This is a genomic window from Acidovorax sp. A1169, assembly GCF_030704685.1.
Taxonomy (GTDB): Bacteria; Pseudomonadota; Gammaproteobacteria; order Burkholderiales; family Burkholderiaceae_C; genus Acidovorax.
Genome location: NZ_JAUZDX010000001.1, coordinates 282,573 through 339,175, shown reverse-complemented (window position 1 = coordinate 339,175; position 56,603 = coordinate 282,573). Strand labels below are relative to the sequence as shown.

Sequence of the window (56,603 nt, the reverse complement as noted above, 5' to 3'; positions counted from 1 at the left end):
TCTTGACCTCGACCTCGTCCAGCAGCTTCTCCAGCTCGCCCGGCTCGATGAATTCGGCAATGTTGTCGTTGGCGTGAAAGCGTTTTCGCGCAGCGGCAAGGCGCTCTCGGATCTTGACGGAGACAGGCGTGCCTTCTTCGTCCGGCGGGGTGGTCGTCATATCGGCGGCGGCGGTTGGACTGGACATGTCCCGCATCGTAACAGTGAACGGCACAGGCCGTCAGGCAAAGGTCTTACGCACTTACCGCCCGTCCCTTATCGCGATATAGCTATTATTTATATAGCAAACAAGCCAGCCATCATGGTCAGTACCGGCGGCCCGTGATCCACAGGGCCAGGCGCATCAGCGCATGGGCCACCTGGTCGAGCACGCGCTGGCGCAGCGGGCGGCCCGCATAGCGCGCCGGCTCCATGCGCCGGCCGGCCTGCTCCATGGCCTGCACCAGGCGCTCGCGCAGGTCGGCGGCAAAGGCCGCGTCCTCCACCACCACGTTGGCCTCGCGCGCCAGCAGCAGGCTCAGCGGGTCGAGGTTGGACGAGCCCACAGTGGCCCAGGGCCGCTCGCCCAGCGCATCGACCACGGCCACCTTGGCGTGCAGGAAGCTGGGCGCGTACTCGTGGATCTCCACCCCCGCTTCGAGCAGCGCGCCATACACCGGCCGCGCCGCGTGGTACTGCATGAAGTACTCGTAGCGCCCTTGCAGCAGCAGGCGCACGCGTACTCCGCGGCGCGCCGCCAACAGGAGCGCGCGGCGCAGCTTGCCCCCGGGCAGGAAGTAGGCGTTGGCGATGATCACCTCGTGCCGCGCCGCCCCGATGGCGCGGCGGTAGGCCCGCTCGATGCGACTGCGGTTGCGCACGTTGTCGCGCAGCAGCAGCGCGGCGCGCATGCGCGCGCCGTCTTCGGCCACCTGGGCCGCGTGCTGGGCGGCGCTGGCCGCGCGCAGCGCCTGCAGGGCCTCGGGCAGGCGGCGCTCGCGCATGTCGCGCACGGCCTGCATGCGCCACCACAGCTGGTCCATGGTGTCGCTGGCCACGCCCACCAGGCTGCCCGTGGCCTGCACGGCAAAGTCGAAGCGCGGCGCTGCCAGTGCCCCGTGGTTGGGGTCGTGCAGGTCGTCGAGCACGTTGATGCCGCCGCAGAACAGCATGCAGCCATCCACCACGCACAGCTTGCGGTGCAGGCGGCGCCAGCGGTGCGGCAGCAGCAGGCCCAGCGGCCCGAGCGGCGAGTAGACGTGAAACTGCACACCTGCGGCCGAAAAGCGCTCGGTCCACTCCAGCGGAAAGGCGCCCGTGCCCACGCCATCCACCACCAGCTGGGTGCGCACGCCGCGCCGGGCCGCCCGCTCCAGGGCCTGCGCCACACTGGCGCCGGTGCCGGTGAAGTCGAAGATGTAGGTCTCGAACTGGATGTCCGACAGTGCAGCGTCCATGGCCTTGACCAGCGCGGGAAACAACTCCTGCGCGCCCTGCAGCAGGCGCACCCGGTGGTCGGCGGCAAGGGCCGGGTTCAGGGCCACGGCTAGAGACGGAACTCGGCGATCAGCGGCAGGTGATCGGACATGCGCCACCAGATGCGGCCGCGCGGCACATGCAGCGACAGGGGTGTGAGGCCGCGCACGTAGACATGGTCGAGCTGCACCAGGGGCAGGCGCGCGGGGTAGGTGAAGGCCCGGGGGTCCTCGAATTCATGCAAGCCGAAGCCGGCCAGCATGCGCTTGACCTGCAGGCCCCAGTCGTTGAAATCGCCCGCGACCACCAGCGGTGTGCCGCCGGGCACCTCGCGCTCGATGAAGCGCTGCAGCCGCTCGATCTGCCGGATGCGGCTGCCCGGAATCAACCCCAGATGAACGACGATCACGTGGATCTTGCGGCCATGGGCGTCCACCTCGACGTGCAGCAGCCCGCGCTGCTCGAAGCGGTGGTCGGAAATGTCCTCGTGCTGGTGGCCGATCACGGGCCAGCGCGAGAGCAGCGCGTTGCCATGCTCTCCGTGGCGCGTGAAGGCGTTGGTGCGGTACACCGCCTCGTAGCCCTCCGGGGCCAGGTACTCGGCCTGGGGCAGCTCGGGCCAGCGCTGGAAGTATTTGGCCTCTCCACGGTGCAGCTTCCTCACCTCCTGCAGGCAGACGATGTCGGCATCCAGTTGCTCGACCGCATGCCCCAGGTTGTGGATCTCCAGCCGGCGGGCCGGGCCGATGCCCTGCACCCCTTTGTGGATGTTGTAGGTTGCCACCCGCAGGATGTCTGTGTTGTCCATGGCACCGATTGTGTCGCAAGCAACCGACACATGGCAGGCCGGGGGCTTACCCGCATCGCAGACTCCGCTGACCGGGCATACACTGTGCTTGCAGTGAGCAGTTACTTTTAATTACACCACCCCCGAGCTGCAGATGGCCACAGGCAAAGACCCGGATACGCCAGACATCCAGGCGCTGATCATCGACAGCAATGCCACCTCGCGCAGCATTCTGGTGGGACAGCTGCGCGAGTATGGTGTCACCAAGATAGTGCAATGCAGCCGCGTGCGTGACGCACGCGCCAGGCTCGAACACACGGTGTTCGACTATGTGCTGTGCGACCAGTTCTTCAGCGAATCTGGCGACTCCGGGCAGACCTTGCTGGACGACTTGCGCCGTGCACAGCTGCTGCCGTTCTCCACCGTGTTTTTCATGGTCACGGCAGAGGCCTCGTATGCGGCGGTGGCCGAGGCCGCCGAGTCGGCGCTGGATGGCTACCTGCTCAAGCCCTTCACCCCGAGCGCACTGTTCGAGCGGCTGAGCCTGGCGCGGCTGCGCAAGATCCACTTGAAGCCGATTTTCGACGCCATCGAGCAGGAAGACTTCGAGCTCGCGTCCAGCCTCTGCGTAGAACGTTTCGAGGCGCGCAAGCCCTACTGGCTGTATGCCGCGCGCATTGGCACCGAGCTGCTGCTGCGCCTGGGCCGCCACGACGAATCCCGCACGCTGTTCGAAGCCGTCATCGCCGCGCGCGCCCTGCCCTGGGCCAAGCTCGGTGTGGCGCGCGCGCAGATCGAGTCGGGCCAGGCCACCCGCGCCATCACCACCTTGCAGGGCCTGATCGGCGAGGATGCCTCGTTTGCCGACGCCTACGACGTGCTGGGCCGCGCCCAGGTGGAACTGGGCAACTTCACCGAGGCCATCGAGACCTACCGCACGGCCAGCGCGCTCACGCCCGACTCGGTGGTGCGCCTGTAGAAGCTGGGCATGATGTCGTACTACATGGGCGACCGCAAGACGGCCGCCAGCGTGCTCTCGCGTGCGGCCATCCTGGGTATCGACTCCAAGCTGTTCGACTTCCAGGCCCTGGTGCTGCTGGCCTTTTCCTACTTTTCCGACAAGGACCGCAAGGGCATCGAACGCTGCGTGGCGGACTTCGGCCGCATCCTGGAGCGCCACCAGGACAGCCCGCGCATCCAGCGCTTTGCCAGCATCGCCCAGACCCTGCTGCTGATCCAGCAGCGGCAGTTCTCGGCCGCGGTGGCGGCGGTGCGCGACATGGCGCGCGAGATCGACGAGGCCAGCTTCGATTTCGAGGCCGCCTGCAACCTGGCCAGCCTGCTGGCCGTGCTGGCCGCGACCTCCATCGACCTGTCGGACGGCGAAAAGTGGGTGCGCTCCCTCGGGATGCGCTATGCCAACACGCGCGGCCTCACGGAGTTGATGGCCAATGCCTGCAACGTCTACCCCGCGTACAGCGACATGGTGCGCGAATGCCTGCCCCAGATCAACCAGTCGGCCGAGAAAGCCATGGCCCAGAGCTTGGCGGGCGACGCCGAAGGGGCCGTGCGCAAGCTGCTGCAGCTGGCCGAAAGCTCCCTGAACTCCAAGCTGGCGGACATGGCCCAGCAGGTGCTGCTGCGCCACCGGGAGCGCATTGCCGATGCAGAGGCCCTGCAGGACAGTGTGCAGGCGGTGCGAACCCGCTGCGGCAACGCCCCTACCCGTGCGGTGCTGGGGCAGGACGGCGAGCGGCGCCCTGGTGGCGTGGTGATACGCACGCGCACGCCGCCACCGCCCGAAGCGGCAGCGTCTGCCGCGCTGGCCGCCATCGCCAGCCGGGTCGAGCTGTCGGCGGACCAGATCCTGGACATGCCCGACGAGCCCTCGATCGACGAGATCCTGGGCGTGCCGACGCCCGAGCCCCACGATCCGGCGGAAAAGCTCCGGCTGCGGCCGATGTAGTGGGGGCTGTCAGCCGTAGACCGAGGGGCTTGCCGCAGGCGGCTGCGCGGGATGCAGCGCCCGCCCATAGCGCGCCGCCAGGTCCCGCGTGGCGGCCACCAGCACGCTGGTGTCCACCCCTACGGCCACGAAGACGGCGCCCAGCTCCAGGTAGCGGCGCGCCAGCTTTTCATCGGCCATCAGGATCCCCGGGGCCTTGCCGGCGGCCAGCACGCGGCGTATCCCGCTTTCGATGGCCGCCTGTACCTGCGGGTGCCCGGGGTTGCCGACATGGCCCATGCTGGCCGACAGGTCGGCCGGGCCGAAGAACACGCCATCCACGCCCGGCGTGTGCGCAATGGCGTCCAGGTTCTCGATGGCCAGCGTGCTCTCGGCCTGCACCAGCAGGCAGGCCTGGGCATTGGCCTCTTTGAGATAGCCGGAGTAGCGCATCCACTGCGAGGCGCGCGCCAGGCCCGCGCCCATGCCGCGGATGCCGCCCTGCCCGTCGTCCTGCGGATAGCGCATGGAACGCACCAGCTGCGCGGCCTGCTCGGCGGTGTCGACCATGGGCACCAGCAGGGTCTGCGCGCCGATGTCCAGGTACTGCTTGATCAGCGCCGTGTCGCCCACCGGCACCCGGGCCACCGGGTGCGGGCCGGTACCCAGCATGGCGCGCGCGCTGGCGATGCCCTGCAACTGCTCCAGCATGCGCGGAACGTCGTTGGGCGCGTGCTCGCCGTCGAGCAGCAGCCAGTCGAAGCCGGCCCCTGCGACAAGCTCGGCCGCATAGCCGCTGGCCAGGCCGAACCACAGGCCGATCTGCGGCGTGCGCGCGGCCAGGGCCTGCTTGAAGGTGTTCAGCGGTGTCTGCAAGGCAATCCCCTCAAACGAAGCGGAAGGCGATATTGCCCAGCGGCCCATAGTCCGCATGGAAGGTGTCGCCCGCGGCAGCCGCCACGGGCCGCGTGAACGAGCCCCCCAGTACCACCTCGCCGGCCTCCAGCCCCTCGCGATAGGGCGCAAGCTTGTTAGCCAACCAGGCCACGCCCGTGGCCGGGTGGTTGAGCACCGCAGCGGCCAGGCCCGATTCCTCGATCACCCCGTTCTTGTAGAGCAGCGCGCCGCACCAGCGCAGGTCCACCGCGTCGGGCCGCACGGGGCGTCCGCCGGTGACGATGCCGGCATTGGCCGCGTTGTCCGAGATGGTGTCGAACACCTTGCGCATCGCGCCTGTGTGGCGGTCGTGCTGCTCGATGCGCGCGTCGATGATCTCGATGGCGGGCACCACGTATTCGGTGGCGGCCAGCACGTCGAAGATGTTCACCGGCGGTCGCCCAGGCTCGCCGCGCAGCGGCTTGTGGAGCACGAAGGCCAGCTCCACTTCCACGCGCGGCAGGATGAAGCGCTGCATGGGGATGTCGCCGCCCTCGGCGAAGAACATGTCGTCCAGCAGGGTGCCGAAGTCCGGCTCGGTGATCTGGCTGGCGACCTGCATGGCGCGCGAGGTCAGGCCGATCTTGTGGCCGCGCACCGTGCGGCCCTCGGCGATCTTCATCGCCACCCAGGCGCGCGAGATGGCATAGCCGTCCTGCACCGTCATGCCGGGGTGGCGTTTGGAGAAATGCTCCACCTGCAAGCGGGTCTTCTCCGCCTGGTGCAGTTCAAGAGCGAGCTGCTGGATCAATGCATCGTCAAGCATGGGTGAGCCCTCAGGATTCCGCGGTGAAGCCGATGGCCTTGACGATAGGGCCCCAGCGTTCCCCGTCGGCCTTGAGCAGCGCCGCCAGCTCAGCGGGAGTGGAAGAACGCGCCTCCAGCCCCATGGCAGCCAGCCCGGCGACCACGTCCTTGTCTGCCAGCGCGGTGCGCAGGGCGGCATTGGCCTTGGCCACCACATCGGCCGGCGCCTTGCCGGGCAGGAAGAAGCCGAACCATTCGTTGTAGGCCATGTCCTTGAAGCCCTGCTCGGTCAGCGTGCTGACATTGGGCATGAACTTGTTGCGCGTGGCACCCGAAGTGGCCAGCACGCGGATCTTGCCGCCTGAGAGGTGCGGCAAGAATTCACCCACCGGGGCCGAGACGGCGGCGATCTGCCCGCCCAGCAGGTCCAGGATGGCCGGCTGCGAGCCGCGAAAGCCCACGTGGCGCATGTCCACCTTGCCGGCGCGGCTGATCAGCTCGCCCACGAAGTGCGGCACCGAGCCCGGCGCGGGCGAGCCGAAGTTGGCGCCCGTGGGGTTGGCCTTGCACCACTCGAGGAACTCGGGCACCGTCTTCACCGAGGCGGGCACCTGCGGGCCCACGGCAAAGCCCATGTCGAACACCACGCCCAGCGAGACGGGGGTCACGTCGGCCACCGGGTCGTAGGGCAGCTTCTTGTAGGTGTGGGGGTAGATGCCCAGCATGGACATGGGCGTGGCCAGCAGCGTGGCGCCATCCGCCGGGGCGGCCTTGAGCGTGGTGATGGCGATCTGCCCGCCCGCGCCGGTCTTGTTCTCGACCACGGCCGACTTGGCATAGCCACCCGTGATCTGGGTGGCCACGCGGCGCGCCAGGGTGTCCACCGTGCCCCCGGCGGCGAAGCCGGCGAGGATCTTCACGGTGTCGAGCGCCTGGGCCTGGGCCAGGAAGGGCATGCTGCAGGCTGCGCCGGCCAGGGCCCATTGCAGGGCGTCGCGGCGCGACAGGGATGTGGAAAGGGTCATGGTTTGTCTCCTGTGTCTTGTAGTGGGTTACTGCTTCTTCGCCGCCTGCCGGTAGTTGGCCTTCAGATGCTCGGGCACGCGCTCATCGAAGCCGCAGGCCACGCGCCGCACCTCGGGGCTGTCGGTGGGCTGATGGCCCACGCCCAGTGCCGAGGCGCGCGGCGCTTCGATGGCAACCACCGTGCCCGCCAGGCGGCCCAGGCCGGTGATCTCGCACTCCACCAGGTCGCCCGGGTCCACCGAGCGCGAATGGCATGGCGTGCCCATGAGGATCACGTCGCCGGGCACCAGAGTGATGTGGCGCGCGATGTCGGCCACCACGTAGTGCGGGCCCCAGATGGTTTCGTCGCCGATGTGCGCCTCCTGCACCACCAGGCCGTTGCGGTAGGTGCGCAGCGTCTGTTCGAACAGGTTCACGCCGCGCACGATGCCGGGGCCGATGGGCAGCAGCGTGTCCGCCCCTTTCACGCGCAGCATGCTGCCCTGGTCGGTGTCGCGGTAGTTCTGCAGGCCCATGTCGAGCGCCGGGCAAAAGCCTTCGATGTAGTCCCAGGCCTCGTCGGGCAACACGTTGCGGCAGGTCTTGCCGATGACCACGGCGTATTCGCCCTCGTAGTTGAGGTACAGGCTGTCGGCGGGCTTGTGGATCTCGCAGCCATGGCCGTTGACGGAGGTCGGTGGCTTGGTGAAGTAGGTGGGCGTCTCGGTCGGCTTGGGCTGGTTGCGGGTCTCGAAGCTGCGCGAGCTGTACGAGATGTGCACAGCGATGACCTTGCTGGGCGCGACCGGCGGCAGGTGCTGCAGGCTGGCCGGGTCGATCACGCGGCCATCGTCCAGGCGCAATTGGCCCTGCTGCGCGCCCTCTTCCACCATGGTGCCCCAGCAGGCGCTGCCGCCCACCAGCACGCGGCGGCGCTCCACGCGCGGGCCGCGCATCACGGCGGGCAGTTCGGTGAACGGGAATTCGAAGTTCATGCCGCCACCTCCGCTGCTTGCGTTTCGCCATCGAACCACATGTGCACGTTGCCCGTGCCGCGTGCGTTCTCGTAGGCCGACAGGGCCACGCCGCGGGCGCGGCAGTCGGCCCCACCCATGGCGCCCAGCATCTGCAGGTAGTGGGCGCCGAAGGCCTCCCAGGGCATCTTGCGGTACTCGTCCTGCCATCGATCAAGCACCATGTCGTGCCGGCCCTGCTCCATCAGCGCGATGGCACCCTTGTCGCTCACGATGTTCTCGGGGCGCGAGACATTGCTCTCGTGGAAGATACGCGGGTGGTTCGGCTTCCAGTCGATGGGATTGAACTTGTGGCTCAGCGCACCCGATGCCAGCAGCAGCACGCGCAGGTCGCTGCGGCGCACGGCTTCGGCAATCGCCTCGCCCGATTTCAGGAAATGGCGCCAGTCGCAGTTCTGGCACGAACTCACGGTGACCACCGGCGTGTCGCTGCGCTCCAGGCGCAGGTGCTTGACCAGGTTGATGGTGGCGTACTGCTTGCCAAGGTCGGGATGGTTGATGACACGGTTGTAGCCCTTGTGCTCGCGCGACACGGCCTCGATCTCGAGCGCCAGGTCGGGGTGGCCCCGGTAGTCGTAGGGCACGCCGTGCAGGTACCAGGGCATCTCGTCGGAGATGAACATGCCCTGGTAGCGCGGCGCGCCGTCCACCAGGTGGTAGCCGGTGGTGAACCAGTGCGAGTCGAAGAGGATGACCACGTCGGGCCGGGCCGCAGCGATGCGTTCGCGCAGGCGTGCGTAGCCGGGGATCAGGTCCGAGTCGGCCCCCGCGCCCTGCAGCACGCGAAACTCTTCGCACTGCATCAGGCCGGGGTGGTGCGAGACGATGGCGGCGCCAACGATGCTTCCCATGGGGTATGTCTCCTGTGTGTAGGTAATGCTCAACGGTGGCTGAAGCTGGCGCGGAAAGGCTTTTTCGGAATGACGACATCCTTGACGTCGCAGAAGAACTCGAAGCTCCAGTCCCCGCCTTCGCGGCCCACGCCGCTGCGCTTGATGCCGCCGAACGGTGCGGCCAGGTCGCGGATGCCGAAGCTGTTGACCCAGATGAAGCCGGTGCGCACCTGCTGCGCCACGGCACTGGCGTGCTGCGTTTCGCCGTAGCAGACGCCGCCCAGCCCGTAGTCGGTGCCGTTGGCCAGGGAAATGGCCTCCTCGTCACTGTCGAAGGCCTGCAGGGTGAGCACCGGGCCGAAGACCTCGTTCTGCACGATCTCGCTGTCCTGGCGCAGATCGGTGAGCAGGGTGGGCTGGTAATACTGCGCGCCGAAAGGGTGCTGCGCACCGCCCCAGAGCAGCGTGGCGCCATCGGCCACGGCACGCTGCACGAAGCCGTGCACACGCTCGACCTGGCGCGGGTGGATGATGGGGCCGACCTCGGTGGCCGCCTCGCGCGGGTCGCCCACGGTGAGCTTCTCGACATAGCCGCGCAGGGCGGCCACGAAGGCGTCGTGCACCTTGCGATGCACCAGAAAGCGTGTGCCCGCCAGGCACACCTGGCCGGCGTTGCGGTACATCAGCGCGCCGGTCGCGGCGGCGTTGTCGATGTCGGCATCTTCCAGCACGATGAAGGCCGACTTGCCTCCGAGCTCCAGGCTGCAGGGCACGAGGTTGGCGCCGGCCGACTGCGCGATCGCCTTGGCCGTGGGCACCGAGCCGGTGAACGAGACACGCGCCAGGCGCGGGTCGCTGACCAGGCGCGCGCCGGTGCTGGCGCCCGCGCCCTGCACGATGTTGAACACCCCGGGAGGCAGGCCGGCCGCATGGGCGCAGTCGGCCAGCAGGCTGCTGGTGAGCGGCGCCCATTCGGGCGGCTTGACGATCACGCAGTTGCCGGCAGCCAGCGCCGGGCCGAGCTTCCAGGTGGCCAGCATCAACGGCGCGTTCCACGGCGTGATGATGGCCACCACGCCGGCCGGGTCGTGGCGCACGAGGTGGGTGGCCTGCTCGGTCTCTATGGGCCGGTCCTGCAGGGTCAGCGCATGCTCGGCGAACCAGGTGATGTTGAGCATGGCGCGCGGCACCACGCCGTGCTTCATGCGCGAGAGCAGCACGCCCGCGTCGTTGGATTCGAGCGTGCAGAAGGCCTCGGCGCGCTGGCCGATCTCGGCCGCGAAGCGGTCGAGGTAGAGCTTGCGGTCGGCGGCCGTGAGCGCACTCCACGCCGGGAAGGCGCGCGCTGCGGCAGTGACGGCGGCATCCACATGCGCAGGCGAACCCTCGCTGATGCGGCCCAGCAGCGCCTGGTCGATGGGCGAGTGCAGGTCAAAGCGCAGGTCCGACGCCACGCGCTGGCCGTCGATGTAGTGGTGGGGCGATACGGCGATGCCGGCGACGTTCAGCGTGTCGGTGCTCACAGGGCGTTTCTCCAGGGGGATGACAAGGCCATCAGGGGCGATGGGCCACAGGGGTTTCGGGCAGCAGCTTGGCCGGGTTCATCAGGCCGGCGGGGTCCAACGCAGCCTTGATGCGCTGCATCAGGCGCAGCTCCAGCGGCGCCTTGTAGCGCGCCGATTCATCACGCCGCAGCACGCCCAGGCCGTGCTCGGCGCTGATGGAGCCACCCAGGGCGTGGACGGCGTCGTGCACGAGCTGGTTCAGCGGGCCTTCGAGCGCCAGGAAGGCGGCCTTGGCGGCGGCATCCAGCGGGCCGGCTGCGGCGGGCGATGCGTTGTAATGCAGATTGCCATCGCCCAGGTGGCCGAAGGTGACCTGGCGCACCTGTGGAAAGGCAGCGCCCACCAGGGCATCGGTGCCGGCGATGAACTCGGGCACGCGCGCGATGGGCAGCGCGATGTCGTGCTTGATGGTCGGGCCCTCGGCGCCCTGCGCCTCCGAGATGTTCTCGCGCAGCGCCCACAGGGCCTCGAACTGCGCAAGCGTGGTGGACAGGGCCGCGTCCAGCACGAAACCCTGCTCCATCGCTACCTCCAGCAGATCTTCCATGGCCTGCGCCGCGTGGGCCTGGGCACCCGCCTCGGCTCCGGTGACAGAAATCTCCAGCAGCACGTACCAGGGCGATGCCTCGGCCAGCGGGCGCCGGCTGCCCGGCACATGGTGCAGCACCAGCGCCATGCAGGTATCCGACAGCAGTTCGAACGCGGTGAGCGATGCGCCCAGGCGCTGCTGGGCCAGCGCCAGCAGTTGCATGGCGTCGCCCGGCGAGGGCACGGCCGCCAGCGCCACCACCTGGGCCGCAGGCAGCGGGAAGAGCTTGAGCACGGCGGCGGTGATAACGCCCAGCGTGCCCTCGGAGCCGATGTACAGGTCGCGCAGGTCGTAGCCGGTGTTGTCCTTGCGCAGGGTGCGCAGGCCGTTCCAGACCTCGCCCTCGGGTGTCACGACTTCGAGCCCCAGGCACAGCTCGCGCGCATTGCCGTAGCGCAGCACCTGCACGCCGCCGGCATTGGTGGCCAGGTTGCCGCCAATGGTGCACGAGCCCTCGGCGGCCAGGCTCAGCGGAAACAGGCGCCCAGCCTCGCGCGCTGCGTCCTGCACCTGCTGCAGCGTGGCGCCGGCCTCCACCACCAGGGTGTTGTTCAGCGGGTCGATCTGGCGCACACGGTTCATGCGGGTGAGCGACAGCAGCAGCGGCAGGCGCGTGCCCTCCGCCTGCGGCACCGATCCGCCCGAGAGGCCGGTGTTGCCGCCCTGCGGCACCACAGGCACGCCGTGCGCATGGCACCAGGCGAGCAGTTGCGCCACCTCGGCCGTGTCCGCCGGCTGTGCGACGGCCAGGGCCGGGCCACTCCACTTGCCGCGCCAGTCGGTCAGGAACGGTGCGGTGTCCGCAGGCTCGGTCCACAGGCGGCCGGCATAGGCGGCGCGCAGGGAGGCCAGGGTGCTTGCGGTGGGGATGGCGATCATCGGGTGTTGCTTGTCTCGTTGCTGGCGCGTTCTGCGCCTTGCCGCGAAGTATCTGCAGCGACCTTGCGGACCACAATCAATGCTTTCTTATGGATTGTGAAGATGGTCTAATGAATGGCCATGGCCATCTCCCTGCCCCACTTCACGCCGCGCCAGCTCGAAGCCTTTGTCACCGTGGCCGAGATGCGCAGCTTCACGGCCACGGCGGACCGGCTGGCGCTCACGCCCTCGGCCGTGAGCCAGCTTGTGGGCGAGCTGGAGGATGCGCTCGGCTTCAAGCTCTTCGAGCGCAGCACGCGCCGCGTGGCCATCACCAGCGCCGGGCGCGAGTTCCTGGGCTCGGCCGAGTCGGTGCTCAAGCACCTGCGCATGGCGCAATCGGCCGCCAGCGACGTGCGCAACCGCGCGGCGGGCATCGTGCGCATTGCGGCGCCCCTGGTCGTGGCCAGCGTGATCCTGCCCCAGGCCATCAAGGCCTACCTGCAGGAGCGCCCCAAGGTGCGCATCCACATCCGCGACGTGCCGGTAGAAAAACTGGTGGATGCAGTCGCCAGCGGCGATGCCGACCTGGCCCTGGGCCCGGACCGGGCCTGCGGCGACGACGTGGCGCGCACGCAGCTGTTTCAGAGCCCCTGGGTGCTGTGGTGCGCCCCTACGCACCCGCTGGCGCGCCAGCGCAGCGTGACCTGGCAGCAGCTGCACGCCCACCCGCTGGTGGCCGCCGGCCGCGACCACGAGCGCAGCGTGGCGCAGATGCACACCGGCCTGCCCAGCGAACAGCGCGTGACGCCGGTGGAGATCGTGGACAACATCTCCACCGCCCTGGGCCTGGCCGCCGCCGACGTGGCCGCCACGCTGGCGCCCGACTACGTGGGCGCATTGGCCAAGCCGCTCGGGCTGGTGCGCCGGCGCATCCTGGCGCCCGAAGCCATGCGCTACGTGTGCCTGTACAACCCCACGCAGCGCGCCACGTCCCCGGCGGCCGAGGGCTTTGCGGAGCACCTGGTCAAGGTGCTGCCCCAGCGCCGCTGAAGCGGGGGAGCAGCAGGCAGGCCTCGGCGTTGCTGGCAGAAAAGCAGCGGTCCGCCGCATCGCGCCAGGGCAGCCACTGGTAGGCCACATGCTCGCGCGGGCTCAGCACCACGGGCGTGCCTGCAGGCACGCACAGGCCGAAGACGCGCTCGCGGTTGAGCACCACGCCTGGCGCATAGCGGTGGCGCCACTGGGGCCAGATGTCGTAGACGTTCTCCAGCAGCCAGTCGCTCAGCACGCAGCCGCTGGCCTGCACGTCGATGCCGGTTTCCTCCTGCACCTCGCGCGCGGCGGTGGCTTCCCAGGGTTCGTCCTCGCGGTCCTTGCTGCCGGTGACGGACTGCCAGTGCTCGCCCCCGTCTGCACGCCGAATGAGCAGGATGTCGAGGGCTGGCGTGTGCACCACGACCAGCACCGACTGCGGCAGCTTGAAAGGTCGCGCCCCGACCTCCTGGCCACTCATGCCGCAGCCACGAGCGCGTCGACGTCGTGCGCAGGGCCTTCGGCCAGCGCGCCCAGGGCGCACTGCAGCAGCCACTGCGGGGAGATGCGGCACAGCAAGCCAGGGGCCTGTTTGCCGCCAGCGGTGGGGACCGGGATCACGGCATCGATCAACGCAGTGCCCGCAGGCCCGCCAGCCATGCCCACGGGGCGCAGCTCCCGCCGGTCCAGGTCAAGCATGGCGCCCAGTGCATCGACGCGCAGGACGAACTCGCGCGTGCTGCCCCCCTCCAGCGGCACACGCACCAGCACCATCTGGCGGTTGGGGTCGGCCGCGCGCAACACGGGCGCATCGCCCGGCCCCGCTGCCACCACGCTGCGCAGGTCCACCACGGAGTAGACGCGCTCGCCGATCTGCGCGAGCCCCAGGAAAGGAAGGCGCGATCCCCCGCCATGGAGCACCGCCACGTCGGGGGCGGCCGTGACGACCTGGACCGCCTCGACCCCCAGCCAGTGGGAGCCGATCAGGAAGGTCGCCATCTGCACGCGGTGGCCGGCCTCCACCCGTGCAGCGCCCGCATGCGCATCGACCATGGGCGCGGGAGGGGTTGCCAGGCGGCGCTCGCACAGGTGGCGCAGCACCAGGCAGCCGAGGCCATGCTCGTAGCCATCGCTGGTGCGGAACTCGCGGTAGCCCTGCCCGCGCGCCTGGCCCATGCCGTACAGATGGCCGCCGAGCGCAGCCGTGCGTCCCCCCTGGCGGCTGGTGGCGATGGCCTCGGGTGCCTGCAGGACCGCAGCGTCACCGCTGGCGCGCACCAGGCGGTCCTGCGCATCGACGAAGGCCAGCGTGTCGCGCGCGCCCGTGCCCACGGCGCAGTCATCCAGGATGGACTGGAGCTGGTTGGCAGCATCCCAGACGATGGCGATGCCGCCGAGCACCGGTCCACCCGCACTGCGCCCCATCCCGTCGCCGACGTCGGCCCGCACAGCTGCGGCATACACGAAGGTGGGACCCTCGGCGTAGAAGCGGCTGGCCTCGTAGCGGCTCACGGTGTAGGCCTGGCTGCCCTGCAAGCGCAGGCAGCGCTGTGCCCAGTCCTCGTCCAGCCGGGTGCCCACCTGGTGGCCCTGCCCCGGTTGCGAGACGGCGACGACCCGGCCATCGGTGCCGAACAGCACCAGGCAGGCATACACCGTGTACAGGCTATTGATCTCCGCAAGCACCGCCGTGGCCTGGCTGCAGCCCTGGGTGCCTGCGGCGAGGGTGCGGGCGAACTGCGGCGTGAGCGCCCACCAGCGGCAGTCGTTGGCCCGCTCGTAGAGGTTGCGGTCCAGGATCTGCATGGCCAGTGCGGCGCGGCCCTGGGCGTCGCGCAGCAGGGAGCGCAGCACCACGCTGTAGAGGTCTTGCAGGGCACTGGCAAAGGCCTGAGCGGTCTTGCGCGCGGTGGCACCGATCTCGGACAGCAGGGTCTTGGCAAACAATAGCTCGCGCGGGGCCGCCGCATCCCGGCCACCACCACCGCCATCACCCCCATCGCCGATCTGGTTGAGCTCCAGCAGCCCATTCCAGACCGAGCGCTCCAGCGCCGACTGGATGGCGGCCGAGCGCTGAGGAATCTCGCGCAGTTCCTGCGACAGCAGCTGTGCCTGGCCCGACAGCTCGTTGGCCAGCGCACTGCGCTCGTCGTGCGAGGCCTCGTCGAAAGCGATGTCGAGAGGCAGCAGCGCCACGCCGCGCCAGCCCGGCCCCTGGTAGTCCTGGAAGCCCTGGGTATCGCGCACGGCCATCAGGTAGCGCCGGCTGGCATGGCGCACCGCATGCACCCCAGAGCTGCCCGCCTGGGGCAATAGCCAGCCGGCCGGCAGCTGCAGCGGGTCGCCCGACACGAGCACACGCCCCGAGGCATCGACCAGGGCCAGCACCACATCACTGCCTTGCAGGGTGCCTTGTGCGTCCTCGAGCTGCACCGAGTCGAAGATGGCCGGCATCTCATCGGCCAGCTTGAATTCCAGGCACAGCAAGCCCACGATGCGCCCGCCCGAGTGCACACGCCGGGCATAGACCAGGGTTTCGGCACCGGTGCCGCAAAAGCCATGCACGGCATGGTGCTCGACATAGCCCGCATCGCTTTGCAGCACCGAACGCAGGAATGCGGCGTCGGCATCCACCTGGTCGAGCCCGCCCACCGGGCTCACGGCACGCAGGCTGGCACAGGGCTGCAGGTCGGTGTCGAAAAGCAAGATGTTGCCGTAGACCGTGTACTTGCTGGCGTACTCGGCCAGGCGCGCCTCGATCAGCGGGCGCAGGGACGGGTCCGGGTCGGCGAGGTACTCGGCCACCCCCACGTCGGTGGCAAAAAAGCCGATGTCGGCCGTGCGCTCGAACAGGTTGCGCACCAGCACGTCGATGCACACCTGGGCGCGGGCGGCCAGGTCTTCGGTGCGGTTTTTCAGGGCCTCGCTGACCAGGCCCTGCATCAGGTCGCTGGAGAGGGCCGCGAAGTCCCTGCGCGCCTGAGCCAGGTCACCGCCCGATGAGGCCTTGGACGACAGCAGCGACAGCGAGGACAGCAGCGAGAGCTGGTCCCAGGCGCTTTCGACCAGGCGCAGCTCCTGGCGCTGGTGCTGGGCGGAAGGCATGTAGCGCAGCCATTGTTCGGAGGAATTCGGGGAGGATTGCACGGGAAAAGTCCTTTGCGCGATGGGCCCGGTGACGCTGCATTGTGCGGCGGGGCCTGCTGCCCTCCAACTAGCATATTGCATGCCTTTTGCAAATATATTGCCCAGCTTGGCGCAAGGCTGACGGCAGGTACGCCGCAGCATGCGGCGAGACTTAGTGCTTCGGGGCACGCCAAGACGACCTATCCAGGGCCCGGATAGATCGTCAACAGGCCCATGGGCCCGAGGTCAGGGCTTGGCCCTGGTCGCCACGGGTGGCGGCAGTTCCTTGGCCTGCAGCTGCTGTACCTGGGTCACGAGCTTGTTGTGCGCATCAAGGAAGGCGGCGGCGATGACCTTGCCCTCGTTGGTGTTGCTCCAGCCGGCGCCGCCGGCCCCGCCCATTCGCCCCCAGAGCAGGCCCGCCGCGCCCAGGTCAGTGGTGCGCGCGGCGCCGGTGGCTGCTGCCACCTGCTCGGTGGTCTCGTTGTCGGTGAGCAGGAGCGCGGTCTGCGCCTCCTTGAACTTGACCTGCTCGGCCAGACCCACCAGGCCCGCGATGTCGCGCAGCACGGGGATCATGGCGATCACGCCAGCGATGCTGCGGCCCGCGTCCTGCTCGCTGAAGGTCAGGCTCGGCGTCAGCGTGTACTGCGCCTCGTAGCCCTTGCCCTTGGCCACGGTGGAGTTCTTGCGCAGGATGCCTGCGTCCTTGAGCTCCTGCTCCTGCACCGTGCCGCGCAGGCCGGCCGCCCGGTCGACGATGCGAAAGCAGCCGCTTTGCTGGGCGATCAGGCGGATCAGCGGCACGGGCGATGCCGGCAGCTGGTAGCTGCTGGAGACGGTGTAGCCGTTGGGATTTTCGGCCAGGGCCAGCGTGGCCACGGGCTGGGTGCACTGCGTGAGTTCCTTGGCCGCGTCCTTGGCGCCCGCAGGCCCGGCGGAGCCGGAGACCACAGAGCCGCCCTGGCCCAGTTCGGTCTTCTTTTCACCGCAGCCGGCCAGCAGCAGGGCCACGAGCACCAGGGCCAGGGGGGCTTTCACGGAAGAGCGCATGGTGAACCTCGACTCGATTCGAAAGGGGGAGAACACGGTGGGCATGGGCCATGAAAAAAGCGGCACCGGCCAATGGCCGCTACCGCTTCTTGTCAGAAATACCCAGTCATGGGAGTGACGGGGTGGACCCGGCTCAGGCCGCCTTGACGGCGTCCACGTTGCGCAGGCGGATGTGCAGCTCGCGCAGCTGCTTTTCGTCCACCGGCGACGGGGCCTGCGTGAGCAGGCACTGGGCGCGCTGGGTCTTGGGGAAGGCGATCACGTCGCGGATCGACTCGGCACCGGTCATCAGCGTCACGATGCGGTCCAGTCCGAAAGCCAGGCCGCCGTGCGGGGGCGCGCCGTACTGCAGCGCGTCCAGCAGGAAGCCGAACTTCTCCTGGGCTTCCTCGGGCGAGATCTTCAGGGCGTCGAACACCTTCTGCTGCACGTCGGCGCGGTGGATACGGACCGAGCCGCCACCCATTTCCCAGCCGTTGAGCACCATGTCGTAGCCCTTGGAGATGCACTTCTCGGGGGCCGTGACCATCCAGTCCTCATGGCCATCCTTGGGGCTGGTGAAGGGGTGGTGCACCGAGTTCCAGCGCTGGTTGTCCTCGTCGAACTCGAACATCGGGAAGTCCACCACCCACAGCGGGGCCCAGCGGTCTTCGAACAGGCCGTTCTTCTTGCCGAACTCGCTGTGGCCGACCTTGATGCGCAGGGCGCCGATGGCGTCGTTGACGATCTTTTCCTTGTCGGCACCGAAGAAGATCAGGTCGCCGTCCTGCGCGCCCGTGCGCTTGAGGACTTCTGCAATCGCGGCATCGTGGATGTTCTTGACGATGGGGCTTTGCAGGCCGTCACGGCCCTTGGACAGGTCGTTGACCTTGACCCAGGCCAGGCCCTTGGCACCGTAGATCTTGACGAACTCGGTGTAGGCGTCGATCTCGCCGCGCGACAGGCCCGTGCCTTCCCTGGCACCACCGGGCACGCGCAGGGCGACCACGCGGCCGCCCTTTATGTTGGCCGCGCCGGAGAAGACCTTGAAGTCCACGTCCTTCATGGCGTCGGTCAGGTCGGTGAATTCGAGCTTCACGCGCAGGTCGGGCTTGTCCGAGCCGTAGCGGAAGGCCGCGTCCTGGTAGGTCATGACCGGGAACTCGCCCAGGTCCACGCCCAGCGTGTTCTGGAACACCGTCTTGATCATGCCCTGGAACATGTCGCGGATGTCCTGCTCTTCCATGAACGAGGTTTCGATATCGATCTGGGTGAACTCGGGCTGGCGGTCGGCACGCAGGTCTTCGTCGCGAAAGCACTTGGTGATCTGGTAGTAGCGGTCGAAGCCGGCCACCATCAACAGCTGCTTGAACAGCTGGGGCGACTGGGGCAGCGCAAAGAAGTGGCCGTCGTGCACGCGGCTTGGCACCAGGTAGTCGCGCGCGCCTTCGGGCGTGCTCTTGGTGAGCATGGGGGTCTCGATGTCCACGAAGCCGTTGGCGTCGAGGAATTTGCGCACTTCCATGGTCACCCGGTAGCGCAGCATCAGGTTGTTCTGCATGTAGGGACGGCGCAGGTCCAGCACGCGGTGCGTGAGGCGCGTGGTTTCACTCAGGTTTTCCTCGTCGATCTGGAACGGAGGCGTGACCGAGGGGTTGAGCACGTTCAATTCGTGGCACAGCACTTCGATCTGGCCGGTCTTGAGCTTGTCGTTGGTGGTGCCGCCAGGACGGGCCCGCACCACGCCCTTGACCTGCACGCAGAACTCGTTGCGCAAGTCTTCGGCGATCTTGAACATCTCGGCGCGGTCGGGGTCGCACACCACCTGCACATAGCCTTCGCGGTCGCGCAGGTCGATGAAGATCACCCCACCGTGGTCACGGCGGCGGTTCACCCAGCCAGACAGGGTGACGGTTTGGCCCAACAGGGCTTCGGTCACAAGACCGCAATAGTGGGAACGCATGGCCATGGCAGAACTTCCGGCGCCCCTCGGGCGCATTGAGAGAGAAAGGGTTACTTGGGAGGCAGCTGGATGGTCGGATCGACCGGGGCCACCACGCCCATCGAAACAATGTACTTGAGCGCCGAGTCCACGCTCATGTCGAGCTCGACGCAGTCGCTCTTGCGCAGCATCACGAAATAGCCACCCGTGGGGTTCGGGGTGGTGGGCACGTAGACGCTCACGAATTCATCGCGCAGGTAGGCTGCGATCTCGCCATTGGGCGCACCAGTGACGAAGGCCACCGTCCAGACGCCTTCACGCGGCCACTGCACCAGCACCGCCTTGCGAAACGCGTTGCCATTCTCGGCGAACAGCGTGTCGGAGACCTGTTTAACACTGGAGTAGATCGAGCGCACCACCGGGATGCGGTGCACCAGGGCATCGCCCCACTGCACCAGCTTGCGGCCCGCAAAATTGCTGGCCACAGCGCCCACCACCAGCAGGATCACCAGGGTCAGCACCACGCCGAAGCCTGGCACGTGCACACCCAGCACCTTGTCCGGGTGCCAGTTCTCCGGCAGGATCTGCAGGGTCTGGTCCAGTGTGCTGACGATCCAGTGCAGCACCCACGCGGTGATGACGCCGGGCACGATGACCAGCAGACCGGTGAACAACCATTTGCGCAAGGAAGGCATCCGCTGAGACTCAGGTTTTGGGGGTGGAGCCCGTGCTGGCGCTAGGAGCGCTGGCAGGAGGGGTGGATTCCTTCTTGGGGGCGGTGTCCGTGCTGGCGGCCGCTGGCGCCGCTGCGGGGGCATCGCCGCCCTTGGCATCGGCAGCGGGTGCCGCAGCAGGCGCGCCGGCTGTGTTTCCACCGCGAAAATCCGTCACGTACCAGCCCGAACCCTTGAGCTGGAAGCCCGCAGCGGTGACCTGCTTGGAGAACGCCTCGGCGCCGCACGCCGGGCACACCGAGAGTGGTGCGTCGGAGAGTTTTTGCAGCACGTCCTTGGCATGGCCACAGGAACTGCATTTGTAGGCGTAGATAGGCATGTCGGGCGTGTCGTTGAAGGCAAAGTGCAAAACCTTCAATTATAGGCGTGCAGGCCGGCGCGCCCCACTTCTCCCCGTGCATGCGGGGTCTGCAGGGGCTTTGGCGCGCCTGCGCCGGCTTACTCCACGCCCACCACGCGGTGGTGCCCGGCGTGGCGGTTGGCCAGCAGTTGCGGAAGCAGCGAACCGAGCAGCATGCCCACGACGGCGGCCAGCAGGCCGGCGAGTTGGGCCGGGAACACTTCACCCCAGGGGGTATTGAGCAGCAGCAGCCAGATGCCCAGTCCAAGCACGATGGCCAGGATGGCGCCCTGCGTGGTGGCGCGCTTCCAGTACAGGCCCGCCACCAGCGGCACGAAGGCACCCACCAGCGGCACCTGGTAGGCACCCGAGACCAGCTCGTAGATGGACGTGCCCTGCATGCGGATCGCATAGGCCAGCACGCAGCCGCTGAACACCAGGGTGGTGATGCGCATGGTGCGCAGGTGTTCCTTGTCCGTCATCGTGGGGCGGAACTGGCGCCAGATGTTCTCGGTGAAGGTGACACTGGGCGCCAGCAGGGTGGCCGAGGCCGTGGACTTGAGCGCCGAGAGCAGCGCGCCGAAGAACAGCACCTGCATGAAGAAGGGCATCTTGGCCATCACCAGCGTGGGCAGCACCTTCTGCGGGTCGTCCTTGAGCAGCGCGGCCGTCTCGCCGGGCATGATGATCAGGGCGCTGGCCACCAGGAACATGGGCACGAAGGCGAACAGGATGTAGCAGATGCCGCCGATGATCGGGCCGCGCGTGGCGGCTTTGACGTTGTTGGCCGACATCACGCGCTGGAACACGTCCTGCTGCGGGATGGAGCCGAACATCATGGTGATGCCCGCCGCGATGAAGAACACCACGTCGTGGAACTTGGGTTCGGGCAGAAAGCGGAACAGCTCGCGGTTGGACGCAAACTCGATCACCTTGTCGGCCCCGCCAGCCATGTTGCCCGCAAACACGGCAATGATGGCCAGCCCGACCACCAGGATGATCATCTGGATGAAGTCGGTGACCGCCACAGACCACATGCCGCCGAACAACGTGTAGGCCAGGATGGACACCACGCCGATGACCATGCCCATGGGGATGCTGATGGCCCCGCCCGAGAGCAGGTTGAACACCAGCCCCAGCGCAGTGACCTGCGCCGACACCCAGCCCAGGTAGCTGAGCATGATGATCAGCGAACAGACGACTTCCACTGTGCGGCCATAGCGCTCGCGGTAGTAGTCGCTGATGGTCAGCAGCGTCATGCGGTAGAGCTTGCCCGCGAAGAACAGTCCCACCAGGATCAGGCAGAAGCCCGCGCCGAAGGGGTCTTCGACCACGTTCCCGAGCCCCCCCTCGATGAACTTGGCCGGAATTCCCAGCACTGTTTCCGAGCCGAACCACGTGGCGAACGTGGTGGTGATGATCATGTACAGCGGCAGGTGCCGCCCGGCAATGGCGAAATCCGCCGCGTTCTTCACGCGCCGGGCCGCCACGAGGCCGATGGCAATGGTGATCAACAGATAGGCAATGACCAGGGTCAACAGCACGGCATGCTCCTCGATGTCGCGAAGGGGTGGGGAAGTGGAACCTAAAAAATCCGGAAGCGGAAAAACACTTGCAACTGCTGTACCAGCACCAGGGCCAGCAGGCCCAGCACGAAGCCCGCGCCCGTGTAGATGATGGCGTGCAGCAGGCGGTTGGTGCGCTTTTGCTCCGCCATCAGCTCCAGCAGTTCACGCCGATGGTCCTGGGGCTTGTGGCGCAGGTAGTCGTGCAGCAGGCGCGGCAGCTCGGGCAGCATTTTGGCAAAGTGCGGCCCCTCGGCCTGGATTTCGCGCCACAGGCGCTGCGGCCCCATCTGGTCGAGCATCCATTTTTCAAGAAAGGGCTTGGCGGTGCTCCACAGGTCCAGTTCCGGGTCGAGCTGGCGGCCCAGGCCCTCGATGTTGAGCAGCGTCTTTTGCAGCAGCACCAGCTGCGGCTGGATCTCGACGTGAAAGCGCCGCGAGGTCTGGAACAGGCGCATCAGCACCATGCCCAGTGAAATCTCCTTGAGCGGCCGGTCGAAGTAGGGCTCGCAGACGGTGCGGATCGCCGATTCGAGGTCGTTCACCCGCGTGTCCGGCGGCACCCAGCCGCTTTCGATGTGCAGCTCGGCCACGCGCTTGTAGTCGCGCCGGAAGAAGGCGGTGAAGTTCTGCGCCAGGTACTCCTTGTCGAACTCGGTGAGCGTGCCCACGATGCCGAAGTCCAGCGAGATGTAGCGCCCGAAGGTGGCCGCATCCAGGCTCACCTGGATGTTGCCCGGGTGCATGTCGGCGTGGAAGAAGCCGTCGCGAAACACCTGGGTGAAGAAAATGGTGACGCCGTCGCGCGCCAGTTTGGGGATGTCCACACCCGCATCGCGCAGCCGCTCGATCTGGTTGATGGGCACGCCGTTCATGCGCTGCATCACCATCACCTCGGCGTGGCAGAAGTCCCAGAAGATCTCGGGGATCAGCACCAGGTCCAAGCCGGACATGTTGCGCCGCAGCTGCGCCGCATTGGCCGCTTCGCGCACCAGGTCCAGCTCGTCGTGCAGGTAATTGTCGAACTCGGCGACCACCTCGCGGGGCTTCAGGCGCTTGCCATCGGCCGAGAGGCTTTCCACCCAGCCGGCCATCATGCGCATCAGCGCCAGGTCTTTTTCGATCACCGGCAGCATGCCCGGGCGCAGCACCTTCACGGCCACTTCGCGTTCGATGCCGTGGCGGTCGCGCAGCGTGGCGAAGTGCACCTGGGCGATGGAGGCACTGGCCACCGGTGTGCGGTCGAAAAAGGTGAAGACCTCGTCCACAGGCCGGCGGAAGGCGCGCTCGATGGTGGCGATGGCGATGTCGGAATGGAACGGCGGCACGCGGTCCTGCAGCAGTGCCAGCTCGTCGGCGATATCCGCTGGCAGCAGGTCGCGGCGGGTGGAGAGCACCTGGCCGAACTTGACGAAGATGGGGCCCAGGCGCTCCAGCGCCTCGCGCAGGCGCTGGCCTCGGGGGGCATCCAGGTTGCGCCCGATGGAGACGATGCGGGACACCAGGCGCAGCCACGGCTTCTGGAAGCTGTCGAGCACCAGCCCGTCCAGCCCATAGCGGAACACCACCCAGAGGATGGCCACACCCCGGAGAAAACGCTTCATGGACCGGTCCGGTCAGCGCCAGGGCTGGTGCTGCTGCCTGCTGGGGCTGGGGGCACGGGGGCCGCAGGCGCCGGGTACGCGGCGGTGGAGCTGCCATCGGCTGGCGGCACGCGCGAGCCCACGAACTGGCGCAGCGCCTGCGCAGCCTTGCGGGCCACTTCGCTGATGGTGTGCGCGGGCGCATCACCCACCACGCGCGAGAGGTCCTCCTCCAGGTCCCAGCGCACGTTGTCCACCAGCCAGTTGATCTCGGCGGCCAGCTGCACGTCGCCCTCGATGCGGATGGCGGGCTTGTCGCCACGCAGCGCCACCTGGGCCAGCGCCAGGGGCGAGGTCTCGGTCACTTCGAGCTGCAGGTCGGGCGTGGCGCCTTCGGCGGCCAGGTTCAGGAGGCCGGCCGGCGTGATCACCAGCGCCATGGAGAACGCGCGCCACTGCACGCGTGCCACGCGCCCGCGCTGACGCACCAGGCGGTCCATGGCTTCCTTCTCCTGCATGAGCACATGGTTCAGGAACAGCACCAGCCGCTGCTGCACCTCGTGCACGAGCCATTGCGGCGGTTGTGGGCCGGCGGCCAGCCGTTCAAAGAGGCCATCCAGGAACGAAAAAGGGGACTGTGTTGCCATAGTCCCCGATTATTCCCTGAACTCGGCCCAAAACATGGGTTTTGGACCGATCCGGGGTGATTTACAAAGCCGTGATCACTGCAGGGCCTGCACGCCGGCCACGAGCCAGCCGCTGGCACCACTGCGGGACTTGGTCATGTTCCACACTTCGCGGAAGGGGCTCGGGCCTGCCGAGGGCTCTTCGCGGATCATGCCCGAGAACTCCACGCTGGCCATGTAGCCATCGTCCAGTTCCTCGATGCCCAGCAGTTGCGCGTCGATCATCACCACGTCGGTGTGGTTGGGCTCGGCACCGCGGTGCGTCTCGCGCTCGGCCAGCTGCGAGCGGATCTCCTCGACCATGCTGTCGGTCATCATGGAGCGCAAGGTGGTGATATCCGAGCGGTCCCACGCGGCCTGCAAGGTCACGAAATTGCGCTTGGCTGCAGCCAGGAAACCGGGTGTGTCGAAGCCCTCGGGCACACCCCAGTTCTGCGAACCCGACAGGGCCGCACCGGCCGCACCTGCTGCAGCGCCGGTCAGGCCGGAGCCGATCACCGTGCCTGCGCCGGTGGCGCCGGCTTGGGTGCGTGCTGCATCAAAGGCCATGCTGTTGCGCTCCCAGGGGCGGGCCGATGCATCGTTGCCGACGTTGTTGGGGCTGTACTGCGCAGGCACCTGGGCCGCAGCCGGCGTGGCTGCACCGGCACCCTGGAAGGCGAAGGGCGAACCACCGGCCGACGTGCCCTGGTTGCCACCGCCGTTGCGCATGCGCATGACCATCTTGAAGATGGCGAAGGCAGCGACGGCCAGCAGCAGGATCATCAGGATGTTGCCGAAGCCTGCACCCAGTCCCAGCGAACTGGCCAGCCAGGCCAGGCCCAGGCCCGCAGCCAGGCCGCCGAGCATGGCACCCCAGGGCTTCTTGGGGGCTGCAGCGGCAGGCGCGGCAGCGGGCGCGGCCGGCTTGGCCGCGTTGTTGGCGTTTTGCGCGGGGCCGCCAGGTGCCGCAGATTCGCGCTGCGTCACATTGCTCGATTGCTTGCCCACGGAGTTGCCGCCACCCAGGCGGCGGGCGTCGGCATCCGCATGCGCGAACGCCAGCATTGCCACCAGAACCACAGACCACAGTTTCATCATGTCATCTCCATCTTGTATACGGCTGAACTTTGCTGCTCAGCACTTGATTCCAACATGCAAGGCCACTATGCCGCCAGTCATGTTGTGATAGTCCACATGCCCAAAGCCAGTTTGCTGCATGAGGCTTTTGAGCTCTTCCTGGCCCGGATGCATGCGGATCGATTCAGCCAGGTAGCGGTAGCTGGAGTCATCGCCGGCCACCAGCTTGCCCAGTTGCGGCAGCACCTTGAAGGAGTACCAGTCGTAGGCTTTGGTGAGCGGCTTGGCCACCTTGGAGAATTCGAGCACCAGCAGCTTGCCGCCGGGCTTGAGCACGCGGCACATTTCCTTGAGCGCAAGATCCTTGTGCGTCATGTTGCGCAAACCAAACGCCACGCTCACCACGTCGAAGTGGGCATCGGGAAACGGCAGCTTCTCGGCATCGCACACCAGGGTGGGCAGCACCACGCCCGCGTCGATCAGGCGGTCGCGCCCGGTGCGCAGCATAGCCTCATTGATGTCGGTGTGCACCACGCGGCCGGTGGTGCCGACCTTCTTCGAAAACGCCAGGGCCAGGTCGCCCGTGCCGCCCGCAATGTCCAGCACCTGGCTGCCCTCGCGCAGGTTGGCCACCATCACGGTGTAGGCCTTCCAGGCGCGGTGCAGGCCCGCCGACATGAGGTCGTTCATGACGTCGTACTTGGAGGCGACGGAATCGAACACACCGCGCACGTGGCGCGCTTTTTCCTGCTCGTCGACGGACTGGAAACCGAAGTGGGTGGTGCTCATGGGATTCATGCTAGGCGCGTGGGCGCCCAAGGTACAGCGACAACCCCGCACTGAAACGGGGCATCTGCCGCAGGGGTTTTTCAATACCCAGCATCAAAAGACAGCCAACACCTGTCCATGCATGCCGGGTTAGCTATTGTAAAAAGAGCAGAGGCAGCCGATGCACTGGTCGCCATAGTGGTGCGCGCGGGCCACAGCGGCCGCGACGGCCCGGCCCATACGGAGTTGGGCGGGTATCAATGGCTGCCGCAGGCGCCGCCGCCGTGGTCGTGGCCCTTGGGTGCCATGGGCGCATCGCGGTCCACCCCGGCATCGGCCAGCCGGCTTTCGTACTGTGCCCACAGCGCGGCCTCCTGCTGGCCCAGCTCGTACAGGTATTCCCAGGTGAAGATGCCGGTGTCATGTCCGTCCGAGAAGGTGGGTTTGACGGCGTAGTTGCCGATGGGCTCCAGGCCTTCGAGGGCCACGTCGCGCTTGCCGGTCTGCAGCACCTCCTGGCCGGGCCCGTGGCCCTTCACCTCGGCGGAAGGCGAGTACACACGCATCAGCTCGAAGGGAATGCGGAATGCCGCGCCGTCCGAGAACACCACTTCGAGCACCCGCGACTTGCCATGCACCGTGAGCGCCTGGGGAGTGGGCGAACCCGCTTTCAAACCTGCCATGGATATACACCTGTGAGAAACTGCCTTGGCGACGACCGCCAGGCCGGCCTGCATTGTCCCACCCGCAGGCCGTACAGCGTGCAACCCGCTGGGCTGCGCGGTTACTGCAGTGCCTGCAGCTCGGCCACCATGGCGGCCTCGGTCGCCGGAAGGCGCGCACGCAGCGCGGCTTCCTGGTCCGCTGGGCCGGGCCGCTGGGCCGCCGCCCACACCGGCGCGGGGAAATGGCTGTCCCAGGCGAAGCGGGCGATCACGTGCCAGTGCAGGTGCGGCACCATGTTGCCCAGCGCCGCCAGGTTGACCTTGGTGGGCGCCAGGTGCTGGCGCAGCGCCTGCTCCACGGCCGTGACGGCCTCCATGCAGTGCACGCGGTCGGCGGCCGGCAGATCGGAGAACTCGGCCACATGGGCATTCCACACCACGCGGTAGAAGGCCGGAAAGCCCGCTTCGTCCGCGCGGATCACACGCACGCGCGTGCCGCGCCATACCGGCGTTCCGCCATCGGCGGCGCACAATGGGCAAACCCCTTGGCTCATACCAGAACCCGCTCGATACCGCCCTGGTTCGCGCGCTCCACGTACTCGGGCATCCAGTTCTCGCCCAGAATCTCGCGTGCCATCTCGACCACGATGTAGTCGGCTTCGAGCAGGCCGTTGTTCAGGTCGTCCTGGTAGCGGTTCAGGCCCTGCAGGCAGCTCGGGCAGCTGGTGAGGATCTTCACGTTGTCCTTCTCGCCCACGGCGCCGCTGGCACGCAGGGTGGCCTCGCCCTTCTTGATCTCTTCTTCCTTGCGAAAGCGCACCTGGGTGGAGATGTCGGGGCGCGTCACGCCCAGCGTGCCCGATTCGCCGCAGCAGCGCTCGCTCTTGAGCACCTGCTCGCCCACCAGCGCCTTCACGGTCTTCAGGGCGTCCTGCTGCTTCATGGGGTTGTGGCAGGGCTCGTGGTACAGGTAGGCGCCCTTGCCCTGCAGGGTGATGCCCTTTTCCAGCAGGTACTCGTGGATGTCGATGATGCGGCTGCCCGGGAAGATCTTGTCGAACTCGTAGCCCTGCAACTGGTCGTAGCAGGTGCCGCAGCTGACCACCACGGTCTTGATGTCGAGGTAGTTCAGCGTGTTGGCCACGCGGTGGAAGAGCACCCGGTTGTCGGTGATCATCTTCTCGGCCTTGTCGAACTGGCCGCTGCCGCGCTGCGGGTAGCCGCAGCACAGGTAGCCCGGGGGCAGCACGGTCTGCACGCCCGCATGCCAGAGCATGGCCTGCGTGGCCAGGCCCACCTGGCTGAACAGGCGCTCCGACCCGCAACCGGGGAAGTAGAACACCGCCTCGGCCTCGGCCGTGGTGGCCTTCGGGTTGCGGATGATGGGAACGTAGTCCTTGTCCTCGATGTCCAGCAGCGCACGCGCGGTGCGCTTGGGCAGGCCGCCGGGCAGCTTCTTGTTGATGAAGTGGATCACCTGCTCCTTGACCGGGGCGGTGCCCACGGTGGCAGGCGGCTTGGCGGTCTGCTTGCGGCCCACCTTGCGCAGCAGGTCCACGGCCATGCGCTGCGCCTTGAAGCCCACGCCGACCATGGCCGAACGCATGAACTTGATGGTCTCGGGGTTGGTGGCGTTGAGCATGGTCATCGCCAGCGCGTTGCCGGGGCGGAAGGTCTTCTTGCCCATCTTGCGCAGCAGGTTGCGCATGTTCATGGTGACGTCGCCGAAGTCGATCTTCACCGGACAGGGGCTCTCGCACTTGTGGCACACCGTGCAGTGGTCGGCCACGTCCTCGAACTCCTGCCAGTGCTTGATGCTCACGCCGCGGCGGGTCTGCTCCTCGTAGAGGAAGGCCTCCACCAGCAGCGAGGTCGCCAGGATCTTGTTGCGCGGGCTGTACAGCAGGTTGGCGCGCGGCACGTGCGTGGCGCACACCGGCTTGCACTTGCCGCAGCGCAGGCAGTCCTTGACGGAATCGGCGATGGCGCCGATGTCGCTCTGCTGCATGATCAGCGACTCGTGCCCCATGAGGCCGAAGCTCGGCGTGTAGGCGTTGGTCAGGTCGGCGTGCAGCAGCGCCGGGTCGCGCGCCTGGCCGCCGGAGGTGGCGTCCATGGCCAGCACCGGCGCGGCATCGCGCAGCAGCTTGCCCTTGTTGAAGCGGCCCTCGGGGTCCACGCGCTGCTTGTATTCGGCGAAGGGGCGCAGCTCCTCGTCGGTCAAAAATTCGAGCTTGGTGATGCCGATGCCATGCTCGCCGGAGATCACGCCGTCCAGGCTGCGCGCCAGCACCATGATGCGCTCCACCGCGCGGTGCGCGGTCTGCAGCATCTCGTAGTCGTCGCTGTTGACCGGCAGGTTGGTGTGCACATTGCCGTCACCGGCATGCATGTGCAGGGCCACCCAGACGCGGCCCTTGAGCACGCGCTTGTGGATGGCCGTGGCCTCGTCGAGGATGGGCTTGAAGGCCGCGCCCGCGAAGATGCCCGAGAGCGGGGCGCGCAACTGGGTCTTCCAGCTCGCGCGCAGGGTGTGGTCCTGCAATTGGGGGAACAGGCTGTCCACGTTCTGCAGCCAGGTGGCCCACAGCGTGCGCACCTCGGCCACCAGGGCGATGGCCTGGGCCACGCGGTCCTCGAGCAGTTCGGCCGAGGGGATCTCGTTGGCGTCGTCCTGCTTTCCGAGGGGCAGGTTGCCGCGCTCGAAGAAGTCGGTGAACGCATCGCATAGCTTGATCTTGTTGTGCAGCGACAGCTCGATGTTGATGCGCTCGATGCCATCGGTGTACTCGGCCATGCGCGGCAGCGGAATCACCACGTCTTCATTGATCTTGAAGGCGTTGGTGTGGCGGCTGATGGCCGCCGTGCGCTTGCGGTCGAGCCAGAACTTCTTGCGCGCCTCGGGGCTGATGGCGATGAAGCCTTCGCCGTTGCGCGAATTGGCGATGCGCACCACCTCGCTGGTCACGCGCGCCACTTCGTCGGCATTGTCGCCCGCAATGTCACCGATCAGCACCATCTTGGGCAGGCCACCGTTGCCCTTCTTGCTCTTGGTGGCGTAGCCCACGGCCTTGAGGTAGCGGTCGTCCAGGTGTTCCAGGCCGGCCAGCAGAACGCCGGAGCGCTTTTGCTCGGCGAACATGTAGTCCTTGATCTCGACGATGCTGGGCACCGCGTCCTTGGCATTGCCGAAGAACTCCATGCACACGGTACGGGTGTGCTCGGGCATGCGGTGCACCACCCAGCGCGCGCTGGTGATCAAGCCGTCGCAACCCTCTTTCTGGATACCGGGCAGGCCCGAGAGGAACTTGTCCGTCACGTCCTTGCCCAGGCCTTCCTTGCGGAAGGTCTTGCCCGGAATGGCCAGGCGCTCGGTGCGCACGGGCGTCTTGCCGTCGGCCTCGAAATACTGCAGCTCGAAGGTGGCGGTCTCCACGTCATGGATCTTGCCCATGTTGTGGTCCATGCGGGTCACTTCGAGCCACTGGGCGTCGGGCGTCACCATGCGCCAGCTGGCCAGGTTGTCCAGGGCCGTACCCCAGAGCACGGCCTTCTTGCCGCCCGCGTTCATAGCGATGTTGCCGCCAATGCACGAGGCCTCGGCGCTGGTCGGGTCCACGGCGAAGACAAAGCCCGCGCGCTCGGCCGCATCGGCCACGCGCTGGGTGACCACGCCGGCTTCCGTCCAGACGGTGCCCACCTCGCTGTCCATGCCCGGCAGGCGGCGCATTTCCACCTCGGTCATGGCCTCGAGCTTCTCGGTGTTGATGACCACGCTCTTCCAGGTCAGTGGGATGGCGCCGCCGGTGTAGCCGGTGCCGCCCCCGCGCGGGATGATGGTCAACCCGAGCTCGATGCAGCCCTTGACCAGCAGGGCCATCTCGACCTCGGTGTCGGGCACCAGCACCACGAACGGGTATTCGACGCGCCAGTCGGTGGCGTCGGTCACGTGGCTTACGCGCGAGAGCCCGTCGAACTTGATGTTGTCCTTGGCCGTCAGGCGCCCCAGCGTGCGCTGGATGCGCCGGCGCAGCTCGGTGGCCTGCACGAAGGTGGCGTTGAACGCGGCCACGGCCTTGCCTGCAGCCTCGACCAGCTCGCCCACCAGGCGGTCACGCCCGGCGTCGTCTCCCGGGGTGCGGCGCTTGTCGATCTCGGCCAGGCGGTGCTGCAGGGCCTCCACCAGCTGCTTGCGCCGGCCGGGGTTGTCCAGCAGGTCGTCCTGCAGGTAGGGGTTGCGCTGCACCACCCAGATGTCGCCCAGCACCTCGTAGAGCATGCGGGCGGATCGCCCGGTGCGCCGTTCCTTGCGCAGTTGATCGAGGACCTCCCAGGCCGGGGACCCCAGCAGGCGGATCACGATCTCCCGGTCGGAGAACGAGGTGTAGTTATAGGGGATCTCGCGCAGACGCACAGGCTCGGCGGCCTGCGTCTGCAAGGCAGCCAACGCTATCGGAACATTCATGGGGGTCTACCTGGGGTGGGCGCTGCGCGCCCATGAGCCTCGGGGGTGTGATTTTACGCCAGAGGCCCGGCGGGCGCAGGGCGGGCCCCTGCCCCACCCCGCGCGCGCCCTCAGGCGCCGCTCAGAACAGCACCCGGCTGCGCAGCGTGCCGGTGACGCCGGCCAGCTTGTCCAGCGCCAGGTCGGACGAGGCGGCATCGATGTCGATCACCACGTAGCCGACCTTCTCGTTGGTCTGCAGGTACTGGGCCGAGATGTTGATCTGGTTGTCCGAGAAGATGCGATTGATCTCGGACAGCACGCCCGGCACGTTGCGGTGGATGTGCAGCAGGCGGTGCTTGCCGGGGTGGGCGGGCAGCGCCACTTCGGGGAAGTTGACCGACGAGGTGCTGGTGCCGTTGTCGCTGTACTTCACCAGTTTTTCGGCCACTTCGAGGCCGATGTTGGCCTGGGCCTCCATGGTGGAGCCCCCCACGTGCGGGGTGAGGATCACGTTGTCCAGCCCGCGCAAGGGAGACAGAAACTCGTCCTTGTTGGTGCGCGGCTCCACGGGGAAGACGTCGATGGCGGCGCCCAGCAGCTTGCGCGACTTGAGCGCCTCGGCCAGCGGCTCGATCTCGACCACCGTGCCGCGCGCGGCGTTGATCAGGATGCCGCCCTGCTTCATGGCGGCGATCTCGGCGGCGCCGATCATCCATTGCGTGGAGGGGAGCTCGGGCACGTGCAGGGTCACGATGTCGCTTTGCGCCAGCAGGTCATGCAGCTTGTGCACCTGGCGCGCATTGCCCAGGGGCAGCTTGTTGACCACGTCGAAGAAGGCCACGTGCATGCCCAGGGCCTCGGCCAGCACCGACAGCTGCGTGCCGATGGAGCCATAGCCGACGATGCCCAGGGTCTTGCCGCGGATCTCATAGGCGTTGTCGGCCGACTTGAGCCAGCCGCCACGGTGCGCCACGGCGTTCTTCTCGGGAACGCCGCGCAAGAGCAGGATGGCCTCGGCCAGCACCAGCTCGGCCACGGAGCGGGTGTTGGAATACGGGGCGTTGAACACGGCGATGCCACGTTCGCGCGCGGCGTCGAGGTCCACCTGGTTGGTGCCGATGCAAAAACACCCCACGGCCACGAGCTTGCTGGCCTTGGCAAAGACTTCCTCGGTCAGCTGCGTGCGCGAGCGGATGCCCAGAAAGTGCACGTCGGCAATCTTGGCCTTCAACTCCTCGTCGGGCAGGGCGCCGGAGACGGTTTCGATCTGGGTGTAGCCTGCGGAGCGCAGCACTTCCACCGCGGACGGGTGGATGCCTTCGAGCAGCAGGAATTTGATCTTGTTCTTGTCCAGAGAGTTGTTGGCCATGGCAGTTGGTGGTTGCGTATGAAATCGGAACAGGTCAGGGCATGCGGCCGCGCATCGGAGATGTGCAGCGCATGCACCAACTATGCACCAAGGATGGTGCAATGCACAAAACCTTGCAGGGCTCCGTGAATGGCAAAATGCTGTCACAAAAGAGTCACAATTGGACACATTGCAACCTGTGCAAGGGGATTTCCCCAGTTGTGACCACTACAGTGCTGTGCGACAACGACACATCACTGTCACAAGGGCTGCCTAGCATCCGCCCTTTGTACATTTCGCCATCCTCGGAAGGAACCATCCATGCAACTCAAGCACCTGGCACTGTCTGCTGCCATCGCCCTGTCCGTCTGCGCACCCGCGCAGGCCCAGCCCGTAGAAATCCAGTGGTGGCACTCGATGAGTTCCGCCCTGGGTGACTGGGTGAACGACCTGGCCAAGCAATACAACGCCAGCCAGACCAAGTACAAGGTCGTCCCGACGTACAAGGGCACGTATGACGAGTCGATGACCGGTGCGGTTGCGGCCTTCCGCGCAGGCAATGCCCCCCACATCATCCAGGTGTTCGAAGTGGGCACAGCCACCATGATGGCCAGCAAGGGCGCCATCGTGCCGGCGGCCAAGGTGCTGAACGACGGCGGCTTCAAGTTCGACCCCACCCAGTACGTGTCGGCCGTGGCCGGCTACTACACGGCGCCCAACGGCCAGATGCTGAGCTACCCGCTCAACAGCTCCACCACCATCTTCTACTACAACAAGGACGCCTTCAAGAAGGCCGGCCTGGACGCCGACAAGCCGCCCAAGACCTGGCCCGAAGTGTTCGCTGCCGCCTCCAAGCTCAAGGCCAGCGGCCACAGCTGCCCCTTCACCACCAGCTGGATCAGCTGGACGCAGCTGGAAAGCTTTTCGCTGTGGCACAACACGCTGTTCGCGTCCAAGAACAACGGTTTTGACGGCAACGACGCCCAGCTGCAGATCAACACGCCGCTGCATGTGCGCCACTTCGAGAACCTGGCCAAGGCGTCCAAGGACGGCAGCTTCGTCTACAAGGGCCGTGCCAACGCGCCCGACGCCTCCTTCCCATCGGGTGAGTGCGCCATGATCACCGGCTCGTCGGGCCTGTACGCCCGCGTTGCCAAGGAAGCCAAGTTTGCCTATGGCATCGCTCCCCTGCCCTACTACGACGACGTGAAGGGCGCCCCTCAAAACACCGCCATCGGCGGTGCCAGCCTGTGGGTGATGTCCGGCAAGAAGGCCGAGGAGTACAAGGGCGTCGCCGACTTCCTGAACTTCCTGAACGACACCAAGGTGCAGGCCGCCAGCCACCAGCGCACCGGCTACCTGCCCGTTACCACGGCAGCCTACAAGCTGACCGAAGCCTCCGGTTTCTATGAGAAGAACCCCGGCACCGACGTGGCCGTGACGCAGATGATCCGCAAGGCCACCGACAAGTCGCGCGGCATCCGTTTGGGCAATTTTGTGCAGATCCGCACCATCATCGACGAGGAAACCGAACAGATCTGGTCCGGCAAGAAGTCCCCCAAGGAAGCCCTGGACACCGCAACCACCCGCGGTAACGAGCAACTGGTGCGCTTCGCACGCGCCAACAAGTAAGCGCTCCCTGAGCGCTCATGGCAGCAGCCCCAGCACACCAGCCGGGGCGCTGCCGAAAGCCCGCCTCCCTCGCAAACCGACCCGGTTTGCTGGGTGGCGGGTTGTCTTTTTGAGAGTTTGGACATGGAAAAACGCGTTCTCTTCCGCTCTGTATGGCTGCCGTGGGTGCTTCTGGCACCCCAGTTGGTCATCATCAGCGTCTTCTTCTTCTGGCCTGCGGGCCAAGCCCTGGTGCAGTCGTTCCAGGTGCAGGACACCTTCGGCTTCTCCAACGAGTGGGTGGGCTTTGACAACTTCAAGGCCTTGTTCCAGGACGAGGGTTACCTGGCCTCGTTCAAGACCACGGCGTTTTTCTCCATCCTGGTAGCGGTCAGCGGCATCAGCCTGTCGCTGATACTGGCCATCTTTGCAGACCGCATCGTCAAGGGCGCCCTGGCGTACAAGACTGCGCTGCTGCTGCCCTATGCCGTGGCCCCGGCCGTGGCCGGCGTGCTGTGGATGTTCATGTTCTCGCCCTCGCTTGGCGTGGTGTCGTACATGCTGCGCCAGTCGGGCTTCAACTGGAACCACATGCTCAACTCCGACCACGCCATGGCGCTGATCGTGGTGGCGGCCGTGTGGAAGCAGATCTCCTACAACTTCCTGTTCTTCCTGGCGGGCCTGCAGTCCATCCCCAAGTCGCTCATCGAGGCCGCTGCCATCGATGGAGCCGGCCCCTGGCGCCGGTTCTGGAGCATCCAGTTCCCGCTGCTCTCGCCCACCACGTTCTTCCTCTTGGTGATCAACGTGGTCTACGCCTTCTTCGATACCTTCGCCATCGTGGACTCGACCACGCAGGGCGGCCCGGGCCGTGACACCTCGATCCTGGTCTACAAGGTGTACTACGACGGCTTCAAGGCCATGGACATGGGCGGCTCGGCTGCGCAGTCGGTAGTGCTGATGTTCATCGTGGTGACCCTGACGGTGATCCAGTTCCGCTATGTAGAAAAGAAAGTGCAGTACTGACCATGGTAGAGCGCAGTCCCTATCTCAAACTCTTCTCGCACCTGATCATGGTGCTGGGGGTGATCATCGTCGGCTTCCCGCTGTACCTGGCGTTCGTGGCCTCCACGCACACGGCCCAGGACATCGTGCAGGCGCCCATGCCCCTGCTGCCCGGCAGCAATTTCTGGCAGACCTACCACGACACACTGTTCGGCGGCGGCTCGGGCGCAGGTTCCACCGCGCCCGTGGCGCGCATGATGTGGGTGAGTTTCGTCACCGCCATCGTGATCACCGTGGGCAAGATCGCGATTTCACTGCTGTCGGCCTTCGCCATCGTGTACTTCCGCTTTCCCTTCAAGGGCATCTGCTTCTGGCTGATCTTCATCACGCTGATGCTGCCGGTGGAAGTGCGCATCGGGCCCACCTACCAAGTGGTCTCCAACCTGGGCATGCTCAACAGCTATGCGGGCCTGACGGTGCCGCTGATCGCCTCCGCCACCGCGACCTTCCTGTTCCGCCAGTTCTTCCTCACGGTGCCCGACGAACTGGTGGAGGCCGCACGCGTGGACGGTGCCGGCCCCATGCGTTTCTTCAAGGACATCCTGGTGCCGCTGTCGCGCACCTCGATCGCCGCACTGTTCGTGATCCAGTTCATCTACGGCTGGAACCAGTACCTGTGGCCGCTGCTGGTAACCACCTCGGAAGACATGTACCCCGTGGTGATCGGCATCAAGCGCATGATCGCCGGCGGCGACAGCGGAAACGAATGGAACATCGTGATGGCCACGGCACTGCTGGCCATGCTGCCACCCGCGCTGGTGGTGGTGTTCATGCAGCGCTGGTTCGTCAAGGGCCTGGTCGATACCGAAAAGTAAGGCGACCACCCGCAACCCAATGACCGTGGCGGCCACCCACCCGTGCCGCCCAGACACAACCCAGATCCCAAAGTTGTTATGGCATCCATCTCCCTTCGCAATATCGTCAAGCGCTACGGCACCGGCCCCAAGGCCAACCAGGTCATCCATGGCGTGAACGCCGAGGTCAAGGACGGCGAGTTCGTCGTCATCGTCGGGCCCTCGGGCTGCGGCAAATCCACCCTGCTGCGCATGGTGGCGGGCCTCGAAGAAATCTCCGGCGGCGAACTGCGCATCGGCGACCGCGTCGTGAACGACCTGGAACCTGCCCAGCGCGACATCGCCATGGTGTTCCAGAACTACGCGCTCTACCCGCACATGACGAACTTCGAGAACATGGCCTATGGCCTGAAGATCGCCAAGGTGCCCAAGGATGAGATCAAGGCGCGCGTGGACAAGGCCGCCAAGATCCTGGAGCTCGGTCACCTGCTCGAGCGCAAGCCGCGCGAGCTCTCGGGCGGCCAGCGCCAGCGCGTGGCCATGGGCCGCGCCATCGTGCGCCAGCCCCAGGTGTTCCTGTTCGACGAGCCGCTGTCCAACCTGGACGCCAAGCTGCGCGCCCAGACGCGCCTGGAGATCCAGAAGCTGCACCGCGAGCTGGGCATCACCAGCCTGTTCGTGACCCACGACCAGGTCGAGGCCATGACGCTGGCCGAGCGCATGATCGTGATGAACGCCGGCAACATGGAGCAGTTCGGCACGCCCGAAGAGGTCTACCACACGCCCGCCTCGACCTTCGTGGCCAGCTTCATCGGCTCGCCGCCGATGAACCTGCTCAAGAACGCACCGAGCGGCAAGCCCGGCACCATCCTGGGCATCCGCCCCGAACACCTGGACGTGCGCAGCGAGGGCTGGGAAGTCACGGTGGAAACCGTGGAACTGCTGGGCGCCGAGCGCCTGATCTACGGCCGCGTACACGGCGAGCAGCTCATCGTGCGCGTGGAAGAAGGCACGCATTCGCCAGCACCCAACGCGGTCATCCACGTCGTGCCGCGCGCTGACCGCCTGCACGCCTTCGACGCCACCACGGGCAAGCGCATTCCGGACTGAACTGCATGAGTGACGCGCAAACCGAGGCCGGCCTGGCCACTGCCTGGCCCTACCCGCGCTGGATCGCGCACCGCGGTGCGGGCAAGCTCGCGCCCGAGAACACCCTGGCAGCGTTTCGCCTCGGGGCCCAGCATGGCTACCGCATGTTCGAATGCGACGCCAAGCTCAGCCGCGACGGCGTGCCCTTCCTGATGCACGACGCCACGCTGCAGCGCACGACCAATGGCCAGGGCACCGGCGGCGACCTGGAGTGGAGCGCGTTGTCGCAACTCGACGCGGGCGGCTGGCATTCGCGGGCGCATGCGGGCGAGCCCCTGCCCACGCTGGAGGCCCTGGCGCGCTACTGCATCGCCAACGCCTATTTCCTGAACATCGAGATCAAGCCCACGCCCGGGCTGGATGAGACCACCGGCCGCGTGGTGGCCGAGACCGCCGCCCGCCTGTGGCAGGGCCAGGCGGTGCCGCCGCTGCTGTCGTCCTTTCAGCCGGCCGCGCTGGCGGGCGCGCGCGCCACGGCGCCGCATCTGCCGCGCGCGCTGCTGGTCGACGTGCACCGCCAGGGCTTCGTGGACGAAGCCCATGGCCTGGGCTGCGTGGCCATCGTCTGCAACCACGCGCTGTGGGATGCCGCGCTGGTGGCCACCGTGCACGGCCAGGGCATGCGCACGCTGAGCTACACCGTGAACGACCCCTGGGCCGCGCAGCGCCTGATCGCTCTGGGTACGGACGGCATCATCACCGACCGGGTCGATCTGTTCAGCCCCGCAGGCTGAACAGGTGTTCCGGCCTTGCTGGGGCTGGAACACTCTCTCACAAGCGGTGCGGTGGGCGCGCCACAATGCACGCATGACATTGCACCGCTTCCGTGACCGCCTTGCGGCCTGCACGGCTTCCCTTCTTGCGCCCTGGCGCGCCAGCAGCCTGCCCGGCCTGTGGCAGGCCGTCCTCCTGGCACTGCTGATCGGACCATTCGCCCTGCCGTCCACGTTGGCCCAGGGCCGCGGAGCCACGGCACCCGCCGCCCCGGCCAGCAGCGCCGCCGGCGAAAAGCCCGAACTGCCCAGCGTGGACGCGCTGCGCGAGCGCTTCGATGCCATCCCGGCCAAGATCGGCGAGGACGACGACTACCGCCAATGGCTCAGCGATGTCTCGGCTATCGGTACGGCAGCGAACCAGGTGGCCGCGCGGCGCGCCGAGGCACTGGCGGACGTCGACTCCCGGCTCGCGGGCCTGGGCCCCGCGCCGGACAAGGGCGCATCGGCCGAGGCGCCTGACGTGGCGCAGCAGCGCAGCGCGCTGACCAAGGAGCGCAGCGGCATCGACTCCGAACTCAAGCTGGCGCGCCTGATCGCGGTGGATGCCGAGCAGCGCAGCGCCGACATCATCCGCCAGCGGCGCGAGCTGTTCCAGACGGCGCTGACGACGCGCATTGACTCGCCGCTGACCGGCACCTTCTGGCGCAATGTGCGCAGCTCGTTCCCCAGCGACTGGATGCGCCTGCAGTCCCTGGGCTACGAAATGCAGGAGGCGGTGGAAAAAGCCTGGGAGCCCAGGCACCGCACAGGTTTTGCCGTGAGCCTGGCCATGGCGCTCTTTGCGGCCATAGCCGGCACCTGGCTGGCAGAACGCCTGCTGCTGCGCCTGGCCCCAGCGCGCCTGCCGCAGGGCCGGCTGCGCCGCTCGCTGCTGGCCTTTGCCTCGGTGGTGGTGCACACCCTGCTGCTCGGGCTGGCAGCCCAGTTGGCGTGGAGCAGCCTCACCGTGGATGGCGGCCTGGGCCCGCGCCTGCAGGCGCTTGAGCGGGCCACCATGCAACTGGTGGTGTTTGCCGCCTTCATGATTGCGCTGGGCCATGCGCTGATCTCGCGCAAGCGCAGCTCCTGGCGCCTCACGGCCCTGTCGGACGAGCTGGCCACGCGCCTGGCCCCCTACCCCTGGTGGCTGGCGCTCACGGCCCTGCTGGGCGGGCTCATCATCGAGGTCAACCGCGTGGTGGGAGCAAGCCTCTCGGCCGAGGTGTCGGCACACACCCTGTCGGCCCTGCTGATGGCGCTGGTCATCCTGTGCGCCCTGCGCCACCTGCGCGCGCCCGCAGCGCCTGCGGGGGACGCTCCGGCCACCGAAACCCCAGCGCAGGAGCCACCGCCCGCGCCCCGTCCCATCTGGGTGGGCCTGCTGGTGGCAGCGGCAGCCGCCACGGCCATCGCCATCCTGGTGCTGCTGGTGCTGGGCTTTGTGGCCCTGGCACACATGCTGGCCGGCCAGATGGTCTGGACCGGGGTGGTGTTTGCCACCACCTACCTGCTGTTCGAGCTCGTGGAAGACCTGGCGCAGGCCGTGCTGTCCTCGCGCGGAGGCTTCGGCCAGCGACTGCACAAGGGCCTGGGCATCGACGGCAAGCTGCTGGACCAGAGCGCCGTGGTGGCCTCGGGTGCGCTGCGCGTGGTGCTGCTGTTCTACATGGTGATTGCACTGCTGGCGCCGCTGGGCACGGCGCCCGACGAGGTGTTCCGCCGCGGTGGCAGCGTGAACCAGACCCTGCAGGTGGGCAGCGTGACGCTGGCGCCGCAGGCGCTGCTGACGGCACTGGCCATTGCCTGCGCCGGCTTCGTGATGATCCGCATCCTCAAGCGCTGGCTCAGCGACCAGTTCTTTCCGAACACCTCGCTGGAGCCGGGCATGCGCAGCTCCATCGTCACCCTGCTGGGCTATGTGGGCGGCGTGGCGGTGGTCGCGGTGGCGCTGGCGGGGCTGGGCATCAGCGTGGAGCGCATCGCCTGGGTGGCCAGTGCGCTCTCGGTGGGTATCGGCTTCGGGCTGCAGGCCATCGTGCAGAACTTCATCTCGGGCCTGATCCTGCTGGCCGAGCGGCCGGTGCGCGTGGGCGACTGGGTGGTGCTGGGCGAGACCGAGGGCGACGTGCGCCGCGTGAACGTGCGCGCCACCGAGATCCAGCTCGGGGACCGATCCACCGTGATCGTGCCCAACTCGGAGTTCATCACCAAGACCGTGCGCAACATGACGCTCACCGGCGCCCCCGGGCGCGTGCTGCTGCGCCTGCCGGCACCGCTCGATACCGATGCTCAGCGCATGCGTGAGGTGATCCTGGCGGCCTTCACGGCCCACGAAGGGATCATGGCCGACCCCGAGCCCATCGTTCAGCTCGAAGGCATTATGAACGGCACGCTGACCTTTCTGGCCATCGGCTATGTGAGCAACCCGCGCAATGCGGGCGGGGTGCGCAGCGACCTGCTGTTCTCCATCCTGGACAGCCTGCGCGATGCGGGCCTGGCACTGTCACCACCCGCCACGACGGCCATCACGCATGGAACCCGTGCCCAAGGGGGAGATACGCCGCTGGCGCCGGTCGCACAGGCCTGATCGGCCTGCGAGAAAAGGGGGCTCAACCCTTCCAGCTTTTGCCCAGCACCCATTGGCAGGTGGCGCAGGCCAGCACCAGCGCAGCATAGGTAGCCATCTTGCCGTCGCGGCCCAGCAACACCAGGCCGGCCAGCAGCACGGCGCTACCCACTGCGAATTGGATAGCAGCCTGGGCCCACGTGGCGCGGTATGCACCGGATTTCCAGCCCAGCAGGCGGGCGCCCAGCACCATCAGCACGGCCATGGCGGCAGCGGGGGCGAGGAAATTCAGCAGGTGGTTGAGCGTGTCCAGAGGACCCATGGCAATTGACCCAGATCAAGGCTTTCCCAGGCAGTTGTACCGGGATGTGCCAACAATTTTATAATCAGCGCCTATGGCAGTCTGGGCCCTCGGCATCAACCACACCACCGCGCCCCTCGATTTGCGCGGCAGGTTCGCGTTCGCGCTCGACCAGATCGCCCCCACGCTGCACGGCCTGCGCCAGTCGCTGGGCCAATCCAGTCGCCACCCCGGTGTGGAAACCGCGATCATTTCCACCTGCAACCGCACCGAAATCTATTGTGCGGGCGAACAGGCGGCCATCGACCATACCCTGGGCTGGCTGGCGCAAAGCGGCGGCGTGAGCCCGGCGTTGCTGCGCTCGCACTCCTATTCGCTCGAAGACAGCCTGGTGGCGCGCCATGCCTTTCGCGTGGCCAGCGGGCTCGACTCGATGGTGCTGGGCGAAGCCCAGATCCTGGGCCAGATGAAGGACGCCGTGCGCGCGGCAGAGACGGCCGGAGCCTTGGGCACCACGCTGAACCAGTTGTTCCAGCGCAGCTTTGCCGTGGCCAAGGAGGTGCGCACCTCCACCGAGATCGGCGCGCACAGCATCAGCATGGCGGCTGCCGCCGTGCGCCTGGCGGGTCAGCTGTTCGAAGACCTGGGCAAGATCCGCGTGCTCTTCGTGGGCGCGGGCGAAATGATCGAACTGTGCGCCACGCACTTCGCGGCCAAGAACCCCAAGCAGATCGCAATTGCCAACCGCACGCTGGAGCGTGGCGAAAAGCTCGCCACGCGCTTTGGCGGCGAGGTCATGCGCCTGGCCGACCTGCCCGAGCGGCTGCACGAGTTCGACGCGGTGATCAGCTGCACAGCCAGCAGCCTGCCCATCATCGGCCTCGGAGCCGTGGAGCGCGCGCTCAAGAAGCGCCGCCACCGCCCCATGTTCATGGTCGACCTGGCTGTGCCGCGCGACATCGAGCCCGAGGTGAAAGCCCTGGGCGACGTCTACCTGTACACCGTGGACGACCTGGCCAGCGTGGTGCAGACGGCCCAGGCCAACCGCCAGGCGGCCGTGGAGCAGGCGGAGGCCATCATCGACGCCGGCGTGCAGAGCTTCATGCACTGGATGGACCAGCGCCACCCCGAAGGCGGCGTGGTGCCCCTGATCCGGCAGCTCAACGCCCAGACCGACAGCTGGCGCGCGGCCGAGATCGCGCGCGCCAAGAAGCTGCTGGCCCGTGGCGAGGACGTGGACGCGGTGCTGGAAGCGCTGTCGCGCGGCATCACCCAGAAGATGCTGCACGGCACCATGGCCGAGCTGCATGCGGGCGATGCCGAGATGCGCGCCCAGACGGCACAGACCGTTTCGCGCCTGTTCCTGCGCTCGCAAAGCAAGAACAGCGGCCTGTAGCGGCGCCCGCCGCTCCACCAGCCACGTTGCCCGCCGCAAGGGCAGCGCCCGCTGCGAACACGCAGCCCCCTCCCCCTTTTCACCGCATGAAGACTTTTCTCAGAAACCAGCTGGAGCGCTATGCGCAGCGCCTGGGCGAGCTTGATTTCCTGCTCTCGCGCGAGGACATCATGGGCGACATGGCCCAGTACCGCCTGCTGTCGCGCGAGCACGCTGAGGTGACGCAGGTGGCAGGCCGCTATGCGCGCTACGTGCAGCGCGAGGCCGACCTGGCCGGCGCGCGCGAGATGCTTGCCGACCCCGACATGGCCGAGATGGCGCAGGAGGAGGTCACCGGCGCCGAGGCCGAGCTGCTGCAGCTGGAAGACGAGCTGCAGCGCCTGCTGCTGCCCAGGGACCCGGACGACACGCGCAATGCCTTCATGGAAATCCGTGCCGGCACGGGTGGTGACGAGTCGGCCCTGTTCGCTGGCGACCTCACGCGCATGTACTCGCGCTACGCGGCCAATGTGGGCTGGAAGGTCGAGGTGGTGAGCGAAAACGCGGCCGAGCTCGGCGGCTACAAGGAAATCGTGCTGCGCATCGAGGGTGACAACGTGTATGGCACCCTCAAGTTCGAATCCGGCGGGCATCGCGTGCAGCGCGTGCCTGCGACCGAGACACAGGGCCGCATCCATACCAGCGCCTGCACGGTGGCCGTGATGCCCGAGCCCGACGAGACCGAGGCCATCAAGCTCAACCCGGCAGACCTGCGCATCGACACCTTCCGCGCCAGCGGCGCAGGGGGCCAGCACATCAACAAGACCGACTCGGCCGTGCGCGTGGTGCACTTGCCCACCGGCATCGTGGCCGAATGCCAGGACGGCCGCAGCCAGCACAGCAACAAGGCCAAGGCGCTGCAGGTGCTGCAGGCGCGCATCCAGGAAAAAGAGCGCAGCGAGCGCGCAGCCAAGGAGGCCGCGCTGCGCAAGGGCCTGATCGGCAGCGGCGACCGCAGCGACCGCATCCGCACCTACAACTTCCCGCAAGGGCGGCTCACGGACCACCGCATCAACCTCACGCTGTACAAGCTGCTGCTGGTGATGGAGGGCGACCTGGCCGACGTGCTGCAGGCCATGGCCCATGCCCGCGAGGCCGAGCAGCTCGAAGAGCTGGAAATGGGCGCGGCGGGCTGATCCTGCACCCACTCACCCCCCGCCATGGACGACATCACCCCCAACCCGCCCGCCACCGTGGCTGACGCCCTGGGCCAGGCGCGCACCCTGGGCTTGGCGCGCATCGACGCGCAACTGCTGCTGCTGCACGTGCTGGGCCGCGCCACCACCGACCGCGCCTGGCTGCTGGCCCATGACACCGATGTGCTGGCACCCGATGCCTCGGACCTCTACCAGGCCCTGTGCCTGCGCCGCGCGGCGGGCGAGCCAGTGGCCTACCTCACTGGGCACAAGGAGTTCTACGGCCTCTCGCTGCAGGTGGACGCCCGCGTGCTGGACCCGCGCCCCGACACCGAAACGCTGGTGGACTGGGCCCTGGAACTGATCACCCACCTGCCCGCCCCGCGCGTGCTGGACCTGGGCACGGGCAGCGGCGCCATCGCCCTGGCACTGAAGCACCAGTGCCCGGCCGCGCGCGTGCTGGCCGTGGACGCCAGCGCCGACGCACTGGCCGTTGCGCAGGCGAATGCGCACCGCCTGGCACTGCCCGTGCAGTGTGCACAGGCCAACTGGCTGCAGGGCGTGGAAGGCCGCTTCGATGCCATCGTCTCCAACCCGCCCTACATCGCTGCCGCCGACCCACACCTGGCCGCCTTGACCCACGAGCCGCTGCAGGCCCTGGCCAGCGGTGCCGACGGGCTGGACGACATACGCACCATCGTGGTGCAATCCCCCAATCACCTTGTACCGGGGGGCTGGCTGTTGCTGGAGCATGGCCACGACCAGGCGGATGCCGTGTGCGAACTGCTGCGCGCCGGGGGGTTCAGCGAGGTGCAAAGCCGCATGGATCTGGCCGGCATCGCACGTTGCTCCGGCGGACAATGGCCGACAGTGAAATAATCTGGTTATTGCGGGTCTCCGAGGCCCGCCAGCCCTTTCAAGGAGTATTCCCATGAGCGACCCCCAGCAACGCATCGACGCCCTCGTGAAATCCAGCGACATCCTGCTGTTCATGAAGGGCAACGCCAGCTTCCCCATGTGCGGTTTTTCGGGCCGCGCGATCCAGATCCTCAAGGCCAGCGGCGTGGACCCCAAGTCCGTGGTCACGGTGAACGTGCTCGAAGACGACGAGATCCGCCAGGGCATCAAGGAATACAGCCAGTGGCCCACCATCCCGCAGCTGTACGTCAAGGGCGAGTTCATCGGCGGCTCGGACATCATGATGGAGATGTACGAATCGGGCGAGCTCAAGCAGGTGCTGGGCACCGGCGAGTAATTGCGCCCTGTATCGGCACCTTCGGTGAGGCCGCCTTCGGGCGGCCTTTTTGCATGGCGGCAACAAACGAAGGTAACAGCTGGGCAAAACCGGTTGTCAGGGCTTTTCCTGCGCTTGGCCGGGCATGTTGTGTGCTTGAATGCTTGTGTGACGTGACGCTTTTGCAACTCACAAGGAGAGCATGCGATGACCAGCCATAGCCTTGTTCCCCAACCACCCGTCCTGCGCCTGCCGGTGGCCCAGATGCGCAATGTGTTCCACCCCGGCGACGTCGAGCGCAAGCTCTCGCGGCTGCAGGAGTCGGGCAACCAGCGCGAGTACGAAACCCTGCGCACGGTCTACGAGCGCATGCTGGAGCGCGGGCCGGAACGCTTCCAGGTCAAGCCCTCGGGCGTGCCCGACATGGTGAGCCTCTACGAGCAGTTGCCCAACTTCACGGACGTGCTGGACGACGTGAAGCGCCACGTGGCCCTGGCCCAGGACAGCTGCGACGGGCTGGAAGTGACGCCCATGCTGCTGCTGGGCCCCCCGGGCATCGGCAAGACCCATTTCGCGCGCCACCTGGCCGAGCTGCTGGGCACGGGCATGAACCTGTTGCCCATGAGTTCCATGACCGCAGGCTGGCTGCTGTCGGGCTCGTCGGCCCAGTGGAAAGGGGCACGCCCCGGCAAGGTCTTCGAGGCCCTGGTGGAGGGCGAATACGCTAACCCGGTGATCGTGGTCGACGAGATCGACAAGGCCGCATCGGACGCGCAGTACGACCCGCTGGGCGCGCTGTACAGCCTGCTCGAGCACGACACGGCGCAGAGCTTTACCGACGAGTTCGCCGAGGTGGCGATCGACGCGAGCCAGGTCATCTGGATCACCACGGCCAACGATACGCGCGGCATTCCCGACCCCATCCTGAACCGCATGAATGTGTTCGAGGTGGAGGCGCCCACGCTGGCGCAGGCGCGCACCATCGCGCGCAACCTCTACCAGGGCATACGCGCCGGGCACGACTGGGGCCGCCTGATCGACCCCGAACCGCAGGGCGATGTGCTGGACCTGCTGGCCACGATGCCGCCGCGCGAGATGCGCCGGGCGCTGATGACGGGGTTTGGCAATGCGCGGCTGGAACGGCGCTCCACGGTGGAGGTGGCTGATCTGCCCCGGGCCGCCACCGGGCGCGGGCGCATCGGCTTCGTGCAGTAGGCGGGCCAGGCCGCAGTGCCGCAGCGGTAGCGCGCCAAAGGGCGCCGTGGTGCACCGGGCAGGCAGATACACTCTGTAGCCCGGTGTGCCGCAGCGCCACGTTCTGTCGCTCTTCATGTCACTGACCCAAAGCTTTTTCGTGATCGGGCTGCTGATTGCAGCCAGTGCCTTCTTTTCCATGGCCGAAATTTCGCTCGCGGCCGCACGCCGCCTGCGCCTGCGCCAGATGGCGGACGAAGGCGACGCGCGCGCCGACCGCGTGCTGCGCATGCAGGAACAGCCGGGCGACTATTTCACGGTGGTGCAGGTCGGGCAGAACGCGGTAGCCATCCTCGGCGGTATCGTCGGCGAGGGAGCGCTGAGCCCGCACTTCAGCACGCTGTTCGGCTGGTGGCTCAGTGAGGGCAATGCGCAGACGACGGGCTTTCTGGCCTCGTTCCTGGTCATCACCTCGCTGTTCATCCTGTTTGCCGACCTGTTCCCCAAGCGCCTGGGCATGGCCGATCCCGAGCGGCTGGTGGTGCGCCTGGCCAAGCCCATGGCCTGGTGCATGACGATTTTGCGCCCGGTGGTGTGGTTCTACAGCCGGCTGGCAGATGCGCTGTTCCGCGTGCTGGGGCTGTCGTCGCTGCGCGATGACCGCATCACCTCCGATGACATTCTGGCCATGATGGAAGCCGGCACCCGGGCCGGCGTGCTGGCAGCGCGCGAGCAGCAGGTGATCACCAACGTGTTCGAGCTGGATACACGCATGGTGTCGAGCGCCATGTCGCAGCGCGACCGGGTCTCCTTTTTCCTGCGCGACGAGTCGGACGCGGTGATACGCCTGCGCATCGCGGCAGAGCCGTTCTCGACCTACCCGGTGTGCGAGGGCGACATCGACCATGTGGTGGGCTATGTGGACGCCAAGGACCTGTTCCAGCGCGTGCTCAACAACCAGCCGATTTCGCTGGCCGACGACAGCCTGGTGCGCAAGGTGCTGATCGTGCCGGACCGGCTGACCCTCTCCGAGGTGCTCGAGCAGTTCCGCCAGGTGCACGAGGATTTCGCGGTCATCGTCAACGAGTACAGCCTGGTGGTGGGCGTGGTCACGCTCAACGACGTGATGAGCACGGTGATGGGCGATCTGGTCTCGCCGCTGGACGAGGAGCAGATCGTGCGGCGCGACGAGAACTCGTGGCTGATCGACGGGGTGACACCCATCGGCGACGTGCTGCGCGCCCTGTCGCTCGACGAACTGCCGCATGCAGAGGAGTACGAGACCCTGGCCGGCTTTTTGATGGTGATGCTGCGCCGCGTACCGCGCAGAACGGACAGTGTGAGCTGGGGTGGCTACAAGTTCGAGGTGCTGGACGTGGACAGCTACCGCATCGACCAGGTGATGGTCTCGCGACTGTCGCAGGCGGGCAGCCAGGACAACGCCAACACGCCCGGAACCATCGTCTAGCTCCAGCGAGAGATCAGCCAGCCGCGGGCCTGTCGACGTACTCCCAGCTGCGCTGGGCACCGAAGACGGCATTCGGATAGGGCGGGCGCCCCCGGCTGCCGTTGTAGCGGCCCAGCGCCATGAACAGGTCACCACGCTCGCGGTCGATGTAGTGGCGCAGGATCACGCAGCCAAAGCGCAGGTTGGTCTGCATGTGGAACAACTTGCCGGCATCGCCGTCGCCGATCACGCGCGTCCAGAACGGCATGACCTGCATGTAGCCGCGTGCGCCCACGCTGGAGACAGCGAACTTGCGAAAACCGCTTTCCACCTGGATGAGGCCGAGCACAAGGGACACATCGAGCCCCGCGCGCTTGGATTCGTACCAGACGGTCTGCAGAAAGTCGCGGCGCACCTCCCACTCGGGCTTGCGCCGGCGCAGGCGGTCGCTCATTGCGGCCAGCCAGCGGGTGTAGTGCAGGCGGGTATCGGTGGTGAAGAACTCGGGCTCGGGCGGCGCCTGGTTGGCGATGGCCGAGCTCAGCGCGGTGCGCACCGAGTCCATCAACGGCTCTTCGAGCTGCCCGCCCGCATGCGCCAGCGTGGGCGCAGCCAGCCATGCCGACGGCCCCACGAGCGACGCGGCAAGGCATGCGCGGCGGGACAGGCCAGGGGGCCCACCGCCGAAGCCGTGCACCCCGCTCATACCGCCATGCGGCCCTTCACATGGGCCCAGATGTCGGTGATCGCCACCTTGGTGGCAGCGCTGTCGCGGCGGTGCTGGTACTCGACCTGGCCTTCCTTGAGGCCGCGGTCGCCGATCACCACGCGGTGGGGCACGCCGATCAGTTCCCAGTCGGCGAACATGGCGCCGGGGCGCTCGCCGCGGTCGTCCAGCAGCACGTCGACTCCGGCCGCCAAAAATTCGGCGTACAGCTTGTCGGCCGCGACCTTGACCTCTTCGCTGCGGTCCATGCCGATGGGGCAGATGACCACGGTGAAAGGGGCGATGGCGTCGGGCCAGATGATGCCGCGCTCGTCGTGGTTCTGCTCGATGGCAGCAGCGGGCAGGCGGGTGATGCCGATGCCGTAGCAGCCCATCTCCAGCGGCTGGGGTTTGCCGTTCTCATCGAGGAAGGTGGCGTTCATGGCGCGGCTGTACTTGGTACCGAGGTAGAACACATGGCCCACTTCGATGCCGCGTTCGATCGCCAGTTCCCCCTTGCCGTCGGGCGAGGCATCGCCCGCCACGACATTGCGCAGGTCGGCCACGGCGTCGGGCTCGGGCAGGTCACGGCCCCAGTTCACGCCGGTCATGTGGAAATCGGCCTCGTTGGCGCCGCAGATCCAGTCGGCCATGAGGGCCACGTCGCGGTCCACCACGGTCTTCACGGGCTTCTTGAGGCCCAGAGGCCCCAGGTAGCCGGGCTTGCAGCCGAAGTGCTCTTCGATCTCACCGAGGGTGGCGAAGCGAAAGCCCGCCAGGCCTGGCACCTTGCCGGCCTTGATCTCGTTCATGTCGTGGTCGCCGCGCAGCAGCAGCAGCCAGACCTGGGTCTTGACGATTTCGCCAGCTTCGTTGGTCTCGTCGGTGGCCAGCACCAGCGACTTGACGGTGGTGTTCAGCGGAACGTTCAGCAGTTGGGCCACATCGGCGCAGGTGCTCTTGCCGGGCGTGGCGGTCTTGGCAAGGGGCTGGGTGGCGACGCCGCGCGGGCCGGCGGGCGCCAGGGCCTCGGCCTTTTCCATGTTGGCGGCGTAGTCGCTGCCGGGGCAGTAGACGATGGCGTCTTCGCCGGTGGCGGCGATCACCTGAAATTCCTCGCTCAGGTCGCCACCGATGGCGCCGCTGTCAGCGGCCACGGCACGGTAGGTCAGGCCGAAGCGATCGAAGATGCGGCGGTAGGCCTGGGCCATGACCTGGTAGCTCGCCTTGGCGGCGGCCTGGTCGCGGTCGAAGCTGTAGGCGTCCTTCATGGTGAACTCGCGCCCGCGCATCAGCCCGAAGCGGGGACGGCGCTCGTCGCGGAACTTGGTCTGGATCTGGTAGAAATTCTTTGGCAACTGTTTGTAGCTGCGCAGTTCCTGGCGAGCGATGTCAGTGATCACTTCTTCGCTGGTGGGCTGGATGACGAAGTCGCGGCCATGGCGGTCCTGGATGCGCAGCAGCTCAGGGCCCATCTTTTCGAAGCGGCCCGTCTCCTGCCAGAGTTCGGCGGGCTGCACCACGGGCATGGCGAGCTCCACAGCGCCGGCACGGTTCATTTCCTCGCGCACGATGGCCTCGACCTTGCGCACCACGCGCAGGCCCATGGGCATGTAGTTGTAGATGCCGGCGCCCAGCTTCTTGATCAGGCCGGCCCGCGTCATGAGTTGGTGGCTGACCACCTCGGCGTCGGCAGGCGCTTCCTTGAGGGTGGAAATAAAGAATTGGGAGGCTTTCATCGGCTTCGGCAGAGGGCGTCTGGGTGCAGCCCACTTGCTGCGCTCAAAGCGCCGTGCATAATGGACACAGTTTAAAAATTTGGGGTTTGATTATGCTTGACCGGGACGGCTTTCGGCCGAACGTCGGCATCATCCTGCTCAACCAGAAGAACCAGGTGTTCTGGGGCAAACGCATCCGCACCCACAGCTGGCAGTTCCCACAGGGTGGCATCGACCGGGGGGAAACCCCGGAACAGGCCATGTTCAGGGAGCTGCACGAAGAAGTGGGCCTGCACCCCAACCATGTGCGCTTGGTGGCCCGGACACGGGACTGGTTGCGCTATGAGGTGCCTGACCGGTACATCCGCCGCGATGCGCGCGGACACTACAAGGGCCAGAAGCAGATATGGTATCTGCTGCAGCTGGTCGGACACGACTGGGATCTGAACCTGCGTGCCACCAACCACCCGGAGTTCGACGCCTGGCGTTGGAACGACTACTGGGTGCCGCTGGACGTGGTGGTGGAGTTCAAGCGCGGCGTCTATGAAATGGCGCTGACGGAACTGGCGCGCTTCCTGCCCCGCAACGAGCAGCGCAACCGCTACCTGCGCAGCGGCATGCGTGCGCGCGATGAACACGCGGGCAGTGCCATGTTCCGCACCGGTTCGCTGCTGGTGAACCCGGGCATGGAGCTTCCGCCCGGCGCGAGTTTCGACCCCGATCCACAAAACAGCCGACCCATGGCGTTGGAAGAGTTGCCTGCCATTTCTTCAGACACGGGGAGCAACAGCAGCTTCCCTCCCACGCTCAAATAACAAGCACCGATGCGTGTGCAGGCAGGCCTTGGCGGCTTGCCATGCTCCGCGCCCGAGGCAGCCATACCGGGTGTCTGCCCCATGCAGCCGAGCGTACTGGGGGGCGATACGCCCCGGCCGGGTCATTTCTCTGACCAGAATTGCCCTGGCAGGCGGTGGATCGCCTACTTGATGGTCAGCACCATGTTGTCGCGGTGCACCATCTCGGCCTCGGCCACGTAGCCAAGCAGGCGTTCGAACTCCGAGGAGGATTTGCGGCACAGCAGGCGGGCCTCGGCGCTGGCATAGTTGGCCAGGCCCCGGGCGATCTCCAGGCCAGCCAGGTCGCGCACGGCGATCACGTCGCCGCGCGAGAAATCACCCTCGACCGCCGTCATGCCGATGGGCAGCAGGCTCTTGCCTTCGTCGCGCACCTTGGCAGCGGCGCCAGCATCTACCAGCACGGCACCACGCAGCTGCAGGTGGTCGGCCATCCACTGCTTGCGGGCCTGCTTTTTCTGCGTCTGTGCCACCAGCAGCGTGCCCAGGGCCTCGCCCTTGACCAAGCGCACGAGCACGTCCTGCTCGCGCCCCCAGGCGATGACGGTGGAGGCGCCCGAGCCGGCCGCGCGCTTGGCCGCCAGGATCTTGGTGATCATGCCGCCCTTGCCGATGCTGGAGCCGGCGCCGCCGGCCATGGCTTCGAGCGCAGGGTCTCCGGCCTTGGCCTCGTGCACGAACTGTGCAGCCGGGTTCCGGCGCGGGTCGGCCGTGTACAGGCCCTTTTGGTCGGTGAGGATGACGAGGGCGTCGGCCTCCACCAGGTTGGCCACCAGCGCGCCCAGGGTGTCGTTGTCGCCGAACTTGATTTCGTCGTTGACCACCGTGTCGTTCTCGTTGATCACCGGCACCACGCCCAGCCGCAGCAGGGTGAGCAGGGTGGAACGCGCGTTCAGGTAGCGCTCGCGATCGGCCAGGTCGGCATGGGTGAGCAGCACCTGGGCACTGCCCATGCCCTGCTCGCGCAGCTTGGTCTCGTACATCTGGGCCAGGCCCATCTGGCCGACGGCGGCGGCGGCCTGCAGCTCGTGCACTTCATGCGGGCGGGTGGTCCAGCCCAGGCGCTTCATGCCCTCGGCAATCGCGCCGCTGGAGACCATGATCACCTCGCGCGGCGCCCCACCGCCCTCGCCACGCACCAGCGCAGCGAGTTGCCGGCTCCACTCGCCGATGGCCGCCTCATCAAGGCCCCGGCCTTCGTTGGTGACCAGGCTGGAGCCTACCTTGACGACGATTCGGCGGGCATCCCGCAGCACACTGGAAACCATTTTTGCTTCTTTTGCCTCTGTCGCTGGGCGGCCAGGATGGCTGCCATCACTGCATTGTTCTGTACAGGCCCATGGTCATGGGCCGTGCTGCCCGGCTTTTCAGTCGGGCGCATCGCCCGCAAAGCGCGGATCGATTTCCTCGGGCGTGTTCTCCACACGCTGCTGCGTCTGCACATGCCGGTAGATGGCATGGATCAGCGGCTCGCAGCCTTCGCGGGTGAGCGCGGAGATCTGGAACACCGGGCCCTTCCACTTGAAGCGCTTGACGAAATCCTTCACGCGCTCTTCACGCTCTTCGGCCGGCACCATGTCCAGCTTGTTGAGCACCAGCCAGCGCGGCTTGTCGTGCAGTTGCTGGTCGTACTTCTTGAGCTCACCCACGATGGCCTTGGCCTGCGCCACCGGGTCGACCGCGTCGTCGAACGGCGCCAGGTCCACGATGTGCAGCAGCAGGCGGGTGCGCTGCAGATGGCGCAGGAACTGGTGGCCCAGGCCCGCACCTTCGGAGGCGCCCTCGATCAGGCCGGGGATGTCGGCGATCACGAAGCTTTGCTCAGGAGCCACGCGCACCACGCCCAGATTGGGGTGCAGGGTGGTGAAAGGGTAGTCCGCGATCTTGGGCCGCGCATTGGACACGGCGGCGATGAAGGTGGACTTGCCGGCGTTGGGCATGCCCAGCAGGCCCACGTCGGCGAGCACCTTGAGCTCGAGCTTAAGGTTCTTCTTCTCGCCGGGCCAGCCGGGCGTCTTCTGGCGCGGCGCACGGTTGATGGCGCTCTTGAAGCGCATGTTGCCGAAGCCGCCGTCGCCGCCCTTGGCAATGGTGACCACCTCGCCCGGGGTGAGCAGCTCGTACAGCACCTCGCCGGTTTCGGCGTCGGTGAAGATGGTGCCCACGGGCACCTTGAGCGTGATGTCCGAGCCAGCGGCGCCGAACATGTCGGAGCCCATGCCGTGCTCGCCGCGCTTGGCCTCGTGCCGGCGCGAGTAGCGGAAATCGACCAGGGTGTTCAGGTTCGGATCGGCCACGGCGAACACATGCCCGCCCCGACCGCCATCACCCCCATTGGGACCGCCGAACTCCTTGTATTTTTCGTGCCGGAACGACACGCAGCCATTGCCACCATCACCGGCGGCAATGTCAATATAGGCTTCATCGACGAACTTCATGGGTATCCAGTTTACAAAAGAGCGCTGCGCAAGAAAATCACCAGTGAAGGAGCAGCAGGGCTTTGCTCTTTTCGAGGGGCGTGCAGGACGCCAACAGGACGCGCCGGCAGGAAGTACCAGGCCGTCCAAACAACAAAGCCCCGACCAGGCGGGGCTTCGTTTGCTGCCGGGGTGATAACCCTCAGGCGGCCGTCACATTGACCGTCGACTTGGACAGTGCACCCTTGGTGCCGAACGACACGTGGCCGTCCACCAATGCGAACAGGGTGTGGTCCTTGCCCACGCCCACGTTGGTACCGGGGTGGAAACGGGTACCGCGCTGGCGCACGATGATGGAGCCAGCACTGATCAGTTCACCACCGAACGCCTTGACACCCAGCATCTTTGGCTTGGAGTCACGTCCGTTTCGCGTAGAGCCGCCGCCTTTTTTCTGTGCCATGACATCAGCTCCCTGTTAAGCAGCGATCACGCCGATTTGCAGTTCGGTGAACTGCTGACGGTGACCTTGACGTTTCTGATAGTGCTTGCGACGGCGCATCTTGAAGATGTGCACTTTGTCGTGCTTGCCGTGCGCCACGACAGTGGCTTTGACCGTTGCACCGGACACCAGGGGCGTACCCACCTTCAGTTCAGCGCCGTTGCCGACAGCCAGAACCTGGTCGATCACAATTTCCTGGCCTACGTCCGCAGCAATCTGTTCTACTTTAATTTTTTCGCCGGAAGCAACGCGATACTGCTTGCCGCCGGTTTTTATGACCGCGTACATGTTGACCTCTTGATATGAGTTCCGCAGACGAATTTCTGCAGAGCCCGCTAGTTTAGCATAGCCCACAGATCGTAGCAAGCCAACGACATCTGCACCGTGCCCAGCGCATCGCCAGGGCGGGAAGGCCACGGCCGTTCCTATAATCCGCTGCACTCTGAGCGCTCCTATCTTGACTGATCACTCCCAAACAGCCGCCACGCCCGCACTCACGCTCATCGCCGCCGACATGCACGAGGTGGACCGGGTGATTGCAGCACGCCTCACTTCCTCCGTCCCCCTGGTCGCGCAAATCTCGCAGTACATCATCGCGGCGGGCGGCAAGCGCCTGCGCCCTGCGCTGCTGCTGCTGGTCTGCGGCGCCCTCGGCTACCGAGGCGCGCATCGCTTTGCCCTGGCCGCCGTGGTGGAACTGATCCACACCGCCACGCTGCTGCATGACGACGTGGTGGACGCATCCACCCTGCGGCGCGGCCGCGCGACGGCCAATGAAGCCTTCGGCAACCCGGCCAGCGTGCTGGTGGGTGACTTCCTGCACACGCGCTCCTTCCAGATGATGGTGGAAACCGGCAGCATGCGTGTCATGGAGATCCTCTCGGAGGCCACCAACGTGATCGCCGAGGGCGAAGTGCAGCAGCTGATGAACATGCACGACGCCTCGCTGGATCAAGAGGGCTACCTGCGCGTGATCCGCTCCAAGACCGCCAAGCTCTTCGAGGCAAGCGCCCGGCTGGGCGCCATCCTGGCGGGCAGCCCACCCGAACTCGAAGAAGCCTGTGCCATGTACGGCCAGGCGCTAGGCACGGCATTCCAGATCGTCGACGACGTGCTCGACTACGATGGCGATGCCAGCGAGATGGGGAAAAACCTCGGAGACGACCTGCGCGAAGGCAAGTCCACCCTGCCCCTGATCGCGGCCATGCAGCGCGGCACCAGCGCCCAGGCCACCATCATCCGGGAAGCCATCGAGCAAGGGGCCACCGAGCAGTTGCCGGCCATCGTCGCCATCGTCCGGGAAACCGGCGCGCTGGAAGTTACCCGTGCCGCAGCGGTCTCGGAAGCCCACCGGGCCATCGCCGCCCTGCAGGCCCTGCCCGACAACGATTTCACCGCTGGCTTGCTACACTTGGCGTCGCAATTGCTGGACCGTCGCGCATAGGCCACACCCTCATGCAGCCTGCGGTTCAGGGCGCCCCTTGCCGGCGCCATGCGGGGTGTAGCTTAGCCTGGTAGAGCGCTACGTTCGGGACGTAGAGGCCGGAGGTTCGAATCCTCTCACCCCGACCACCTCTTCCCGCCTGCACAAAATCACGCTCAAGGTGTGGTGCCAGCGCCAATATGCAGCGCTGTACAGGTCAATGCCAATAGGCGATGATAGGATGGCTCGTTGTCCACCCTTAACACATTACCGGTTACATGGCTGCTGTAGATACTGCTCAGAAAGAAACACCTGCAATAGCCCTTCCGGGCTTGGGGCGGGCGTTGATGTCTGCGGGAAAGCTGACCCAAAAGGCAGCCGAAGATATTTACAAAAAGTCACAAGTCAGCCGCACCAGTTTTATTGCGGAATTGACAGGTTCGGGGGTGGTGTCCGCGACGGACCTGGCCCACACGGTGTCGGCCGTATTCGGCGCCCCGTTGCTGGACCTGGAAGCCATCGATCCTCTGCGGCTGCCCAAGGACCTGCTGGACGCCAAAATCTGCCAGTCCTACCGGGTGGTGGTGCTGAGCAAGCGCAACAACCGCCTGATCGTTGCAACGGCCGATCCTACGGACCAGGAAGCCGCCGAGAAAATCAAGTTCACGACCCAGATGGGGGTGGACTGGATTATTGCCGAATATGACAAACTGAATCGACTGGTAGAAAGCAGCACCAAATCGACAAGCGAGTCGATGGAGAGCATGACCAGCGGGGGCGATTTTGAATTCGACGATGTCCCCATCGAAGAAGCAGCAGATCCAGCCGATGCAGGCGCCTCCGACGTCGAGGATGCCCCGGTTGTCAAATTCCTGCACAAGATGTTGCTCGATGCCTTCAATATGCGGGCATCCGATCTGCATTTTGAACCCTATGAGCACCAGTACCGCGTGCGATTTCGCATTGACGGTGAATTGCGCGAAATCACATCGCCTCCCATTGCCATCAAGGACAAGCTGGCTTCGCGCATCAAGGTGATCTCGCGGATGGATATTTCCGAAAAGCGCGTGCCGCAGGACGGAAAGATGAAACTGAAAATCGGCCCCGACCGGGTGATCGATTTTCGGGTGAGCACCCTGCCCACGCTGTTTGGCGAAAAGATCGTGATCCGTATTCTGGATCCCTCCAGCGCCAAATTGGGTATCGACGCATTGGGCTACGAGCCCGAAGAAAAAGCGCGACTGATGGACGCCATCAGTCGCCCTTACGGCATGATTCTGGTGACTGGCCCTACCGGCTCAGGCAAGACCGTATCGCTCTACACCTGCCTGAACCTGCTGAACAAGCCGGGGGTGAACATCGCCACGGCAGAGGACCCCTCGGAAATCAACCTGCCCGGCGTGAACCAGGTCAACGTCAACGACAAGGCCGGCCTGACCTTTGCCGTGGCGCTCAAGTCCTTTCTGCGCCAGGATCCCGACATCATCATGGTGGGGGAAATCCGCGATCTGGAAACTGCCGATATCTCGATCAAGGCCGCCCAGACCGGCCACTTGGTGCTGTCCACACTGCACACCAACGATGCTCCCACGACGCTCACGCGCATGCGCAACATGGGCATCGCACCTTTCAATATCGCGTCCAGCGTGATCCTGATTACTGCGCAGCGACTGGCACGGCGACTGTGCCCCGTGTGCAAGGTGCCTGCAGACATTCCTCATGAGGCGCTTGTGGATGCTGGCTACTCCGAGGAAGAGCTTGATGGATCCTGGGTCCCCTACCGTCCGGTGGGTTGCTCTGCCTGCAACAACGGATACAAGGGCCGCGTCGGCGTCTACCAGGTGATGCCCATCTCCGAAGAAATCCAGCGGATCATCCTGCGCGATGGCAGCGCACTGGAAATCGCCGAGCAGGCCAGGGCCGAAGGCGTGCGGTCCCTGCGTGATTCGGCCCTGCACAAGGCCAAGCTGGGGCTGACCTCCCTCGAAGAGGTGCTGGCCGTGACCAACGAATAAACACTACAGAATAGCGACGGGGAATACCATGGCGACAGCAGCAGCAGCGAAGGACATCAAGGATTTCGTCTTCGAATGGGAAGGCAAGGACCGCGCCGGCAAGATCGTGCGCGGCGAAATCCGTGCGGGCGGCGAAAACCAGGTTCAGGCCACGCTGCGCCGCCAGGGCGTGTTCCCGACCAAGATCAAGAAACGGCGGA

49 protein-coding genes, 1 tRNA gene and 1 pseudogene (2 of these 51 cut by a window edge) are annotated in these 56,603 nt (G+C 66.6%); 19 read left to right on the top strand and 32 right to left on the bottom strand.

What is annotated here, in order from left to right:
* From folE to QYL93_RS01550, 3 genes are all read right to left on the bottom strand, one after another.
* Positions 1–187 carry the 5' end (the start) of a GTP cyclohydrolase I gene (gene folE / locus QYL93_RS01560; protein ID WP_305742000.1) on the bottom strand. 545 nt of this gene lie to the left of the window's left edge, so 187 of the gene's 732 nt are visible here — the first part of the coding sequence; it begins with the start codon at positions 185–187; the stop codon falls past the left edge of the window.
* A 118-nt stretch (positions 188–305) separates the two neighbouring features.
* Positions 306–1,523 carry a cardiolipin synthase ClsB gene (clsB, locus tag QYL93_RS01555; RefSeq protein ID WP_305741999.1) on the bottom strand — a complete coding sequence of 406 codons (1,218 nt, stop codon included), beginning with the start codon at positions 1,521–1,523 and terminating at the stop codon, positions 306–308.
* Between the two features lie 2 nt (positions 1,524–1,525).
* On the bottom strand, positions 1,526–2,263 hold the full coding sequence (locus tag QYL93_RS01550; protein WP_057204869.1) for an endonuclease/exonuclease/phosphatase family protein: 738 nt from the start codon (positions 2,261–2,263) through the stop codon (positions 1,526–1,528).
* 133 nt (positions 2,264–2,396) lie between these two features.
* Between QYL93_RS01550 and QYL93_RS01545 the strand changes: the two are divergent.
* Positions 2,397–4,208: pseudogene (locus QYL93_RS01545) on the top strand (response regulator).
* A gap of 9 nt (positions 4,209–4,217) precedes the next feature.
* Here the strand turns inward: QYL93_RS01545 and QYL93_RS01540 are convergent.
* The 7 genes from QYL93_RS01540 to QYL93_RS01510 are packed head-to-tail and all read right to left on the bottom strand — an operon-like array spanning position 4,218 to position 11,775.
* Positions 4,218–5,063: an aldolase/citrate lyase family protein gene (locus QYL93_RS01540; RefSeq protein WP_305741998.1), complete on the bottom strand. Its 846-nt coding sequence runs from the start codon at positions 5,061–5,063 to the stop codon at positions 4,218–4,220.
* A gap of 10 nt (positions 5,064–5,073) precedes the next feature.
* A complete protein-coding gene (hpaH, locus tag QYL93_RS01535) occupies positions 5,074–5,889 on the bottom strand; it encodes a 2-oxo-hept-4-ene-1,7-dioate hydratase (RefSeq protein WP_305741997.1) in 816 nt (271 codons plus the stop codon).
* 10 nt (positions 5,890–5,899) lie between these two features.
* On the bottom strand, positions 5,900–6,895 hold the full coding sequence (locus QYL93_RS01530; protein WP_305741996.1) for a Bug family tripartite tricarboxylate transporter substrate binding protein: 996 nt from the start codon (positions 6,893–6,895) through the stop codon (positions 5,900–5,902).
* A gap of 27 nt (positions 6,896–6,922) precedes the next feature.
* Positions 6,923–7,870 (bottom strand): fumarylacetoacetate hydrolase family protein, encoded by a 948-nt coding sequence (locus QYL93_RS01525; RefSeq protein ID WP_305741995.1) that lies wholly within the window; start codon positions 7,868–7,870, stop codon positions 6,923–6,925.
* Complete coding sequence (locus QYL93_RS01520) at positions 7,867–8,760, bottom strand: extradiol ring-cleavage dioxygenase (protein WP_305741994.1); 894 nt, start codon at positions 8,758–8,760, stop codon at positions 7,867–7,869. The genes QYL93_RS01525 and QYL93_RS01520 overlap by 4 nt, the downstream gene beginning before the upstream one ends.
* Positions 8,761–8,789: 29 nt before the next feature.
* Complete coding sequence (locus QYL93_RS01515) at positions 8,790–10,265, bottom strand: aldehyde dehydrogenase family protein (protein WP_305741993.1); 1,476 nt, start codon at positions 10,263–10,265, stop codon at positions 8,790–8,792.
* A gap of 31 nt (positions 10,266–10,296) precedes the next feature.
* A complete protein-coding gene (locus tag QYL93_RS01510) occupies positions 10,297–11,775 on the bottom strand; it encodes an FAD-binding oxidoreductase (RefSeq protein ID WP_305741992.1) in 1,479 nt (492 codons plus the stop codon).
* A gap of 126 nt (positions 11,776–11,901) precedes the next feature.
* On the opposite strand from QYL93_RS01510, the gene QYL93_RS01505 reads away from it, so the two are divergent.
* Positions 11,902–12,807, top strand: coding sequence for a LysR family transcriptional regulator (locus tag QYL93_RS01505; RefSeq protein ID WP_305742298.1), 906 nt, complete (start codon positions 11,902–11,904; stop codon positions 12,805–12,807).
* Here QYL93_RS01505 and nudB read toward each other — a convergent pair.
* The 15 genes from nudB to serA all read right to left on the bottom strand — a co-directional run bounded on the left by nudB (position 12,782) and on the right by serA (position 32,105).
* Entirely contained in the window at positions 12,782–13,270 is a 489-nt protein-coding gene (gene nudB / locus QYL93_RS01500) for a dihydroneopterin triphosphate diphosphatase (RefSeq protein WP_305741991.1), read from the bottom strand. The two genes, QYL93_RS01505 and nudB, sit on opposite strands and share 26 nt — an antisense overlap.
* Positions 13,267–15,936 (bottom strand): chemotaxis protein CheW, encoded by a 2,670-nt coding sequence (locus QYL93_RS01495; protein WP_305741990.1) that lies wholly within the window; start codon positions 15,934–15,936, stop codon positions 13,267–13,269. Before QYL93_RS01495 ends, nudB begins: the two co-directional genes overlap by 4 nt.
* Before the next feature lie 225 nt (positions 15,937–16,161).
* Entirely contained in the window at positions 16,162–16,968 is an 807-nt protein-coding gene (locus tag QYL93_RS01490) for a CsgG/HfaB family protein (RefSeq protein WP_305741989.1), read from the bottom strand.
* Positions 16,969–17,101: 133 nt separating this feature from the next.
* The gene (gene aspS / locus QYL93_RS01485) at positions 17,102–18,916 is read right to left on the bottom strand and encodes an aspartate--tRNA ligase (RefSeq protein WP_305741988.1); all 1,815 of its coding nucleotides are present in this window, start codon (positions 18,914–18,916) and stop codon (positions 17,102–17,104) included.
* 44 nt (positions 18,917–18,960) lie between these two features.
* On the bottom strand, positions 18,961–19,584 hold the full coding sequence (locus QYL93_RS01480) for a DUF502 domain-containing protein (RefSeq protein ID WP_057204902.1): 624 nt from the start codon (positions 19,582–19,584) through the stop codon (positions 18,961–18,963).
* Positions 19,585–19,594: 10 nt separating this feature from the next.
* Positions 19,595–19,942, bottom strand: coding sequence for an FmdB family zinc ribbon protein (locus QYL93_RS01475; RefSeq protein ID WP_057205226.1), 348 nt, complete (start codon positions 19,940–19,942; stop codon positions 19,595–19,597).
* A gap of 119 nt (positions 19,943–20,061) precedes the next feature.
* The gene (locus tag QYL93_RS01470; protein ID WP_305741987.1) at positions 20,062–21,507 is read right to left on the bottom strand and encodes a sodium:solute symporter family protein; all 1,446 of its coding nucleotides are present in this window, start codon (positions 21,505–21,507) and stop codon (positions 20,062–20,064) included.
* A gap of 41 nt (positions 21,508–21,548) precedes the next feature.
* Positions 21,549–23,132: a ubiquinone biosynthesis regulatory protein kinase UbiB gene (gene ubiB / locus QYL93_RS01465; protein ID WP_305741986.1), complete on the bottom strand. Its 1,584-nt coding sequence runs from the start codon at positions 23,130–23,132 to the stop codon at positions 21,549–21,551.
* Positions 23,129–23,758, bottom strand: coding sequence for an SCP2 domain-containing protein (locus QYL93_RS01460; protein WP_305741985.1), 630 nt, complete (start codon positions 23,756–23,758; stop codon positions 23,129–23,131). Before QYL93_RS01460 ends, ubiB begins: the two co-directional genes overlap by 4 nt.
* A gap of 75 nt (positions 23,759–23,833) precedes the next feature.
* Positions 23,834–24,877, bottom strand: a complete 1,044-nt coding sequence (locus QYL93_RS01455) for a Tim44 domain-containing protein (RefSeq protein ID WP_305741984.1) — start codon at positions 24,875–24,877, stop codon at positions 23,834–23,836.
* Positions 24,878–24,913: 36 nt separating this feature from the next.
* Positions 24,914–25,645, bottom strand: coding sequence for a bifunctional demethylmenaquinone methyltransferase/2-methoxy-6-polyprenyl-1,4-benzoquinol methylase UbiE (gene ubiE / locus QYL93_RS01450; RefSeq protein WP_305741983.1), 732 nt, complete (start codon positions 25,643–25,645; stop codon positions 24,914–24,916).
* A gap of 236 nt (positions 25,646–25,881) precedes the next feature.
* Positions 25,882–26,307, bottom strand: a complete 426-nt coding sequence (locus tag QYL93_RS01445) for a DUF971 domain-containing protein (RefSeq protein ID WP_305741982.1) — start codon at positions 26,305–26,307, stop codon at positions 25,882–25,884.
* 101 nt (positions 26,308–26,408) lie between these two features.
* Positions 26,409–26,843, bottom strand: a complete 435-nt coding sequence (locus QYL93_RS01440; protein ID WP_305741981.1) for an HIT family protein — start codon at positions 26,841–26,843, stop codon at positions 26,409–26,411.
* Complete coding sequence (locus QYL93_RS01435) at positions 26,840–30,754, bottom strand: FAD/FMN-binding oxidoreductase (RefSeq protein WP_305741980.1); 3,915 nt, start codon at positions 30,752–30,754, stop codon at positions 26,840–26,842. Before QYL93_RS01435 ends, QYL93_RS01440 begins: the two co-directional genes overlap by 4 nt.
* A gap of 121 nt (positions 30,755–30,875) precedes the next feature.
* The gene (gene serA / locus QYL93_RS01430) at positions 30,876–32,105 is read right to left on the bottom strand and encodes a phosphoglycerate dehydrogenase (RefSeq protein ID WP_305741979.1); all 1,230 of its coding nucleotides are present in this window, start codon (positions 32,103–32,105) and stop codon (positions 30,876–30,878) included.
* Between the two features lie 300 nt (positions 32,106–32,405).
* Between serA and ugpB the strand changes: the two genes are divergently transcribed.
* The 6 genes from ugpB to QYL93_RS01400 all read left to right on the top strand — a co-directional run bounded on the left by ugpB (position 32,406) and on the right by QYL93_RS01400 (position 40,045).
* Positions 32,406–33,716 carry a sn-glycerol-3-phosphate ABC transporter substrate-binding protein UgpB gene (gene ugpB, locus QYL93_RS01425; protein WP_305741978.1) on the top strand — a complete coding sequence of 437 codons (1,311 nt, stop codon included), beginning with the start codon at positions 32,406–32,408 and terminating at the stop codon, positions 33,714–33,716.
* Between the two features lie 123 nt (positions 33,717–33,839).
* Positions 33,840–34,721 carry a sn-glycerol-3-phosphate ABC transporter permease UgpA gene (gene ugpA / locus QYL93_RS01420; RefSeq protein WP_305741977.1) on the top strand — a complete coding sequence of 294 codons (882 nt, stop codon included), beginning with the start codon at positions 33,840–33,842 and terminating at the stop codon, positions 34,719–34,721.
* Positions 34,722–34,723: 2 nt separating this feature from the next.
* Entirely contained in the window at positions 34,724–35,575 is an 852-nt protein-coding gene (gene ugpE, locus QYL93_RS01415; protein WP_305741976.1) for a sn-glycerol-3-phosphate ABC transporter permease UgpE, read from the top strand.
* A 78-nt stretch (positions 35,576–35,653) separates the two neighbouring features.
* Positions 35,654–36,664: a sn-glycerol-3-phosphate ABC transporter ATP-binding protein UgpC gene (ugpC, locus tag QYL93_RS01410; RefSeq protein WP_305741975.1), complete on the top strand. Its 1,011-nt coding sequence runs from the start codon at positions 35,654–35,656 to the stop codon at positions 36,662–36,664.
* 5 nt (positions 36,665–36,669) lie between these two features.
* On the top strand, positions 36,670–37,437 hold the full coding sequence (gene ugpQ, locus QYL93_RS01405) for a glycerophosphodiester phosphodiesterase (RefSeq protein ID WP_305741974.1): 768 nt from the start codon (positions 36,670–36,672) through the stop codon (positions 37,435–37,437).
* Between the two features lie 73 nt (positions 37,438–37,510).
* On the top strand, positions 37,511–40,045 hold the full coding sequence (locus QYL93_RS01400; protein ID WP_305741973.1) for a DUF3772 domain-containing protein: 2,535 nt from the start codon (positions 37,511–37,513) through the stop codon (positions 40,043–40,045).
* A gap of 22 nt (positions 40,046–40,067) precedes the next feature.
* On the opposite strand, the gene QYL93_RS01395 is transcribed toward QYL93_RS01400, so the two are convergent.
* Positions 40,068–40,346 carry a hypothetical protein gene (locus QYL93_RS01395; RefSeq protein WP_305741972.1) on the bottom strand — a complete coding sequence of 93 codons (279 nt, stop codon included), beginning with the start codon at positions 40,344–40,346 and terminating at the stop codon, positions 40,068–40,070.
* 73 nt (positions 40,347–40,419) lie between these two features.
* Here QYL93_RS01395 and hemA point away from each other — a divergent pair, with 73 nt between their 5' ends.
* The 6 genes from hemA to QYL93_RS01365 all read left to right on the top strand — a co-directional run bounded on the left by hemA (position 40,420) and on the right by QYL93_RS01365 (position 46,792).
* Positions 40,420–41,721: a glutamyl-tRNA reductase gene (gene hemA / locus QYL93_RS01390; protein WP_305741971.1), complete on the top strand. Its 1,302-nt coding sequence runs from the start codon at positions 40,420–40,422 to the stop codon at positions 41,719–41,721.
* Between the two features lie 86 nt (positions 41,722–41,807).
* Positions 41,808–42,896: a peptide chain release factor 1 gene (gene prfA / locus QYL93_RS01385; protein ID WP_305741970.1), complete on the top strand. Its 1,089-nt coding sequence runs from the start codon at positions 41,808–41,810 to the stop codon at positions 42,894–42,896.
* A 24-nt stretch (positions 42,897–42,920) separates the two neighbouring features.
* Positions 42,921–43,775: a peptide chain release factor N(5)-glutamine methyltransferase gene (gene prmC, locus QYL93_RS01380; RefSeq protein ID WP_305741969.1), complete on the top strand. Its 855-nt coding sequence runs from the start codon at positions 42,921–42,923 to the stop codon at positions 43,773–43,775.
* 52 nt (positions 43,776–43,827) lie between these two features.
* Entirely contained in the window at positions 43,828–44,151 is a 324-nt protein-coding gene (gene grxD, locus QYL93_RS01375) for a Grx4 family monothiol glutaredoxin (protein ID WP_057204954.1), read from the top strand.
* Positions 44,152–44,337: 186 nt separating this feature from the next.
* Positions 44,338–45,345 carry an AAA family ATPase gene (locus QYL93_RS01370; RefSeq protein WP_305741968.1) on the top strand — a complete coding sequence of 336 codons (1,008 nt, stop codon included), beginning with the start codon at positions 44,338–44,340 and terminating at the stop codon, positions 45,343–45,345.
* A gap of 115 nt (positions 45,346–45,460) precedes the next feature.
* Entirely contained in the window at positions 45,461–46,792 is a 1,332-nt protein-coding gene (locus tag QYL93_RS01365) for a hemolysin family protein (RefSeq protein WP_305741967.1), read from the top strand.
* Positions 46,793–46,805: 13 nt separating this feature from the next.
* Here QYL93_RS01365 and QYL93_RS01360 read toward each other — a convergent pair whose 3' ends face one another.
* Positions 46,806–47,477 (bottom strand): lytic transglycosylase domain-containing protein, encoded by a 672-nt coding sequence (locus QYL93_RS01360; protein ID WP_305741966.1) that lies wholly within the window; start codon positions 47,475–47,477, stop codon positions 46,806–46,808.
* Positions 47,474–49,216 (bottom strand): proline--tRNA ligase, encoded by a 1,743-nt coding sequence (locus tag QYL93_RS01355; protein WP_305741965.1) that lies wholly within the window; start codon positions 49,214–49,216, stop codon positions 47,474–47,476. Before QYL93_RS01355 ends, QYL93_RS01360 begins: the two co-directional genes overlap by 4 nt.
* A 92-nt stretch (positions 49,217–49,308) precedes the next feature.
* Here QYL93_RS01355 and QYL93_RS01350 point away from each other — a divergent pair, with 92 nt between their 5' ends.
* Positions 49,309–50,010 (top strand): RNA pyrophosphohydrolase, encoded by a 702-nt coding sequence (locus QYL93_RS01350; RefSeq protein ID WP_305742297.1) that lies wholly within the window; start codon positions 49,309–49,311, stop codon positions 50,008–50,010.
* A 164-nt stretch (positions 50,011–50,174) separates the two neighbouring features.
* Here the strand turns inward: QYL93_RS01350 and proB are convergent, their stop codons facing one another.
* From proB to rplU, 4 genes are all read right to left on the bottom strand, one after another.
* Positions 50,175–51,317 carry a glutamate 5-kinase gene (proB, locus tag QYL93_RS01345; RefSeq protein ID WP_305741964.1) on the bottom strand — a complete coding sequence of 381 codons (1,143 nt, stop codon included), beginning with the start codon at positions 51,315–51,317 and terminating at the stop codon, positions 50,175–50,177.
* Positions 51,318–51,416: 99 nt separating this feature from the next.
* Positions 51,417–52,487: an Obg family GTPase CgtA gene (gene cgtA, locus QYL93_RS01340; RefSeq protein ID WP_179681905.1), complete on the bottom strand. Its 1,071-nt coding sequence runs from the start codon at positions 52,485–52,487 to the stop codon at positions 51,417–51,419.
* A gap of 181 nt (positions 52,488–52,668) precedes the next feature.
* Positions 52,669–52,926 carry a 50S ribosomal protein L27 gene (gene rpmA / locus QYL93_RS01335; RefSeq protein WP_007854552.1) on the bottom strand — a complete coding sequence of 86 codons (258 nt, stop codon included), beginning with the start codon at positions 52,924–52,926 and terminating at the stop codon, positions 52,669–52,671.
* A gap of 15 nt (positions 52,927–52,941) precedes the next feature.
* The gene (gene rplU, locus QYL93_RS01330) at positions 52,942–53,253 is read right to left on the bottom strand and encodes a 50S ribosomal protein L21 (protein ID WP_024814187.1); all 312 of its coding nucleotides are present in this window, start codon (positions 53,251–53,253) and stop codon (positions 52,942–52,944) included.
* A 226-nt stretch (positions 53,254–53,479) separates the two neighbouring features.
* Between rplU and QYL93_RS01325 the strand changes: the two genes are divergently transcribed.
* The 4 genes from QYL93_RS01325 to QYL93_RS01310 form a co-directional block, all read left to right on the top strand.
* Positions 53,480–54,409 carry a polyprenyl synthetase family protein gene (locus tag QYL93_RS01325; protein WP_305742296.1) on the top strand — a complete coding sequence of 310 codons (930 nt, stop codon included), beginning with the start codon at positions 53,480–53,482 and terminating at the stop codon, positions 54,407–54,409.
* 51 nt (positions 54,410–54,460) lie between these two features.
* Positions 54,461–54,537 (top strand) — tRNA-Pro (locus tag QYL93_RS01320).
* Positions 54,538–54,666: 129 nt separating this feature from the next.
* Positions 54,667–56,403 (top strand): type IV-A pilus assembly ATPase PilB, encoded by a 1,737-nt coding sequence (gene pilB, locus QYL93_RS01315; protein ID WP_305741963.1) that lies wholly within the window; start codon positions 54,667–54,669, stop codon positions 56,401–56,403.
* A 28-nt stretch (positions 56,404–56,431) separates the two neighbouring features.
* Positions 56,432–56,603 carry the 5' portion of a type II secretion system F family protein gene (locus QYL93_RS01310; protein ID WP_305741962.1) on the top strand. 1,049 nt of this gene lie beyond the right edge of the window, so the window shows 172 of its 1,221 coding nt (coding positions 1–172); it begins with the start codon at positions 56,432–56,434; the stop codon falls past the right edge of the window.

What these genes read in the sequence shown, in the direction of transcription:
- prfA (WP_305741970.1), top strand. Translation starts at nt 41,808, where the DNA reads ATGAAGACTTTTCTCAGAAACCAGCTGGAGCGCTATGCGCAGCGCCTG.
- ugpA (WP_305741977.1), top strand. Translation starts at nt 33,840, where the DNA reads ATGGAAAAACGCGTTCTCTTCCGCTCTGTATGGCTGCCGTGGGTGCTT.
- ubiB (WP_305741986.1), bottom strand. Translation starts at nt 23,132, where the DNA reads ATGAAGCGTTTTCTCCGGGGTGTGGCCATCCTCTGGGTGGTGTTCCGC.
- serA (WP_305741979.1), bottom strand. Translation starts at nt 32,105, where the DNA reads ATGGCCAACAACTCTCTGGACAAGAACAAGATCAAATTCCTGCTGCTC.
- hemA (WP_305741971.1), top strand. Translation starts at nt 40,420, where the DNA reads ATGGCAGTCTGGGCCCTCGGCATCAACCACACCACCGCGCCCCTCGAT.
- prmC (WP_305741969.1), top strand. Translation starts at nt 42,921, where the DNA reads ATGGACGACATCACCCCCAACCCGCCCGCCACCGTGGCTGACGCCCTG.
- QYL93_RS01455 (WP_305741984.1), bottom strand. Translation starts at nt 24,877, where the DNA reads ATGATGAAACTGTGGTCTGTGGTTCTGGTGGCAATGCTGGCGTTCGCG.
- QYL93_RS01435 (WP_305741980.1), bottom strand. Translation starts at nt 30,754, where the DNA reads ATGAATGTTCCGATAGCGTTGGCTGCCTTGCAGACGCAGGCCGCCGAG.
- QYL93_RS01370 (WP_305741968.1), top strand. Translation starts at nt 44,338, where the DNA reads ATGACCAGCCATAGCCTTGTTCCCCAACCACCCGTCCTGCGCCTGCCG.
- QYL93_RS01395 (WP_305741972.1), bottom strand. Translation starts at nt 40,346, where the DNA reads ATGGGTCCTCTGGACACGCTCAACCACCTGCTGAATTTCCTCGCCCCC.
- pilB (WP_305741963.1), top strand. Translation starts at nt 54,667, where the DNA reads ATGGCTGCTGTAGATACTGCTCAGAAAGAAACACCTGCAATAGCCCTT.
- QYL93_RS01400 (WP_305741973.1), top strand. Translation starts at nt 37,511, where the DNA reads ATGACATTGCACCGCTTCCGTGACCGCCTTGCGGCCTGCACGGCTTCC.
- QYL93_RS01460 (WP_305741985.1), bottom strand. Translation starts at nt 23,758, where the DNA reads ATGGCAACACAGTCCCCTTTTTCGTTCCTGGATGGCCTCTTTGAACGG.
- QYL93_RS01525 (WP_305741995.1), bottom strand. Translation starts at nt 7,870, where the DNA reads ATGAACTTCGAATTCCCGTTCACCGAACTGCCCGCCGTGATGCGCGGC.
- grxD (WP_057204954.1), top strand. Translation starts at nt 43,828, where the DNA reads ATGAGCGACCCCCAGCAACGCATCGACGCCCTCGTGAAATCCAGCGAC.
- rpmA (WP_007854552.1), bottom strand. Translation starts at nt 52,926, where the DNA reads ATGGCACAGAAAAAAGGCGGCGGCTCTACGCGAAACGGACGTGACTCC.
- QYL93_RS01325 (WP_305742296.1), top strand. Translation starts at nt 53,480, where the DNA reads ATGCACGAGGTGGACCGGGTGATTGCAGCACGCCTCACTTCCTCCGTC.
- QYL93_RS01355 (WP_305741965.1), bottom strand. Translation starts at nt 49,216, where the DNA reads ATGAAAGCCTCCCAATTCTTTATTTCCACCCTCAAGGAAGCGCCTGCC.
- ugpB (WP_305741978.1), top strand. Translation starts at nt 32,406, where the DNA reads ATGCAACTCAAGCACCTGGCACTGTCTGCTGCCATCGCCCTGTCCGTC.
- QYL93_RS01360 (WP_305741966.1), bottom strand. Translation starts at nt 47,477, where the DNA reads ATGAGCGGGGTGCACGGCTTCGGCGGTGGGCCCCCTGGCCTGTCCCGC.
- QYL93_RS01530 (WP_305741996.1), bottom strand. Translation starts at nt 6,895, where the DNA reads ATGACCCTTTCCACATCCCTGTCGCGCCGCGACGCCCTGCAATGGGCC.
- ubiE (WP_305741983.1), bottom strand. Translation starts at nt 25,645, where the DNA reads ATGAGCACCACCCACTTCGGTTTCCAGTCCGTCGACGAGCAGGAAAAA.
- QYL93_RS01350 (WP_305742297.1), top strand. Translation starts at nt 49,309, where the DNA reads ATGCTTGACCGGGACGGCTTTCGGCCGAACGTCGGCATCATCCTGCTC.
- QYL93_RS01445 (WP_305741982.1), bottom strand. Translation starts at nt 26,307, where the DNA reads ATGGCAGGTTTGAAAGCGGGTTCGCCCACTCCCCAGGCGCTCACGGTG.
- QYL93_RS01365 (WP_305741967.1), top strand. Translation starts at nt 45,461, where the DNA reads ATGTCACTGACCCAAAGCTTTTTCGTGATCGGGCTGCTGATTGCAGCC.
- QYL93_RS01510 (WP_305741992.1), bottom strand. Translation starts at nt 11,775, where the DNA reads ATGATCGCCATCCCCACCGCAAGCACCCTGGCCTCCCTGCGCGCCGCC.
- QYL93_RS01550 (WP_057204869.1), bottom strand. Translation starts at nt 2,263, where the DNA reads ATGGACAACACAGACATCCTGCGGGTGGCAACCTACAACATCCACAAA.
- hpaH (WP_305741997.1), bottom strand. Translation starts at nt 5,889, where the DNA reads ATGCTTGACGATGCATTGATCCAGCAGCTCGCTCTTGAACTGCACCAG.
- nudB (WP_305741991.1), bottom strand. Translation starts at nt 13,270, where the DNA reads ATGAGTGGCCAGGAGGTCGGGGCGCGACCTTTCAAGCTGCCGCAGTCG.
- QYL93_RS01480 (WP_057204902.1), bottom strand. Translation starts at nt 19,584, where the DNA reads ATGCCTTCCTTGCGCAAATGGTTGTTCACCGGTCTGCTGGTCATCGTG.
- ugpE (WP_305741976.1), top strand. Translation starts at nt 34,724, where the DNA reads ATGGTAGAGCGCAGTCCCTATCTCAAACTCTTCTCGCACCTGATCATG.
- ugpC (WP_305741975.1), top strand. Translation starts at nt 35,654, where the DNA reads ATGGCATCCATCTCCCTTCGCAATATCGTCAAGCGCTACGGCACCGGC.
- QYL93_RS01440 (WP_305741981.1), bottom strand. Translation starts at nt 26,843, where the DNA reads ATGAGCCAAGGGGTTTGCCCATTGTGCGCCGCCGATGGCGGAACGCCG.
- rplU (WP_024814187.1), bottom strand. Translation starts at nt 53,253, where the DNA reads ATGTACGCGGTCATAAAAACCGGCGGCAAGCAGTATCGCGTTGCTTCC.
- QYL93_RS01490 (WP_305741989.1), bottom strand. Translation starts at nt 16,968, where the DNA reads ATGCGCTCTTCCGTGAAAGCCCCCCTGGCCCTGGTGCTCGTGGCCCTG.
- ugpQ (WP_305741974.1), top strand. Translation starts at nt 36,670, where the DNA reads ATGAGTGACGCGCAAACCGAGGCCGGCCTGGCCACTGCCTGGCCCTAC.
- QYL93_RS01520 (WP_305741994.1), bottom strand. Translation starts at nt 8,760, where the DNA reads ATGGGAAGCATCGTTGGCGCCGCCATCGTCTCGCACCACCCCGGCCTG.
- aspS (WP_305741988.1), bottom strand. Translation starts at nt 18,916, where the DNA reads ATGGCCATGCGTTCCCACTATTGCGGTCTTGTGACCGAAGCCCTGTTG.
- QYL93_RS01475 (WP_057205226.1), bottom strand. Translation starts at nt 19,942, where the DNA reads ATGCCTATCTACGCCTACAAATGCAGTTCCTGTGGCCATGCCAAGGAC.
- proB (WP_305741964.1), bottom strand. Translation starts at nt 51,317, where the DNA reads ATGGTTTCCAGTGTGCTGCGGGATGCCCGCCGAATCGTCGTCAAGGTA.
- cgtA (WP_179681905.1), bottom strand. Translation starts at nt 52,487, where the DNA reads ATGAAGTTCGTCGATGAAGCCTATATTGACATTGCCGCCGGTGATGGT.